Here is a 57671-nt window from a genome sequence, read left to right on the forward strand (position 1 = left end):
TCGGTCTGGCGGAAGACGACGTCGGTGAGCGCGGCGTCTTCGAACCGGACCCCGTGCAGTCCGGACATGCTGAAGTCGGTACGCACCAACCGTGCCCGGCGGAAGGTGGAGTTCCTCAGTTCGGCGGCGGTCAGGACCGCGTCGGCCAGGTTGGCGCCGTCGAAGTTGGTGTCCGTCAGGTCGCTGGCCGACGCGGGCAGCACCGACGCCCTCGACCAGCTGGTCGAGTCGGCAACAGAGCAGGAGGATTCGACGAACTTCGGCGCCTGGCCCGGCCGCCGGCAACCAGGATGCCGCGGACATCCTGGCCGAACGCGGAGGCGAGAGCGACGCATGGGAAGGGAACCGACGGCATCCGCCGATCGGGAAGACACCCATCAGGGCGCCTGCTGAGGCCTGGACAAGGTGAGCGTCGTGGCGCCTTGTCACCGCACGGCGATCAGCCTGGCGGCTGTCCGCCCGCGTACCGAGCGGGAAAGGGGCAGCGAGCCGGGACGCTACTCGCAGAAGACCTGCACCTTGGCGTCAGCCGAGTCTATGTCGACGGTGAGCTCGTCGAGATGCTCGACGAGTGCTTCGAGCTGGTCAGGCTTGAGCTGGGTCAGGTCGATGGGCATGCCCGACCTGCTCAGTTCGGCGTTGGCGCGGTCCAGCGCGTGCGGCGGCAGCAGGGCCGCCAGCCGCACCCCTGCCCGCAGCAGTTGCAACGGCACCCGGATGTTGAGCCGCGTCGCGTCGCCCTCCTCGTTGGCGTCCATCACGACCCGCAGGTACTTCGCCTTACGTTTGGCTCGGGGGTCGTCGCTCGACGCCGCCGGTGGCCGGTCGCGTTCCACCGCGGCGAGCAACTGCTCCGCCTCGGTCGCGGTGATCTTGCCCTCGGCCAGCATGGCGAGGATGTCCTTGCGATGTTCGCTCATCGGAGCCTCTTTCATCGGATGGTGACGAGCACAGCCATGGGGCCCTGCTCGATGTCGAACCGGATGCCGCGCAACGCGCAGACGAAACGCCAACCGGCGCCGAAAGCCCGCGCCACGCCGACGCGATACAGGCGGCAGGCCACGGCCGCCCCGAGCACGGCCGGCACCAGGATCGGTGACAGCACCAGCAACACGGGCAGCACCGGAAGCCAGATCCGGATCGGTCGACCGGTCGGGCGGGTGATGCGCACGGTCAGCAGTTGCGGGATCACGGCTGACCGTCCAAGGCGGCCAGGGCCTCCTGCGCGGTGATCTCACCGCGGCGCAGTCGGTCGATGACGTCGGCCCGTGACGGCGCAGGATCGGTATCGACGAAGTCGAGCTGCTGCATGATCCGGTTGAGCCGGGACTTGATCGTCGGATAGCTGACCCCGAAGATCCGCTCCATCTCCTTGATGGAGCCGTGGCAGCGCACGAACGCCGTGACGAAGATCTGGTCCTCGACGCTGAGCTGGGCCAGTTGGGGCAGCTCGAACTCGCCTTCGATCGCCACGCCGCTGCCGGCGAGGCGTACTCGCTCGACGACGAACGGCCGGCCCCGGGTCAGGTTCGTGAGTTCCTGCCAGTCCATCGTCTGATCCGTCATATCTCAGTTATACGCGGCCGATACTTCAACTTTCAAGATGTTGATCTTAATTTTCTTAATCGCGCTCTCGCTCGGCCACGAAGCGGCCAGCGGGTGGCGTTAGCCGCTCCCGCCGATTCGCGCTTCTTCGAGAGTCCGGGCCGGGCGCAGCCGGTGGGTCAGCTGCGGCTTGCGGGCGCTCAGTTCGATACGTCGGGAGTCCTCCGCGCTTCGCCCGCCCTGGTTGTCGTTACGGCTGCGGCCCACTCCACCCATCGCCTGCCGCACGCGGTCGCCGTCTCACCAGACCGGGTGCGGCAGGCCGACCGCCCGGTCGCCGAACACGACGTGCCCGGGTCAGGGGCCGTCGACCGGCAGCGGGTCGGCGCCGACACCGTCGCGGATCAGCAGATCCAGGTCGACGTAGAAGCGACCCGACTCACGCAACTCGCCCAGCAGCACCCGTCGGGCGACGTCGGCGACCAGAGCCCCACCCAGGCTGACCCCGGAGGCCAGCTGCGGCCAACTGCTCAGCTCGACGCCGATGCGCGGAATCGAGCCGGCCAGCTTCGGGCTGATCTCGCCGATCATCTTGAGCACGCTTTCGATCACCTCGGTCCGGCTGAGGTCGGCCAGATCCGCCGACCCGATCGGGCCGAGGATGCCGTGCAGCAGCGGCCGGTCGGGCTCCAGGTCGTAGCGTTCGATGTCGAGCATGCCCCGGTCGTTGGTGTCCATCAGCACCGGGATGCGGCAGGTGCGCGCCCATTCGCGGGCGGCCAGCTTGATGCGCGGCTCGTCGCACTCCTCGACCAGCAGGTCGATCGGGCCGCTGCCGCCGAGGAAGAACCGCTTGATGTTGTTGTCGTGCAGGCCGTCGGGATAGACGTCCACGTCGAGGTAGGGGTCGAGCTCGAACAGCTGCCGGGCCGCGATGACGGTCTTGTTGACGCCGAGCTCGTGCACCCCGGCACGCAACCGGTTGAGGTTGGACAGGGCCAGGGTGTCGAAGTCCGCCAGCGTGAACGCGGTCGCGATCCCCTCGGTGGCCAGGGTCAGCGCCGCGCTGTTGCCGACCGACAGCCCGATGACGCCGATGCGGCGGCCCGCGAGGCTGTGCTGCTGTTCTCGACTGATCTTGCCCCGGTTGCGGTCGGTGCGCAGCAGCCGGAAGTCGTCGCGGTCCAGCAGGTGCACCAGCCGCCCCGACCACGGGTAGAACACCCAGGTGCCGACCTGCCATGGCTCGGCACCGCCCAGGTACTCGGCCGCGAGGCGGGCCAGCCGGTCGCGATCGCCCTTCAGTGGCGGGTGCAGCGTGGCGACCAGATCGGCCACCTGCTCGGCGAAGGTGTCGCAGACCTCGCGCACCCGCCGCGAGACCAGCAGCTCCTCGAACCGCTGCCGGTCGCCGTCGCCGCCCAGCCGGAACAACTCGGGGCGCCAGGCGAGCACATCGCCTTCGCGTTCCCGCGCGGCCAGCAGTTCCGGGATCGTCACCTGTCCTCCTTCTACGCGAGCCCGGCCGGGCCGGAGGCCGACAGGGCCGCCGGGACGATGGACTCCATGATGGACACCTCGGGCCCGTCCGGCTTCCACTCGTGGGCGAGGACGGAGTAGCTGACCACGTCGTGCCAGACGCCGTGGGTGTAGAACAGTTCCCGCATGAACCCTTCCTGGACCAGGCCCAGGCGGGTCATCCGCTCGTGCATGCGCAGGTAGTCGGTGCGCCTGCCGCCCCAGATGCGGTGCAGGGCGAGCGGGCCGAACCCGTATGCCATGAGCAGCCGGGAGGCCGTCACGCCCCGGCCCACGCCCGGGGATTCGGGGATCATGATGAGGCCGCCGAGCATCGCGTTGCGGCCGTACTCCTCCACCAGCAGCCGGACGACCCCGACCAGGTCGGGTGAACCGTCGACGGTGATGGCCAGGGTGTACTGGGTGCGGGGCGTGCGGCGGGCCGCCGCCAGGTGCGCCCGCAGCGCCTCGGGCACCTGGTCGGTCGTCAGCTTGTCGAATCCCATGAACTGGGTCAGGTCGGGATCGGTGTAGAGCCGTGTCAGCGCGGGCAGGTCCTGCTCGCAGAGCTCTCGAAGGACGATGTCGCCACCGTCGATGGTCACCGGAAAGGGCACTCGGCACCCCTTTTGGTCTGCTGAACCCCATGGCCACGACTTCGATCTCCGCTGATCTCTTGCAGCGTATGGGATGCGGCAGGTGGCCGCCTCAGCCAGCCGGTTAGGGCCATCGAGCCGCGTCGACACCCCCGATCCGCCACGCAGTCGACACGGCAGCGCGACGGCCCGCTCGCCGCACGCAACCGTCAACTTCCCGAAGGTGACGGTGTCGCAACTTCAAGCTGACGCGCGACCGAGGGACCGACTACTCCTGCCTCACAACGTCGACCGAGATCTCGACCGCCGTGACCGTCCCCCTGTTCTCGAGCCAGTGGAACGTGTTCCGATCCTCAGGCCAGCCCACGCCCGGCCCGTACTCCGTGGCGACCCCATCGCGATGGTCGGTGATCGTTCCCTGCAGCACGTAGACGGTCCCCGGCCTGCCCTTGTGATCGTGAACCGGGCCGAAGACCCCTCCCGGCTCGATGGTCACCATTCGCATCCGCAGCCGGAGCCCATCCATGCCCTCGATCTCGGCACCGAGATCAACCGTGGCCAGCAGTTCAACCTCGACACCTCTCGTCTGCGGCGTCGGGTGTTCATCGCCCATGTCCTGTCCTCTCCGTCAGTCCGACCTGCGGCCGATCGCGGACCTTCGCGGCTTTGCCCGAAGGTCCACCTGGCAGGGGTGTGGACCGATTATGGGTCACGTACCGGCAGTCGGACCGCAGCCACGATCAGCGCATGCGGTACGACGCCGCTGCGACGGGCTTCCCGTGAGAGCGCTCTCTCCCGTATCTTCGGGAGACCGCTATCCCGACGCGGCGGAGGGTTCAGGTGGCCACATGAGCAGGTCCAAGCCGACGATCGAGGACGTCGCGCGAGTAGCTGGCGTGTCCCGGGCCACGGCGTCGCGTGTGATCAACAATGCGCCCGGCGCGTCCGGGCCGTTGCGGGTGCGGGTGCACGAGGCGGTGGCCAAGCTCGGCTACCTGCCCAATGAGGCGGCTCGTGCCCTGGCCTCCGGTCGGCCACGGGCAGTCGACGTGATCGCCGTGACCTGCAACCCGCCCGGCGGGTGGTTGGGCTCGAACCCGTACTACAGCCGGGTCCTGGCCGGGATGATGCCCATGTTGGAGAGCGTGGGCGCGCAACTGCGGGTGCACGCCCTGAGCCACGAGTCGGCAGCCGAGGCGTTGGACGAGATCGCTGCCGGTGTCACGCTCGGCGCGGTGCTGTCCGACGTGCCCCCGGCATTGGCCGCGCGGTTCCACCGCCAGTGCCGCCGCGTGGTCTCGCTGGTGCCGACCGCGGCCACCGTCCCGGCGATGGTCGCGGACAACATCGGTGGGGCGTACGCGGCAATCATGCAGCTGCACCGCCTCGGCTGCCGCCGGATCGCCGCGATCCACGGCCCGGTTGTCAGCACCTGCGCCGCCGATCGGCGCATCGGCCACCTGCGCGCCGTCCAGCAGTTGGGGCTGCCCGAGATCAGCGCCAGCGCTGCCTTCACCCGGGAAGGCGGCTACGATGCCGCGCAGCGATTGCTGGAAGACCACCCGGACATCGACGCCGTCTTCGTGGCCTGCGATCTGATGGCGGCAGGCGCGGTGCAAGCGCTCACGGTCAACGGCCGGCGCGTACCCGAGGACGTCAGCGTCATCGGGTTCGACGACAGTGTGGCCGCGATCTGCACGAACCCGCCGCTGACCACGATGCGCCTGCCGGTGGAGGAGATGGCCGCCGCCGCGGTGCGGCTGCTGCTGCTCGGCGACGTCGTGTCCGGTCACCGCAAGCTGTTCCCGGCCGAACTCGTCCTACGCGACAGCACCGTCCGCCTACCGAAACCAGCGCTGACATCGCAGCCACCGACTGGTTCGCCGTGCCCGTGGTGACCACGGGCACGGCGAACCAGTCGGGACACGCGCTGGGGTAGGCAACGCGGTGGCAGCCGCCGGTCAGCTGTGGGTCACCGTCAGCCCGTAGATGAGGACCTGGCCGTAGTTGCTGGAACTGCACGGGGACGAGTTCGAGCAGTTGGCCTGGGTGTAGCTGCCCGCCTTGAAGTACGCGCCGGAGAAGTTCTTGGAGATCGTGGTCTGCAGCACGCCGTTGTAGTAGGCCTTGACCTGGCCCCCGCTGACGACGAACTTCGCCTCGAACCGGGTACCCAGGACGTAGTTGCTGGTCACGAGTTTGTGATGGGGGGTGTCACCGTTGGTGATGTAGAGGGATGAGCCCTCGAGCCGGAACACGGTCACGTCGTCGGCGGAGTCGTGGATCTGTGCGCCCACCAGGTGCGGCTTGGTCGCGGGCAGCGTGGTGAACGCCTCGTTGACGATGAGCGTGTGGGTACCCGAGGTCGACGACCAGCTGGCGTTGGTCGCACCGTTGCCGGTCATCTCCCGAAGCTCCGACCGTGGGTAGCCCGAGCCGCTGGTGGTGACCCCGTTGACCGCGGCGCGGAACTGCACGGCGTCGCACCCGGAGGTCGCCTTGAACCACGGATCGACGCTGTAGCCGTCCAGGGCGGGCTGCTTGATCTCCGTCGGACTCTCCGACGCACCGGTAGGCAGGGTCACCTTCCAGTTGGTCAGGTTCAGCACGTCGGCCGGAACGCAGTCGCCCCCACCACCGGCGCTGTCGGCACCCCAGACCTCGATCTCGGTGACGCTGTTCCAGGTGCCGGAATCACCGCTGTTGGTGATGTAGCCGTGGCCGAGGTATCGGACCCGCGAGGTCTGCACGTCGGTGAAGTCGAACGTCTGCAGGCCGGTGCTGGTGCCGCTGCTGCGGCCGTCGAAGACGGTGGTCCAGGTGGTGCCGTTCCAGTACTGCAGCGCGAAGATGTTCTTACGCTGGTCGCCTTTGTACACGGCGACCTTGATGTGGGAGACGAGCTTGCTGGCTTTCAGATCAAGTTGGAGCCAGGCGCCGTCGCCGTCACCGGACCATCGGCTGTCGTAGTCGTTGTCGACGACGTTGGTCGCGACATTGGCGTCGGAGGTGCTCGCCGTGACCGACCCGGCGGATGGTGTGATCTCGACATTGGCGGCGTGGGCGGGCGCGGGCAGGCTCAGCAGCCCGCCGGTGGCGAGGGCGATGAACACCAGACGTGGTTTCACGGATTCTCCAGGTACGGGGCATGGGCTGTGACAAGAGGGGCCGTCGCGGCGCCCCGGATAGGGCCACCCGGTGCTGTCGCGCCGAGTGGCCCGGGACGTCGGGTCAGCACAGCACGGAGGGCTTTGTGTCGCATGGATTCTCCTCGGGGGTGGTGGAGTTTTCCGTCATCCGCTGCGCAACGACGGAAGAATTCCTACCACGCGATCGAGGATCGTCGCTATGTTCGATATCGCCACCGGCCACTGCCCCACGCGATGGCGCGCGCCCATACCGCCCAGGCTGAGGCGCCCGGCCCAGGCATCATCAGGACCTGTTTGACAGCCTCGCCACCCAGGAGGCCGCACGCCGAACGCGCGCGATGGGGCCGATGCCGCTGCGGCCTCCGCCGTGCGCTGAACGCCAGTCCCCTTCGAGGCAGAGTGCCCAGGCGACCCACGGCTTACTGCCTGCCCGTTCGGCGTGACGACAGGCCTGGCGCAATGCCTCGCCCAGGCTCGCACCGGCCAGGTACCGCGCGAGCACGTCCTCGATGATGGGAATGGCCTCGATGGGAAGGTCCCACTGGGGCGCGACGACGGCCTGCGTACCAGCATGCCGCAGGGCGGCGTAGATACTCAGCGGCTGATCGAAACGTGCGACGTAGGTATGCGCTGTGGAACAGGCCGACAGCAGAAGCACCCTGGGGGCCGCCGACCAGCTTTGCATCCTCTGCCAGCTCACCACATGCTTGGCGACGTCCGGACTCGTGCTGGGTCCCCGTAGCGGCAGCTGACCGTCGGCGGCCAGGACCAGCCCAACCGTCCGCGAGCCGGCCTCGACATAACCGTGGCACTGGACGACGGCCAGCTCTGAGCGCTGCAGCAGATCCTGGACCTCAGCCAGTTCGGCGGCTACGCCGCTGAGCGCCGCAACGGTGATGCCCGCCGAGTCCAGCATCCTGGTGACCCGGCTGGTCGACCTGGCCATTGCGCCCGCGGTCTCGTCGGAATCGCCGAAACGGGAGACCTCGACTGCGGCTGCGCGGCTGAGCCGCGGCGGCTCGGGCCGCTCGAGCAGTTCGAGTATCGTGCTCCAACTCGCAGCGTAGGAACAGGAGTACCGTTCTCCGATCGCGGCATGCCAGCACACAGGCTTGCCGAGATTCAGCTGCATGATGACGACGTGCTCGCCCCCGGACAGGACGCCGTCCAGGCCGCTGAGGATCTGGCGCCGCAGCTCCTGCCATGCCGGAAGGTCGAACGGATCTCCCGGGCTCTCCCTTGTCCAGTCCATCAGGCGCCTAAGCAGGCGTCGCTGGACCCGATCGACCACCTCCGGATCAAGCGACAGTGGCGATGTGGCCACCTTTGTACTGGTCACCCGGGTCAGATAGGGAACCGCGGCGACCGTCGCCCCGCCGGAGGTCTCATCACCGTCGTGGGCAAGGAGAAACCAGTCGAACACCGCAAAGTCATGTCCGACCCGGGCGGCACAGGCCATGAGCTCCTGGTCAGACAGCCTGCTCGCCAGCCACGGCGATCCCCCGGCCGCGATCCGGCGCGCTCGCCCGAGTGAGTCACGCTGGAGATCGGCTATCAAGCGGACATCATGCCAGTCGACGGCGCCGAGATCCGCCAGGTCGCCTGTGGCGGCACGGGCTGCCGCAGCCAGTGGAAGCAGCAGATTGCCTGCCGCCTCGGTGATCTCGGAAAGGTCAACGATCATTCCGAACCGGCGAGCGAGCGTCGGCGGCACCACCTCCAGATACCCGCGTGCGGCAACCGCGTTGTCGGCGGAGTATGCGTACGCGGCCGCTTTGACGAGGGTCGAGGCGTGTGGCGGCAGTCCGTGCCGGGCCAGTCGGTCGAGTTCCTCGGTGGTCGCCGCCGCACCGTCGTAGGCAGGCGATGCCCGCTTGAGGTGCCCAGCGATGCTGACGGCCCCGGCGTAGTTGGCCATATCGCCCGAACTTTCCGCGGTGGCCATCACCCTTTCCAGATCGTCTATCGTCTGGCCGATCCGCTCGCGCGCGGATTCCGGCACGGTCGTGTCACGAGCGTTGAGCAGGTTCGACCATGCGGAGCCTTCCGCGAACAGCGCGGCGTACGAACCCGGGCACTGCGAGCGATCGAGCGACAGCAACGCCTCCAGCGCCTCCTGTCGACGGTTCACGCACGACAGCTGGTGGGCGCGAGTGAACTCGAACTCGGCGCGCCGCCGAGGAGCGGTGACCAGGGCGATCGCCCGTTCGATGCACTGAATGGCGTCGTCCGAGCGGCCAAGCTCGGCGAAGGCGATCGTGAGTTCCAGCAGCAGGTCCGGATCGAGCGCACCGCTCGCCATCAGGTCGCCAAGCAGCAGCAGCGACTCATCACCCCGCCCGCCGAGAGCCTGGAGCCGGGCCAGCCGGACCTTCGCCACGAGAGTCTCGGCTGGAGTTCCGTCCGCCGCCAAGATCACCAGCGCGGACTTGAGGACGGCGATCGCATCGGCGACTCTCGCCAGGTCCTCGAGGACGGCGGCGCGGCCGAGGTCCAGCCGGGCACGCCGCAGAGCCGAAATGTCACTCTCCCAGGTTCGCGGTTCGGCTCCGATGCGCCGGATCAGCAGGTCCGATCGCTTCGCGCGCGGCAGCCATACGCCGAGGAAGCCATCGGCGGCGGCGCGCACGTCCGACGACGTTCCGAAGCAGCGCACGACCTCGTCCGCGGCCGCACACAGCGCTTCGCCGTCACCCGCTGAGGCAAGCACGTCCGCCGCGTTGCGCAGCTGCGCCGAGTCGAGCAGTGCGTCGACCTCTCCGCTGATCGCGTGTCGGGCGATGAAGTCGAAGAGGGCGTCCTGGCGCACCTGGCGGTCGGCATTGTGCAGATGGTCGTACAACACGTTCTGGACAAGACCCGGAAATCCGGCAGCCGTCGCGACCTCATCCAGCAAGATCAGCTCACGGCGTGTCGGCCCTCCCGTGATCGCATGCGCATCGAGGAACCGCGGTGCGAGCTCCGATAGGGCGGACCATGCCGCGTCCCTGGTGATGGACCTCGCCGCCCGAGCTGGATCGATCCGCAACACTTGCAGGGGTGAATCGCCGTCGCCATCGATCCGGAGTTGCAGCTCGAACTTGAAGTACGCCAGAGCCCAGTCCACCGGGAATGCCGCCGGCAGCTGCACGGCTCCGGCCAGCGACTCCTCCATACAGAGCATCAGATAGACGAGGATCGAAGGTGACCCGCTCATCCTGGCGCGCGCCAGCTCCGCGACTGTTTCGTGCAGCATGGCCGCCAACTGCCCACTCACTCCGTCAACATGCCGGCGGAGTGCGGCTTCAAGCGGCTTCTGCGCCTGCCCGGTCGCATAGGTGTCCAGCAGTTTGGCCAGAATGCGCATGTGCAGATCGAGCAGCCATGGAAGTGTCTGTGCCAGATCCCACAGAGTTGCCGGGTCGCCGCGTCTCGACGTCCCCGTGAACACCGCCGCGATCTGCGGTGCTCCGTGGAGGACCGCGAGCACCACTTCGGAATCGTTGAGCAGCCTGGCGGAGATGTCGCCCCACCGCCTGTCCAGAAGCATGTTGTAGCGGGCAGGATCGGCAAGGTAGAGAAGAAGGACAGGTTGCGCGACGTCGGTGAGCAGGACCTCCAACATGTGCTGGCGTAGTGCGTTCACGGTTGGGTGCCGCTGGAAGACCGGGATCCGGCCCGGCTCCAGCTCCTTGAAATGACGTAGCCACGCGTCCGCGAGGCCCTGCGGTGCCGACGTCGCCAGGTCCCCGGCAACGTACGACGCGGAGAGTTCGCGGTCATCGATCAAAAGCACCGTGGGCGCGACGGCAAGCGCGCTGCGACACACCGCGCAGTGCACGGCTTCGAGCCCTCCGAGCATGAACTCCGCAAGCATCACAGCGTCGTGGCGACGTACTACGACAGCGGCGGCCGGATCATTGAGAAACGGCTCTGGCGAACCGCACTGCCGACAACGTCTCATTCGCTCGCTCCAACCTGTATCACGCGCGCCATGCCATACTGTCCGACGGCGAGCGCGCGGACCAGGGGTGGTTGAGCATGGATGAGTCATTCGACGCGTATATGCGCCGAGTCGGCGCCGACCGTGAGGCGGTCCAGGTCGCAGCGCGCTATTACTTGGCCGAGAAATCGGACTATCTCGACACAGATGAGATCGAGGCGGAGGTCCGCTCCGGGATGGTCGATCCTGCCCGTCTGCCCGAGGCTCTACTGGCGATCGAGAGTGACCCCAATCTGATGTACCTGGCGGCCGCTGCGGTGCTGTCTGCCGCCTGGACGGACGCGGCCGAACGACCGGCGATCAAGCGCGCCGTCGATGGAGCCAGATCGAAGCTTCCCGTACTGGAGGTGGCGATGCTCGCCTTGACCTCCATCTATGGCATGTATCTTCTGGCCACAGGCGGCGTCAAGAGGACGCGAACCACGCAGGAGACCCGGCCCGATGGAAGCACGAGTTCCTCCACCGAGACCGAGTACTACAGTGTCGAGGGGCCGCTGGCGTCGCTGGTCCGGCTCTTCCGAAGCGGCCCCAACTGAACACCGCGTGCGGCCACCGCACGGTGGTGTATTGCCCGCCTCCACATTGATCTCCGGGTGATGATTCGGTATCCAGTGGGGTATCTCATTGCCACTGCAAGCTCGTGGGGATGAGCGGCAAACAGCGGCTCGGACGAACCATGAAGGCGAGCGCGTAGCTGAGCGAATGTGGATTGCCATCTCCCCCTCGCATCTTCGAATGCTCTCGCACGAGCCTTGTTCCATCCGAGCTTCGACGGGGTTGCACTCTCGGATCCGGAAAGGCGTGTCTCCTGTAGGCATGGATGGACCACGTCGAGCCAGTCGCCCGCCAGGCGTACCCACCACGGCGACGACGCAGGTGGACCGGATCCCGCCAATGCCTGGCTACATCGGAGCCGAACCCGATAAGGCTTGCATCCGGTACTCGGGAACCCGTACCCGGTGGGCGGGGTCGGGTCGGGTGGTTAAGGTGCCGACGGCAGGTCGCGGGGCCGGCCGAGCAGGCGTTCGATGAGGCGCGGCTCACCAGGCCAGGCCGCGAGCAGCACATCACGGGGAACTTGGCGTCCGGCATAGCGCAGCGCGAGGGCCACCACGATGATGTCGTCGAGCGGACCGATGACCGGGATGAACTCGGGAATGAGATCGATGGGGCTGGCGACCCAGATCCCGGCCAGGATAATGGCGATCTTGGCCTTGCGTGGTACGCGGGGGTCTTTGCGAAGCCGACGCACAGTCGTCACGCAGTCCGGGATGAACGCGGCCAGGTCCCGCAGAATGCCGGGCGGCAGCCGCCGGGCCGCCATGATCAGCACTCCCCAGGAAGCCAGCAGCAGGGCGATGGCGGCGCCTATGCCGATCAGCCAGTCACGCATCGGCGTCGTTTCTTGCCAGCGGGGCGTGCACTGCTCGGTAGACCTCGTCGGCGTAGGCATCGAGGGTGTCGATACAGCGCTTGAGCCGCTCTTCGGCATCGACGCCTTCGGTGACGGCGAAGATGTCGCGGGCTTTGAGGTCTCGCCACCAGCGGCGCAGCCGGTCGAGGCTGTGCTCTTCCTCGTCGAGCTCGGCGACGGTGAGCTTGCCGATACGCCGTTCCTTGGCGATCTCGATGTCGAACTTGTCGCACTCGGAAACGAACTCGGTCCACTCCGCGGCGCGGGCGGCGTTGAACTCCGCCATCAGGATCTGCGCGTCAGCGGCGGAGTGCGGGCGGGCGTCGAGGGTCAGCACGTGGCCGTCAGCGCGGCGAACCATGTCGGCGACCTTGGCCAGACCGTCGGCGAATACCGGCGCCGCCGGCGCCGCCCACGTTCCACCACCGAGCGGGACCGCGCCGACGCGCCGCAGCTCCCGCCACACCGCCACACGGTGGCGCGAGGGGTTCGCCGGCACCCGAACCACCATGGTGAGCCACGCCAACTCCTGCTCACCCACTGTCACAACAGCGAGTGTAACAACTGCTACACCCGACCGACCACTGCGGCGACCAGCACCTCATGCATCGTCAGTGAAGGTGCGACAGCGGAGTGCTGCAGATGCTGTAGCGACTCAGCACCGGCCGGCCTTGCCGCAAACCGGGCACGGCCTCGAAGGTGAACGCCGCCAACACACCCAGCGGGCCGTTGACCGTGATCTATCGCAGGTCGCGCACGAGCATGGCTGCGCGATCCCCAAGGACCAGGCACGGGCGAGGGCACCGCCATGCCGATGCGGGAGGCGGGCACCTGCCCGTGAAATGATCCACCCATGCTGACCCGCCGCGATCTCAACCGTGCGCTGCTCGCGCGGCAGCTGCTGCTGGAGCGCTCGCCACTGGGGCCGCTGGAGGCGATCGAGCGCCTGGTCGGCCTGCCCGCCCAGGCGCCGAACCCGCCGTACGTCGGACTGTGGACGCGGCTGCGGGAATTCCAGGTCGAGGACCTGTCAGGGCTGCTCACCTCGCGGGCGGCCGTACGCACCCCGCTGATGCGGGCAACGCCGCACCTGGTCAGCGCCCGAGATGCCATGGACATCCGGCCGTTCCTACAGGTCGTGCAGGAGCGGAGCCTATCCGACCCGCTACGCGAGCGGCTGCGCGGCGCCGACCCGGGCCAGGTCGTCGAGGCCGGGCGGGCACTGGTCGAGCAGCGGCCGTACACCGTCAAGGAGCTGGGCGCGGCGCTGGCGGCACAGTGGCCGGAGGCCGACCCGGCCGCGCTCGGGGCGGCGGCGCGGGCCGGGGTGGCGCTGGTGCAGGTGCCGCCACACGGGCTGTGGGGCGCGGTCGGGCAGCCCGCGTACACCAGCGCCGAGCACTGGCTCGGCGCCGGCGACGGGCCGCGAATGTCGCTCGACGACCTGGTCGTGCGGTATTTCGCCGCGTTCGGGCCGGCGACGGTTCGCGACGTGCAGGCCTGGTCGGGGCTGGGCGGGCTGCGGGAGGTCGTCGAGCGGCTCGGCGACCGGCTCGTGGACTACCGGAGCGAGGACGGCAGCGAGCTGCTCGACGTGCCCGACGCCCCGCTGCCGCACCCGGACACCCCGGCGCCCGGGCGCTACCTCGCCGACTTCGACGCCACGCTGTCCGCGTACGACGACAGCACCCGGATCATGGACGACCGGGATCGGCGCGACGTGTTCGCCGTACCCGGGGTCGTTCCCGGCACAGTGCTGGTCGACGGTTTCGTCCGGGCGATCTGGACGATCGATCGCAAGAAGGGCGCCGCGACGCTGGTGGTGCGGCCGCTGTTCCAGATCCCGACCCGCGACGTGCAGGAGCTGACCGAGGAGGGCGAGCGGCTGCTCGCCTTCGCCGCCCCCGACGCCACTCGCCGCGACGTTCGCTTCAACTCCCGCTGGTAACGCCGAGCCGCCGCCGCTCCACCCCGCCACGCGGCGCAGCTCTGACGGTTGACGGAGGCGATCAGGCGGCCATGAGGCTGTTGAGGGCAGCGCCGGTGGAAACGACATCGGGATGCGACTCGCCCAGGCAGGCACCGTGAATGGCGCATGCCCGCTCAAACATCTGCGTGCGCCGCTCGACCGGTCTCGCTCCTCCACCACGTTGTCATGTGATGTCGCGGCGGCGGTTGAGCATGATGCCGACGGCGCCGGCGATGAGCGACCAGGCCGTCATGACCAGCACGCCGACCCACCACTGCGCGGCCTGCGGATACAGCTTCTCCGGCGAGACCATGACCTGCGACGCGATGGGCGGCATGATGACGGCTGACGTCAGCACCCAGTCACCGTGGATGAGATAGGTGCGGATGAGGTTGAACACGCCGATCCCGCCCACGAAACCTCCGAGGTAGATGAGCATCGCGGTGACGACGGCACCGATCTGACTGTGGATCAGCGTGCCGAGCCCGAAGCCGAGGAGCGCCCACAGCAGGTACGCGACCAGGTTGAAGATGATCGCGCGCTGGACCGGCCACTCGGTCAGGGAGTTCGTCAGGCCGATGTTGTGGAAGAACAGCAGCCCGGCCGCGAACGACACGGCCCGCGACACGAGCCAGAAGAGGACCCCGAGGCCGAGTACGGCCAAGAGCTTGCCGAACACCACACGGGTTCGCTGCGGTGTGGTCAGGAACGTGGCAGTCGCCGTCTGGTACTGGAATTCGTTGGTGATGACGAGGGTGCCCAGCAGCATCACCAGTAGCAGGCCGAAGAACTGGCCGCTGGTGAAGATGTTGCCGGCCGCGTTGACCGCCTGGAGATGCAGATCGTGCAGCTGCGCGAACTCTGCCTTGGCCACGGCGATCTCTGCCGCGCTCATGCCGCGCCCCGGCCGGAACACCTGCGTGGTGTCCCGCGCACGGGCGATGTGCTCGGCCGCCTCGGCGATGTTGACCCACAGCGCGAGCCCGGTGAAGGCCAACGACGCGATGCCGAACAGCCACCACGCGTTGGTGGTGGTTATCTTCCGGATCTCGCTGCGGACGAGCCGGAGTCCGGGGATGCCGACGTGGGCGATCACCGGGCGGGGCGCGGCCGGGGGCGCCTGGAGTGTCGCGGTCATCGGATGTCTGCCTTTCCGGCCGTCAACTGGAGGAACACGTTCTCGAGGTCGGGACGTTCAACGGTCAGCTCATGGATCTCGGCGCCCGCCCGCATCGCCGCCGCACCGATCGTCGGCCCGTCCGCGCCCACGATCCGCAGCGCCCCGCCCTCGATGCGCGTGGCCGTGATCGCCGCGCCCAGCTCGGCGATGAGCGCCTCCGGACGGGGCGTGCGCACGAGCATCTGCGCCCCACCGGCCGAGTCGATGACCTCGGCCATCGGACCCTGCCGGACCAGCTTTCCCGCCGCAATGATCACGACGTCGTCGGCGAGGAGCTCCATCTCGGACATGAGGTGGCTCGACACGAGGACCGTGCGGCCCTCATCGGCGAGCGACTTGAGCAGGTCCCGCATCCACCGGATGCCTTCGGGGTCCAGACCGTTGGCGGGCTCGTCCAGGATGAGCACGTCCGGGTCGCCCAGCAGCGCCGCGGCGATGCCCAGGCGCTGGCGCATGCCCAGCGAGTACCCCTTGAACTTGCGGTCCGCCGCAGGCGTCAGCCCGACCGTGGCCAGCACGTCGTCTGCCCGGCTGACGGGGATCCCCGCCGCGTCGCACAGCATGCGCAGGTGGTTGCGGCCGGTGCGGCCGCGGTGCGCGCCCGATGCCTCCAGGAGCGCGCCGACCTTGCGGATGGGATCCGTGAGATCGGCGTAGCGCCGTCCCCCGATGGTCGTGGTTCCCGCCGTGGGGCGGACCAGGTTCAACACCATGCGCAGCGTGGTCGTCTTCCCGGCGCCGTTCGGCCCCAGGAAACCGGTGACCCGGCCGGGACTGACGGTGAACGACAGGTCGTCGACCGCGCGCACGTTCTTGTAAAGCTTGGTCAGCCCGCTGACAGCGATACCGTCGTCGGCCATCGGCCAGCTCCCCTTTCCGCCTGATACGTAGAAGCGTGATGCATAGTAGTTCTAGGTATCGGCCCCACGCAAGTACAGGTGGCCCGGCCTGGCGGCGACCGGCCTGGCCACGGCGCCCAAGCCCCAGCGCGACACCAGCGGGTTGGCGCGTCGACGACAACGGCCGCAGGTTCGACCCCGACGGGGTCGGCCGACACCATCGACTGCGCGCACAGGGCTGCGCGCGGCTCGTCGACGGCGGTGAGGTCGAAGTCTGCGCGGTCGTGGCGACGGCGCCGGAGCTGGTCGAGGCGGTCGACCGGCAGCGCCCCGGCCCGGTCATCACCGACATCCGGAGGCCGCACGCCACCGAGGACATCGAGGTCGCGCACGCGTTCCGCGCCCGCGTCCGCAATCGAGCAACCCATCAGCTCCATCTTCGCCAGGCTCGGCCAGCCCAACACCACCGCCGGGTCGCCGCAGTGCTGGCCTACCTCAGCTCATGAGGTTTCGGTGGACACCGACTTCAGGCGCTTGCGCTCGACAACGCTTGTCGCCGTGACCACGCTCAGCGGCGGAATGTCCTTCGCGACAACGGCGCCCGCGCCGACCACCGAACCCCGGCCGATTGTCACACCAGGGGCGACCGTGACCGCAGCACCGATCCAGACGTCATTTTCGATGACGATGGGCGCGTGTGTGATGAAGTCATAGCGTTCGTCGAGCTCGACTGGGTGCCCGGGCGTGCTCAGAGTCACTCTCGGACCGATCAGGACGCGGTCGCCGATGGTGATTCCCCCGTAGTCGAGGAAGAAGCACCCCTGATTGATGAACACGCGCTCTCCGAACGACGCGCCAAGCCCGTAGTCGCAATAGAACGGAGGCAGGATGGACAGAGAGTCCGCAACGGGTTTGCCGAAGATCTCGGTGAGCACCGCCCTGCGCGCGTCCAGGTCGTCAAACGGCAGTGCGTTGAGGCGCGAGGTGAGGCCCATGACGAGCTGTACGCGCTCCGCAAACGCTCGTGACTCGGGCGTGCCTGTTCGTAGGCGTTGCTCGTTGCGCACTGGCTATTCTGGCACGGCTTGCGTCACCGGTCTCCGAGTCAGCCGAGGGAAGCCATGCCGAAACCGATCAGGCAGGCCGCCGGCACGCGCGTGTCGGCGCAGGACGACGTGCCGCCGGCGCTCCTTCTCACCGGCCTGACCAAGACATTCGGCGACAAGATCGCGGTCGAGCAGGTCGACCTCACCGTCCCGGCGGGATCGTTCTTCGGCGTGGTCGGGCCCAACGGTGCCGGCAAGACGACGGCGTTGTCGATGGCGGTCGGGCTGCTGCGCCCCGACGCCGGCACCTCGGCGGTGTTCGGCGTCGACATGTGGTCCGACCCGGTACGGGCCAAGGCACTGATCGGCGTGCTGCCGGACAACCTCGCGCTGCCCGAGCGGCTGACCGGGCGGGAGCTGCTCACGTTTCTCGGCCAGCTCCGCGGTCTGGACCCGACCGTGATCACCGAGCGGACCCGCGAACTGCTCGCCATCATGGACCTGGAGCATGCCGAACGAACGCTGGTCGTCGACTACTCGACCGGCATGCGCAAGAAGATCGGCCTGGCGACCGCGCTGCTACACGCGCCCCGGCTACTGGTGCTCGACGAACCGTTCGAGGCGGTCGACCCGGTGTCGGCGGTGGCGTTGAAGGCGATCCTGGCGCGGTTCGTTGCCGACGGCGGCTCGGTGGTGCTGTCCAGCCATGTCATGGCGCTGGTCGAGCAGCTCTGCGACACGGTGGCCATCATGGTCAAGGGCAAGGTGGTGGCGACCGGTCCGCTCGACGAGGTCCGTGGCGGGGGCTCCCTCGAGGAGACCTTCGTCCGGCTGGCCGGCGGCGACGCCCGAGCCTCGGAAGGGCTGTCGTGGTTGGCGTCCTGATCCGGATGAAGCTGGCGATCATCCGCAACTCGATGACGGGCGGCCGGGCCGCCTTGATGATCACCGGCGGTGTGCTCGGCCTGTTGGCCGCCGCCACCACCGTCTGGCTCAGCCTGGTGGACCCGTCGGGGCCTGGCGTGGTCCCCGATCTGCTCGCCACGGCGTACCTGGTCTGGTTGCTCGGGTGGGTGGCCGGCCCGGTGTGGGGCGCCTCGTCGGTCCTGCGCGTCGAGCACTTCGCGCTGCTGCCGGCGCCGCGCCGGCAGTTGGCGGTCGGCCTGCTCGGCGCGGCGTTCGTCGGCGTCACCGCCGCGGTCACCGCCCTGGCGTTTCTCAGCCTTGTCGTGTACGGCATCCGCCAGGGCGTGCTGCCCGCGCTCGTCGCGGTGCCGGCGGCCGCGCTGCAACTGGTGGTGGTGGTCCTGCTGTCCCGCACATCGTTCAGCGTGTTCGGTCTGATCGCCCGGGGGCGCGTCGGTTCGGCGTTCACCGGGCTCCTGCTCGCGGCGTTCCTGGTACTCACCCAGTCCGGCTGGATCGTCGTCGTCGCGATCGCCTACTCGCAGGTGCTCGCCACCGGTTTCCCGTCGGGATACTCGACCGTTGTGCGGGCGATTCCGTCCGGATGGGGCGTGGCCGCCGTCGAGTTCGCCCGCGATGGACAGTGGTGGCGCGTGGTCGGTCTGCTGGTTGCCATGGTCGCGCTGATCGGCCTGCTGCTGCTCGGCTGGAGTCGCACGCTGGGGTCGTTCCGCCACGGCCGGGCAACGATCCGCGGCGGCAGCCACGCGCCGGTCGCCACTCGGCCCCTGCTCGCGGGGCGCACCACGGCCGTCGTCCGCAAGGAACTGCGCACCTGGTGGCGCGACCCGGCGCGGACCCAGATGCTGGCGATCGTGCTCGGATGGGCGTTGGGGACCGCGTCGCTGCCGCTGACCCTGGGCTGGACGGCGGCGCTTCCGTGGGCCGGTCCGGCCATCGCATTGATGGCGGCCACGGTGGCCTGCAACCTCTACGCCGAAGACGGAACCGCGCTGTGGTTGACCCTGCAGACCAGCACCGAACGGGAGGACCTGCGCGGCCGACAGTGGGCGTACCTGCTGGTGTTCGGGTCACTCACCGTCGCCGTCACGATCGGGTTCACGCTCTGGAGCGGGTACACCTGGGCCTGGCCGTGGGTGCTCGCACTGGTGCCCGCTCTGCTCGGTGGCGGCGTGGGCCTGGCCGTGTTCACCTCGGTCGTGGCGCTGACGCCCGGCCCGGACGCGCACAAACGGCCGGACAACCCGCTGGAGCAGGCCGAGACCCTGTGGCAGCCGCAGGTGTTGTTCTGGGTCGGCCTGCTGCCGCCCGTGCCGGCCGTCGTGATGGTCATCCTCGGCACCGTGTTCGACAACACCGCGCTGCGGTGGGCCGGTGGTCCGGTCGGGCTGGTCACGGGCGTCTTCCTGGGGTGGTGGTTGGGGCGGGTCGCGATCATCCGGTTGCGGGCCAAGGGCCCGGAGATGCTGTTCCTGATGCGCACCGGGCGTGCCGCGAAGACCGTCGCCGCGGCGGCGCCCACGGGCGACGTACCCAAGGTCAAGCTGTCCGGACGGGAGAGCCTTGTCGCGGTGCTTTCCTGGGTCCTCGGCCCACTCTGCCTCTTCCCGCAGGGCTTGGTGCCTGTGGTGATCCTGCTCGCCGGTGCCGATTTGAAGCTGTGGTTCCTGGCGCTGTACTTCCCGGATCCGCTGCGCTGGCCGGTGGCCGTTCTCATGGTGCTGCTCGGGATCCACCTGCTCCGTCGAGCGATCCGGCTCACCGGCAAGAGCATCCGGCGGGCTCCCGGCCGCTCGAGCGAACTGCCGTCGATCCGCGCCGACCAGGAGTTCGAGTAGGTCTGTCCCGTCGGCCCCGGACACGGCGACCTCGCCAACTGTGGCCCACCGAACGCCCTTCCCGCCGTCGGCGGTTGTGGCTGGGTTAATGGTGCCGGTCGTGGGCGAGCGTGTCGCGGCGAAGATTTCTCCGGGGCCGTGTCGATCCGCGCGCCACTCGTTCGACCTTAGGGTGCGAGAGCCGAGAGGCGGCCCCGCCGAGCGAGGAGAACGCGATGCCGAAGTACCTGCTGATCATGCGAGGCACCGACGAGTCGAATGCGGCCATGATGGCCGACATCGACGAGATGATGATTACGACCCGCCAGTTCATCGAGGAGACGGTCAAGGCCGGCGTGCTGCTCGCGGCGGAAGGTTTGGACGATCCGGGCCAGGGCGTGGTGGTCGACTTCAGCGGCGAGGTCCCGGTGGTCACGGACGGGCCCTACGGCGAGACCAAGGAACTGTTCGGGGGCTTCTTCATGCTCGAGGTCGCCTCGAAACAGGAGGCCGTCGAGTGGGCCAAGCGGGTCCCGACGGCCCCCGGGGCCAAGATCGAGATCCGGCGGGTGCCCGAGAGTGACGAGGTCCCGCAGGTCGGGTGATCGTCAAGGAGGGGGCCGGAGGCCTCCGGACTGTCCGACACCACGGCGTGCGCCCCGGTGAAGTCCGCGACCGGTGCCTACCTCGTGCACCAGAAGACGCTGGCCGCCGGCGCGGTGGTGGACGACGGCGAGCTGCTCCAGGTCGACGTGTCCAAGCCTCCGGCGGTGCTGGGCCCGGCGGTGGTCACCATCCGGTACTGACGAGCACGTCAATCTTTCCTACGCCACCTGGTACGCGGACCTACTCAACGCCTCCGCGGCGGTTCAGTAGCACGAGCAGGACCGCTCGGAGCCGCGTCCCCAAGGCTCATCGGCCGCTTGGCCCACGCCGGAGGCGACCCGCACACCCGGCCGGGATGAGGCGGTGCCGGGACCTGGGCGGCATCGGTCGTGCCGCATCGAGCCGTCGGGCAGCCTGCGGGTGGGGGCTCCTTCGCACCGCCGTACGCGGACGATGGAGCCCCTACCCGGCATGCCTATCCGTCCGTGCGCTGGAGGCTGCGCAGGCAGCCGGGCACCCGGTAGAGCAACGTGTCGAAGACCTTTGGCATGACCACGACGTTCGACGCCGCGCCGGCCGACCTCAGCCGCAGCGACGTCCCGTCACTCCAGATGAGGTCGCCGCCGCGGTAACACAGCGCCTGCGGCAACTTCGCGCCCGCGCCGACGAGATCGACCCGGCGTAGCAGCCGGCCGTCGGCCAGCGAGAACTCGATCACCCCGGTCTTCGTCGGCGGGCTGCCGTCCGGACCGTGCCGGAAGAACTGGACGCTGCCGACGCCATCGGCAGCCGCGTCCAGCGCCACCACGAACCCGCTGCCCGGACCGGCCGGATTCCGCATGAACACCAGATCCTCGCCCTCTCCGAGGTATGGCGCCGCGTCGACCGACAGCAACCGCGCCGCTCCCGTCGCCGGATCCACTACCTGCAGTGGAACACGGGTGGTAGTCCTGCTGTCGAGGATGCGCAGCAGTTCGCCGGTGTCCAGCACGGCGGTGGCGGTGACGGTCGTGGCCGCGTCGACCTCCCGAACCGACCACGCGCTCAGCGAAACGAGGCGACCCGGACCCGTTGGGGTCTGGACGAACAGCCAGCCGCCCGAGGGCGCCCATCCGACCCATGTCGCCTGCGGGAGGAGGTGCTCCTGCGTACCGGTCAGATCCCGCACCACGACCTCTTGCTGCGTCATCGTGGCCAGCCAGCGGCCGTCCGGGGACAGGCTGGCCTGTCCATCCGGTGGGGAGTCCTGACGCCACCAGGCACCGTCGGCCGTGACCAGGTAGACAGGCCCCGGATCCGACCCTCTCGTCAGCGCCACACCGCGGCCGACGCCACGATCGCGCGGCAGCGGCTGGGCACTCGCCCGACGATCGGGCAGTTGCCCCGGCAGCGGCAGCAGCGACGGCGACGGCGACGCTGACGGCGAACTCGGTGGCAGCAGAGGACGGGAGTCGGGCCTGCCCGGTCCGAGCAAAACCAGCCCCACCAGCACCGGGACCAGGACCAAACCGGCCACGCCCGCGACGCGGGCCGTCCGATGGCGCTTGGCCGCCGTCACTGCCCGGGTCGGGTTCGCGTACTGGCCGGCCTGTTCGGCGTACAGGGGCAGTGCCTCCCGCAGCCGTACGAGGGCGTCGTGGGTGTTCCGCTTGACCGAGCCGACCGAGCAGCCCAGAGCCGACGCGGTGGCGGCTTCGGACAGGTCCTCGTAGAAACGCAGCACCACCGTCGCCCGCTGACGGGGCGTCAGGCGGTCGAGCGCACGGCCGAGCGCGATCCGGTCGACTGCCCGCTGCTCCTGGTCGCCGCCGGGCCGGTCGGGCACCTCCGCGACCGGGCGGGCCGGACGGCGACGCCACCACGAGATCTGCTCATTGATCATGATGCGCCGCACGTACGCCTCCGGCTGGCCGCCGTCGCGGATCTGCCGCCACCGCGCGGCTGCCTTCGCCAGCGCCGTCTGCACCAGATCCTCCGCCGCGTGGTGCTCACCGGTCAGCAGGAACGCGGTTCGCGACAGCGCACCGCCGCGCGCGACCACGAACTCGTGAAACCCGTCGTACCTGTTCACCCTTCACCTCCACCACCAATACGCGACAGTCTCGCGGAAGGTTGGGGTGCGGCACCTCGGCGGCATCACCGTGCACTGCGGGTCGGCGTGTTCGGCCACCTGCTCGTCGGCCCGCTGGGCAAGGTCGTGAACCTCGAGCCGCGTTGCGGTGTGCGGCCGCGATTCTCCGTCAGGCTGCCGCGAACCGGCCCAGCACGACGCGGTGGCACGGCCGGGCAGCCGGTCCGAGCGAGCCGAAATACTCACCTCCTGATCCCCAACCCGGGCAGGCCCTACCGCGTGTGGGGGGCGGAGGTAATCGATGGACAGGTACGACGGGTTTCACGAGTTCGTGGTCGCACGCGGCGGTGCGCTGTCGCGCACCGCGTTTCTGCTGGCAGGCGAGCACCACACGGCGGAGGATCTGGTGCAGACGGCACTGGCCAAGGCAGCCGCGCGGTGGCGACACATCGTGGCCCACGGCGAGCCCGAGGCATACATACGCCGGATCATGGTCAATGAGCGGATCACCTGGTGGCGCCGCCGCCCGGCCCGGCCCGTCGCCCACGTGCCCGAACGGGCGGGCCCGGACGAACCGCACCACATCGTGGAGCGGATCGCCCTGGGGCAGGCGCTGGACACGCTGACCCCGCGCCAACGAGCGGTCGTGGTGCTGCGCTTCTACGAGGACTTGTCCGAGGCCGAGACCGCGGCGGCCCTGGGCTGCTCGATCGGCACCGTCAAGAGCCAGACCCACGTGGCGCTGAACCACCTGCGGCGCGCTCTGCCGCTGTATGCCGAGCAGGCGGGCCAGTACGCCGACGCCGACGCGGCGATGGCCGCGGCCCGCAAGCGCCGGGTGCGCTGGGTGGCGGCCACCGCGACGCTGGTCGTGCTACCGGTGGTGATCGCCGTGACGGTGTTCACGACCCGGCAGCCGTCGCCGCCGCCGACCACACCGGCCCCACCCTCACCGACGGCGAGCCTACTGCGCACCGCACCAGGGGCGCCCCCGCTGCCCGAAGCACTCCCCTCGGCCGGACAGACACTGCCCAGCCTGCCCGCCGACCGCGGGGTCGGGCGGGTTTCGCTGCTGCGGGCGCAGCGTTTCGCCGACGGCGGCACGAATCTGCAGCTCGCCACCGCGGCAGGCTGGTACGGCATGCGGATCGCGGCGGAGTCCCCGGACCTGCTCCTGTCACCCGACGGCCGCTGGCTGGCGTGGACCGGCGCCGATCATCGCACGGTGCTGCGGGACCTGACGGGCACGACACAGCGGTCGCTGCCCGCCTTTCCCATCGCGTTCGCGCCGGCCGGCGAGTGGGCCGTGATCAGCGGTTCCCCAGGGTCTCACCAGGTGCTGTCGCTGTCGGACTTCACCTCATCGCAGTTCGACACCCCTGGCAGGTGGACCGACGTCCACGGCGTGCTCGACACCGGTGAGGTTGTGCTCGGCGACGGTTGGGAGCCCGGTCCGCAGCAGTTCGGCCTGACCGTGCTGGACCCGCGTACCGGCCGGTCGCACAAGGTACGGGTCGACCTCACCTCGGCGCTGCGCGCAAAACAGGACGTACGCGACTTCAACGCGCGTCCCAAGGTCGTGCCGATCAGCGACCACACTGCGGCGGTGCTGGCCTACGGGCAGGAGGAAGGCGTCGCTCTGGTCGAATTCTCCCTGCTCGACGGGACAGTCCTGCGGCACGTCGAGCTGGCCGCGCAGGCCCCGTCCACGACCGCCGTCCCGGTCGCCTGCCTGCGGGGCCGCGACCAGATCTGGTACGACCGAGGCGTACTGCGCCGCACGGGTCCCGGCGGCGACGCCGGAGCGCTCACCCTGCGACACGACGGGTTCGGCACGTTCCTCGGCGGTTGCCGACGTGAGGTGCCGTACCCGGAGTGAGGCCGACCGCCGGGCGGTGGCGCCGTCCGGGTGGCCGGCCGCTGGTCCCGCGACCTGCGGCCGGCCACCCATGACCAGCCACCGCGCGCACGACGGCACGCGGGTATGTCGCGGTTGTCACGCCTCGCTTGCCTCAGCCTCCGCCAGGCGCCTGATGTGGGCTGCGCGCTGCTTCAGCAGCCGTCGCAGGTATGGCACGAGCAGAAGCCGGGTCACAACCACGCCAAGCGGGCCCAGGGGCACCTTGATGGTCATGCGGTCGATCATCCGGGTACCCGAGCCATGAAGATCCTGAAAGTGGTGTTCGTGACGGAGAGCACGGAAGGGACCATCGATCTGCTCGTCGACAAACCGGTGGGGACGTTCGTAGACCGTGATCCGGCTGGTCATTTGCCAGCGCAGACCGAAATGGCGGGCACGAAAGGTAACCTCGTCTCCGAGCGCGAGTCGGCGTCGGCCGGTGCTGGTCGTGGCCGTCTCTTGGCTACCGCGTATGGACGCGGCATGCACGTCCACATCGAGTTCCAGGTCGAACACCACGCGCGGAGCTGCGTCGATATCGGACACGATTTCGATCACCTCAGGCATGGCAGCAGCGTAGATGAGCCCGATCCGCTGGCCGACTCGCGCAGTGAACGCGCGGACGCAGTATGCCATCTGGACGACGGACGATAGGGTCCGTCGCCCCATGTCAGCGGCCTGATCGGCACGCCGCGTCGCCGCCTCACCCTTTCGCGCCGATCGCGCCGACGGCGGACATCTCAGCGGGCGGACCCAGTCGGCCGAGCCGGGCAGGGAATGGTTCAACGGCAAAGTCGATGACGTGCGGATACCAGGGCGTGCTGAGCCAGACGGCGATCCTCGCGCTCCACCGGCAGCAGTAGGGTCCGCAGGAACAGGCACAGGCCCGCCCGACGATGCGGGCGGGCCTGATGACCATCATCCGTTCCGGGAGGCGATCAGCCGATCCGGGCGGCGACGGTGGTGCTGAAACCGGAGCCGACCTGCACAGCCGTTCCGATGGTGCCGGCACCGGTGCCGGGGAACATGTACAGGTTGCCGGCGGAGTTGACGCCGACCACGTCGGGCTTGCCGTCCTCGTTGAGGTCGAAGACGGTGAGCCTGCTGTAGCCCGCGAACGAGCCGACAGCGGTGGGGGTGCCGAGCATCGACAGGCCGGTGCCGCCGGTGTGACGCATCAACGTCATGTTCCCGGACGGGTCGACTGCGAGGATGTCGCCCTTGCCGTCGCTGTCGAAGTCCGCGCCGAAGATCCGCCAGTTGGTATAACCGCTGGTCTTGATGGTTTTGGCGCAGCACCCGTTGGGGTAGTAGATCATTTCACCAGTACTGGCGCGGATGCTGTAGTGGTCCAGCTGCGGGTTGCTGTCACCGTTGCCGGTGGTGTGGTAGAAGGTCCCCCAGCCGACTCCGATCGTGGATCGGGTGCTGGTGCTCAGCGAACTGTTGGTGTTCGGGTAGAGGTAGAGGTTGCCCGAGGTCGGGTCGACGGTGATGAGGTCGGTCCAGCCGTCGCGGTTCCAGTCGCCGACGTCCCAGCGGAGGCTGGCCCAACCGGCCCCGATCTTCACCCGCGTGCCGAACAGCGACGTGCCGATGTTGCCCGTCGACGGGTACATCCACAGGTCGCCGGCGGAGTCACTGGTGATCAGGTCGGGATGGCCGTCGTTGTTGAAATCGTGCGGGCGCGGGTTCGGGTTCGCCAGCGACTTGATCTGCGCCGAGGTGAGGACACCCTGGTAGATCTGGACATCGTCGACGCCGCCGTTGAAGTAGGAGATCTCGCCGTTGGCGAAGCGCTCCCGGCCGAGCAGCACGGTGCCGCCCGCGTTCCAGCCGACGGTGACGCTGCCGGTCTGCGCGACCTGGTTGCCGTTGACAAACAGCGTCAGGGTGTGCGCGTCGGCGTCGTACTGCCCGACCACGTGCTGCCAGTTGACGGTGCTGACATACCCCATGCCCGAGACCGCCCGTTGCGCGGCGGGGGTGCCGACCGCGTCGACGATCTGGTTGGTGATCGCCCAGCCCGAGCCGGGCACGAACTGCAGCAGCGCGCCGCAGTTGGTCACCCCGGCCTGGCAGACGATCGACTGGTAGCCCGTGGTGGTGCTGGGCTTCACCCAGGCCGCGACGGTGTACGACTGGTCCGTGCGCAGCGCCGACGAACTGGTCGTGGCCTTGCTGGTGGTGCCGTTGAAGCTCAGCGAACCCCCGTCCTCGGCGTTGTGGCCGACGGCGGTGAACGTCGCGCCTCCGGAGAGGGTGGCGAAGTTCTGGTTGGCGGTGGAGTCGTTGGCGACGGTGCCGGTTCGCTCACCGAGCTCCCAGTCGGCGACCAGCACGGCGCCGCGGCTGATCCCCGGGTTGACGATGGTCGCCTTGAAGTTGGTGTCGTTGAGGTAGAAGTGCGCCTCCACGTTGGAACCCCAGGTGTTCCACAGGTCGGCATTGCCGTCCACGTCGATGTCCGCACCCATGATCACCGGCGCGTTGCTGGCCGGGAATCCGCTCGCCGAGATCGGGAATTGGGTGCTGGCGGCCGCGCCCGCCACGATGCCCGGCGCGTCGGTGACCGGTTCCAGCGCCGTGCCCTGCCAGCGGTCGAGCGCGCCGCTGCTGTCGGTGCGGGCGAAGAACGCCGGGCACCCGGTCGGACACGTCGTGGCCGACAGGGTCTTGCCCGACCAGCCGGAGCTGATCAGGGTGGGCGTGTCGACATTGCCGACCGAGAGGCCGCTCGGCGGATAGAGGTACAGGTTGTCGCCGGCGACGACGTAGAAGTCGGTCAGGTACGGCGCTCCCAGCTCGACGCCGTCGTACTGGTTGTCCGGTGCCGCGATCACCTGGCCGACGGTCTGGTAGTTCGAACTCTGGTCGTCGGTGTTGGGCAGGTTGAGCGGAACGACCCGGTTGGCGTCGGTGACGTCGAACGGGGTGCCGTCACCGGTACCCAGGACGATCTGCGTATTGCTGCCGGACAGGTTGGCGTTGGGGAACCGGACCAGGATGTCCTGCGCGCCGTCGCCGTTGAAGTCGCCCGGGGACACGGTCGTTCCGGTCCAGGAGGCCGGACCGCCGGTCGTGCCGGCGAACCCGGTGCCGTAGCCGCCGACCTGGATACCCACCGAGGACACATGCCCGGCGTTGTCCGTGCCCGGGTAGAGCCACAGGCCGGTGTGCGTACTGTCGCCGACCAGCAGCACGTCGGGCTGTCCGTCGCCGGTGAAGTCACCGTACGGGTTCGGCGTGGCGCGCGGATCGGCGGTGAAGGAGTACGGGAAGACGGCACTGGTGTTGTTCGCCGCGTCGATGGCGTACACGTAGAGGATGTTGGGTCCGACCCGGTTGACGTTCAGCTGGATCGACGCCGTCCCGCCGCTCGCGGAAACCTTGCCCCAGCCGCTCTGCGGCACCAGTGGACCGGTGGCGGTCACCGGCGGGCTGACGTTCACGCCCCACACGTACGCAACCGGGGTCGACCCGCCGCTGGAGGTGAAATTGAACGTCCCGGTCTCCCCCGCGCGCCCGCTGGTGCCCGACGGCGGGAAGTCCGCCGAGGTCACGGAGGGTGCGCCGGGCGCGGCCTTGAGCACGCCGAACTGGCAGGTGGGAGTCGATGGGCTCGTATCCAGCCCATCGGTCGTCGCGACGCTCCAGGTGTAGGTGTGTCCGTCAACGAAGAACGATGCGGGCTCGGACACCGTGGCGGTCGAGCCGCTGCTGACCGTCTGCGTCACGGTGGTCACCACATCCGGCTCAGCGGTGGTGTCGGTGATCGTGAACGTCGTGGACAGCGGGTTGTTGGTCCCGTCGGGGTCGGTCACCTTCGCGTTGAAGGTCACCGCGGTGTTGCCGACGAAGCTGTTGGCCGATGCCGAGCACTGGGTGGCCGGCTGGGTCAGGTAGCTGGTCGGCGTCGCCGGGACGGAGTTGTACGTGATGGCCAGGGTCGGGTTGTTCTCGAACTTGCGCCAGGCGTCACGGTTCGACTCGGTCTCGTTGTACATACCCAGCACGACGTAGGACCAGCGCCCTGCCGCCGCCGAAACGATCTCGCCCTTCACGTCGAACTCCACCGGCACCGGCAGCTCCGAGCCGTCGGACCGCCAGTTGCCCGGCGTCTCCTTCGAGACGATGAGGGCACCCTTCGCCGGCTGGTTGTCCCAGTCCGTCCCGGAGTTGATCGCCGTGGAGGAGTTGCTGATGTGATGGATCTTGACGTCGAACGCGGCGTTGGTCGCCGACCAGACCATCTTGGTCTGCAGGATGGCGCTGTTGACCCGCTGGTTCCAGATCTGGCTCGGCACGGCGAACTTGAAGAACGAGCGGCCGATGAAGTTCGGTGACTCCCAGGCCTGGTAGCCCACGCGCGCCCAGTCGGTGCTGTTGTAGTAGGACGAGCCGTGGTAGTAGCTGTTCACGTAGGTCCAGGCGCTCTTGCCCTTGGCCACCGACGCCCAGGTCGGGTCGAGGTAGAGCGGGTAGCGGACCTTGCCGCCGGTCAGCGCCGCGGCCGGCGGCGTCAATGTGATCGCCTGCTGGTCCGCGGTGACCGCCATCCGGTCCACCTTCGCCGCCACACCGGGGCCGCGGACGCTGGAGGCCGCCGGTGCGACGCCGCGGGCCACGGCGTGGTTCGCTTCGGCGAGCGCGGTGGTCGTCAGGTCCGAGGTCGCGGTCGAGTCCCACATCACCGGCGTCGGGGCCACGAACCGGACGGCTCCTGATGCGTCGGTGGCGGTGAGGTTGCCCGAGCCGTCGGCGGTCAGCCGCACGCCCTTGGCGCTGACCGGCAACCGCAGGCGGGACACCCGCGCCGCGGCGGCGGCATCGTGGATCACCAGCACGTGGGAGAAACCGCCGCTGGTGTTGGCGGTCACGGCGAGGTCGACACCCGGGCTCACGTCGTGGTAGGTCGCGGTGGCTCCGGATACCGTCGGTGCCGGAAGGGGACCGGGCCAGCACAGAGCCAGGCTGGTGCCCTCGCTCGTCATCGTCGCCAGGGCAGCGTCTCCACCCCCGGAGAGGGTGAGCTCGCCGGAGGTCGCCGTCGGACTCCACGTGCCGTCGGCGTTGTGGCGCAGTGCGGCGTCCAGGCCGGTCCAGACACCGTTGCGCTGCACCCGCACCGGGCGGGTGTTGAGTTCGAGGGTCGCCGTTCCGTTGGGGTTGACGAGAGTGCGGCTGGTCTCGGTGGTCAGTCCGACGACCTCTGCCGGTCGGCCCGTGGTACGCGCCCGCGCCGCCGCGGTCGACACGGCCGTCGGCCGGACGGCCGGGCCTGCCTCACGCACCGGCACCGCCGGCGGTGGTGCGGCCTGCGCCGGTGCGGCGCTGATTACGCCGATCGCCGGTACCAGGAATGACATGACGGCTGAGAGCCTTCGAACGGCGCGTCTGCCGGTATGTGTTGGTCGTCTCATGACAGCTCCTCCATTTCGGAACCTTTCGGTCACCGAGCACTTTCGAGCGTCACGAGGTTGCGCAGCAACGATGTCACCAACACACTGTGTGATATCGATCGATTTCACACAGTGGTTCGATCAAACTGTGCCTTGCCCCCGTGTCTCTGCGAGGCGAGACGATATGGCAACCGTCGCCGCCGCGCCATCCCTGGTGGACAAACAACGCCAATCAGTCACCACCACGGCGACAGGAAAACCCGCCCCGGTCGGATGGTGCGCACCGGAGACGCGCTCGACCAGATTGTCGGCGTCGCCATCACCCTGACCACCGTGGTGATCGCCCCTGGAGTCGCGATCGTGGCTTTCGGGCTAGCCTGATATCTCGGGCACGCCATCGCATGCTGAGGGGACCCTCTTGTCAACGGCGTCGGAGCCACCGGATTCGCGACTGGACGCAGGTTACTGGCGCACTTCGCCGGACGTGGCAAAACACTGTCGCGACCTTCTCGCAGGCCGCCGCGTGGGCAAGCTGTTGGACGCCGGAGGCGGCTCCGGAGCCCTCGCCGCATATGTGCGGCGCCACCTGGATCCGGAAAGTATCACGGTGGTGGACGTCGATGCGGCAGCACTGGCCGAGACCCCTGCCGGTATGCATACCAGGCTGAGTCGCATCGAGGATCTGTCCGACGCGGACGGCCGGTTCGACACCATCCTGGCCCGGCAGGTCCTGCACTATGTGGCCTCTGCCGTCGACGCGCTCACGCTGTTGCGAAAGCTGCTCCTACCAGGGGGTGTCATCTACGTCGGACAGATCGTCGCACCTGACCAGAGCGCCGCACGTTGGCTGGCGGAAAGGGCCTCCTGGGCTTCGCCCACCCGGCACAGCGTGTTCACGACCGACGCCCTGCTTTCGCTATTCGCCCACGCCGGACTGGGCCTTGAGCGAGCCGTGATCGCACCGCACTGGCAGAGGCTCAAACCCACCGCACAAGCCATTGGTGCGACGACGCACGCAGGCGACAATGGGGCCATGGCGATGCATGCCGAAGACGATGTGATCCACGTCAGGGTCCTGTGGCTCCATTGCCTTCTGGTCGCCGACGAAACGGCGCGACCGGGCGGCATGCCGCGGCAAGCGGCGGTGTGACATGAGACGCGGCGTGTTCGTCAACTACCGAGTCGGAGATCGACACAACGAGGCCGCGTTCATAGCGGACGGACTCGCCAGACAGTTCGGGCCGAGTGCGGTCTTCTTCGCCAGCAGATCGCTGCAACCGGGCGGACCATTCGCACCGGGGCTGCTCGAGGGCGTTCATCAGGCCTCCGTGCTGCTGGCCGTGATCGGTCCGCAGTGGCTGACGGTCACGTCCGCCGACGGCCGAAGGCGCATCGACGACCCCGACGACTGGGTTCGCCGCGAGATCGCCGAGGCGCTCGCCCAAGGCATACCGGTGATTCCGGTCCTGATCGGCGACCGCACGCTGCTCACCATGCCGCCGGCCGAGAGCCTGCCCGACGACATCGCCGGCCTGTCCGCCCGCCAGTACATTCGGTTGCACTACCAGGATCTGCAGCTCGACCGCGTGGTCGAGAAGTTGATCGAGGTATGCCCGGACCTGGCCACCGACGAACTGTTCGTGCCGCCGCAGCAGCTGCCGTCCAGGTACAGTCCGAGCACCTTGCTCCGCGCCGAACACTCCGTCGTGCCCTTCCATGGGCGGGAGAAGGAACTGCTCGAGGTGACCGAGTGGTGTGCGGGTCCGGCCACGGTCGCGGCCCGTCTGATCACCGGCCCCGGCGGGCAGGGCAAGACCCGCATGGCGCAGCAGGCCTGCGCACTCATGAGGGAGCAGCGGTGGCCGGCCGGGTTCCTGGCCGAGCAGGCAGACCCCGCCGCGCTGCGCCGCTTGCGCAGCGGGGCCGGCCCGCTCCTGCTCGTGGTCGACTACGCCGAAGCGCGGCTCGAGCAGCTCATCACCGTCGCGCAGGCCGTCCGCGGGCGGCCGTCGGTCAGGATGCTCCTGCTCGCCCGAGCACCCGGGGACTGGCAGCGGCGGCTCACGGAACACTCCGACGACCAGGTCTCCGAGCTGTTCCGGGCGATGACTCATCATCGGCTGGCCCCGCTCGCGCAGACCGCGGCGCAGCGCGATGCCGAGTACCGTCGGGCGATCATCGCTTTCGGGCTTCAGCTGGGCCGGCCGACCGACGAGTTGATCACGGTCCCGCTGCGGGAGACAGTGCCCGAGCATGTGCTCGACGTACACGCCGAGGCCCTCTCCGCCGTCCTTGACGCGGCGGAGTCCGCGTCGCCGTCGGATCGCTCCGCCGATCCGCTGACGCGCGTGCTGGATCACGAACGCCGCTACTGGAGGCGGACCCTGCCCGGATTCGGCGTCTCGCTGGACGATGACGAGGATCTCGTCGACGCGGTCGTCGGCGTCGGCACCCTGTTCGCTCCCGCCACGGAGGACGAGGCGGCAGGCATGATCAGGGCGACCGGTGTGTTCGCGGCGGCCGACCGCAGGTCGGTCCGGCGCCTGGCGCGGTGGGCGGCGAGCCTCTATCCCGGCGGCGGGTGGCTCAACCCGCTGCGCCCGGACCGGCTGGGCGAGGATCATGTCGCCATGCTCGCCCGGACGCAGGCGGCCGCGATTCAGGATCCCTTCGGCCTGGCCAGCGACGAGCAGATGATCCACGCCCTCACCGTCCTGGGCCGAGCCGCTTCCAGGCACCTGGACCTGGCCTCGACCATCACGGAGATCTTCCGCCGTGATTCGGAACGCAGGCTGGGCTGCGGGCTGCGGGTCGCCCCCATCGTCGACGATCCGCGGGTGCTGACCGCAGCGATGGTCGACGTCCTGGGCGCCGTGGGCGATCAGCAGGTGGTGGATCGGATCCTCGGCGACATCCCGGGCAGGAGCCTGGCCCTGACCGATCTCGCGGTGCTCACCACGTCACTGACCTTGGACAACGCCGACCAGCACGCGGTGATCAACCCGGTTCGGGCCGCTCACCTGCTGCTGCTGCACTCTGTTCGCCTCGCGGCGGCCGGCCGGTTGCGGGAGTCCCTCGACGCGACAAAGCGCGCTGTCGAGCTGTTCCGACCGCTGGCCGCCGCGAACCCCGGCGACCGGCCGAACCTGGCGCGGGCGCTGCGCGCGCTCGCCAGACGCCTGTCCGCGAACGGGCAGCACTCCCAGGCCCTGCTGGCGGTCGATGAGGCGGCCTACATCACCCGCGAACTGGCGCAGCACGATCCCGAGAGCTACCTGCCCGACCTCGGCGACACCCTGTACGTATCCTCGGAGATGCTGAGCTGGTCGGGTCAGCCGAGCAGGGCACTCGACGCCGCGCGCGAGTCGCTGGAGATCTTCCGCCGGTTGGCGGACAGGCACACGGGTGTATACAGCAACGACGTCGCGATGTCGTTGCTGCTCACCGGCAACCGATACAGCGAACTCGGCCGCCACCAGGACCATCTGCTGGCCGCCCGGCAGGCACACGAGATCCTTCAAGCGCTCAGTGACCGGTCGCCGGACATGCACCTTCCGGACTACGCCTCCGCGCTGCTGAGCCTCGCCCGGGCGTTGCGGGACACCGGACTGCGGGTCGAGGCACTGGAACAGGCCGAGGAGTCGGCGAGCATCCTCCGGACAATGACCGGCCGCTACCCGCAGAGCTACAGTTCCGACCTCGTCTCGGCGCTGTCGACCCAGTCGGCTCTGCTGACCTCGGTGGGCGAGCACCAACAGGCCGCCGCTGTGCTGACCGAAGCCGTCACGATCAGCCGGAAGCTCGCCGCGAACTCCCCGGAGAGCCAGCTGGCGCCGCTCGCCACGATCTTGACGAGCCGTTCGCATGCCCACGGCCGGATCGGGCGCCCCGCCGACGGCCTGGCCGACAGTGACGAGGCCACCACGATCGCGCGAGACCTCGTCGCCGCGCAGCCGTCGGCACACCGCCGACTCCTGGCCGACGCGCTGCTCAGCCGTGGGAATCGGCTGGGAGAGCTGTCCGAGGAGGACGCCGCGCTTTCGGCCACCGAGGAGGTGGTGGAGATCTACCGCGCGCTGGCTGCACAGGAGAGCGACGCGTACGCGGCCGACCTGGGACGAGCCTTGAACAATCTCGCCGTACGGCTGGGTGCGGTCGGCCGCGACCCGGAAGCCCTCCAGGTGCTCGCGGAGGTCGTCACGATCCGCCGGGCGCTGGTGGACCGCAGCCGCGACGCCAACCTCGGCGAACTCGCCTCGGCCCTCAACAACCTGGCCATACAGCTGGACAAGAATGGCAGTGCCGCCGAGAGCCTGCGGGCGATCAAGGAGGCGGTCGAGCTGCTGAGCGAGCTGGCCGCACGGTTTCCCAGCGCCTATGAGCTCGATCTGGCCACGACGTCCAGCCTGTTGGGCACCCGGTTGACGGAGCTCGGGCACGCCGAGGCCGGTGTCGTGGCGACCGGGGTGGGGGTCAACATCCTGCGCCGCCTGTCGGCTCAGGAGCCCGACCTCCATCGCGCGGACCTGGCGCTGGCGCTGAACAACCTGGCCCATGCCCTCAACGGCGTGGACCGGTTCGACGAGGCCGCGGTGATCGGCGGCGAGGCGGTCGCGTTGCGCCGGCAGCTGTGCGCCGAAGACCGGCAGGGCAACCTCATCGGGCTGACCACGTCGCTGCACAACCTGGCGATCGCGCTCGGCGGCGCCGGGCGGGCGGTCGAGGCGGTCGAGGCGAGTCGTGAGGCGCTGGCCATACGGCGGGAGCTCGCCGCGAGCAGGCCACAGCGGCACCTGTCGGCCTTGGCCCTGTCCCTGGTGAACCACGTTCTGCAATGGAAATCCGGGCGAGGTCGGCTCGACGAGCCGGAGGCGGCTGCCGCGGCCGAGGAGGCGGTCGGTGTGCTCCAGCCGCTGTTCGAGCAGCAGCCCGCCGGGTACCGCCTGCTCTACGCCTACGCATTGGCGCTGCACGGGCAGGCGCTGGCCTGCGCCGGGAACCTCGAGCGGGCGGCGTGGGCGATAGCCGAGATGCACGGACTCGACCTCGACGGCGACGGTGCCCAGGCCATGGCCTGGGCCGACGAGGCGCTCGACCTGATGAATGACCTCGACCCGCAACGTGCGGCGGCGGCGTGGCTCGCCGAGACCGGGCAGGAGTGGCCGCGCCGCTGACGGGGTTGCCGACGGTCCTTGTCGCGTATGGCGGCAACGGTGACCAGCGGCAGGCCATCCCCAAGTCTTGATGCCGCAGTATGGACCAGACGCCGCCATCGCCGGAGGGCCTGGGCATCGGCACCCCGTCATGCCACGACGATGGAACGTGACCGACGGCGGGTGCGTCGAGCGGCCACTCCAGCACTGCGTGGAGGTCATCCCCGGTGGAGCGAAGATGCGCTGCGAGATGTCCCACTTGGTTTTGTCCGAAATTCCGCTGGTATGGTGGATCAGGTGGCTCACTGTGACGGATGCGGTCCAGGCGGGTAGCTCAGGTATCCACTCCCGTGCGGGCGCATCAGGATCGAGCAGGCCCTGCAGCACAAGCATCCCGATGCAGGCGGCTGCCATCTGCTTCCCGACAGAGCAGACGCATACGACGCTGTCGACCGTCAGCTCACGCTCACGATGACCTTGCCGAGGGCGTGTCCCTCGCCCACCCAGGCCAATGCCTGGGGCACCTCGTCGAGGGTGAAGGTGCGGTCGATGCGGATGCTGAGATCCCCCGCTACGCAGAGCCCGGCGACCGGTTCGAAGTGCGTCGGCCCTTCCTTGACGGCGAGCACGCCCAGTCGGCGGTGCGTGAGCCGGCCGAGCAGCGAGCCGATCGTCAGCACACGCAGCAGCGCTCGTACCGATCCGCCGACGCATCGGTAACGGCCGCCGGGGGCCAGTGCCCGGCGGTAGGCGAACACCGACCGATGCGCGACCAGATCGAGGATGAGATCGTACGGGCCACTGCGGGTGAAGTCCTCGCTGCGGTAGTCGATCACCTTGTCCGCGCCGACCGACCGCATGAAGCCCAGCTTGTCCGCGTTGTCGACGCCGGTCACCTCAGCGCCGAGTCGCTTGGCCAGCTGAATCGCGAACGAACCCGAACCTCCGCCGGCACCGTTGATCAGGACCCGTTGCCCGGCCGTGGCGCCGTCGGTGCCCTGCCGCGCGATGACGCCCGCCTGCGGAATCGCCGACGCCTCGGCGAAGGTCAACGCCGAGGGCTTGTGGGCCAGCGCCGATTCGGGGGCGATCGCGTACTCGGCGAAGCCGCCCTTGAACATGAGGTTGTCGCCGTACACCTCGTCACCGGGCCGGAACCGGGTGACGGCCGGGCCGACCGCATCGACCCAACCCGCGATGTCCGAGCCGAGTATCCGGCGCGCCGGGAAGCGCAGTCCACCGATCCGCGAATACAGCGGCGAGCCGCGTAGGGTCTCCCAATCGCTGAGGTTGACCGAGGTCGCCGCGACTTTGACGAGCACCTGCCCGGCGCCCGGAGATGGCTTGGGAACATTCTCGATCCGCAGCACGTCCGGCGGCCCATAACGGTCGTACACGACCGCTCTCATCGGCATACCCCACCCTCCAGGACCCCAGCGGCCTCCCGTCATCATTAGCACGCCGGTACAAGCGGTCGACCGACGAGTGGAGACGATCGCCACAACTCCGCGTCGCAGTGAACCCGGCCGGACTCTGGCAAGGCCTTCGACCGTCGTGACAGGAACGCCATGAGTTGACGGCTGCCGAGTCGCGGCGGATCATCATCGCGCACGAGAGTGGGGAGCCGATGTGGACCGCTTGGAGCGCCTGCTGACGCCCGTGTTCGACGGGTACGACCGGTGGCGCGACCGGACCCAGCACTGGATCGACGAGACGGCGGGCAAGCCGATCAGGGCGTGGATCGCCCCGATACTGCTGGCGTTCGCCGCCACCGGCGCCCTCGTCGGCCTGCTCCGGCTGCTGCTGGCCGCGACGGACGGGTTCGGCCCGTTCGGCCGGTGGGCGGTCGCCGGGTTCATCGGCACGGTCGCCGTGGTCATGCTGCTCGTCGTCACCCGCAACGTGGTCGTCTCGCTGGCGGACCCGAGTCAGCGGCGCCTGCTGCTGATCGCGCTCATCACCTCGGGCGCGGGCATCCTGGCCAGCGTTCAGGCTGTGGTCGCGCTCACGATCGCCCTGTCAGACAGCCCGCCGCCGCTGTGGACCATCGAGCGGTTCTACCTGTGGCGGCTGGTCGGCTCGGTGCCGCTGCTCGACATCCCGGCCCGGCTGGAGTGGACCGAGCCCCCGGTCCTGCCCGGACTCGCGGGCCACGTGCTCGAACTCGCGTTCACCCTCGTCGTCATTCCGCCTTTGGTGCGCGTCGGCATCGCCCTGTACGGCCATGCCGAGGACCGCGCCCGGGAGCGCAACTACTCCGAGGCGCTGGCCCACCGGTTCCGGGCCCGCAAGTTCTGGACCAGCCTGTCGGACCCGCGCCTCACCACGATCGCGGCCGGTGCCGGGGCCGGATGGAGCCTGGTGGAGCTCTACCTCCACACGTCCACCCGGGTCCTGTCCCTGACGACGCTGGCGGGTGTCGCGGCGGCGGCGGCCCTTGCCGTCGCGGCCGCGCTCGCGGTGCGCTGGATGTACGACGTCCTGAGCGAGCAGGCCGCCCTTATCACCCTGGCCTGCGCCGCCTTGCTGGTCTGGTTCGACAGCCCGGCACGGCGGTTCATGCTGCCGTCGGTCGGCCCGCTCGGGGCATGGGCGAAAATCGGCGTCACCCTGGCCGCGTGGCTGGTGCTGCTGCTGGTCGTGCTGGTCCTCCTGTGGTCGGATCCGGAGTTCCTCGAGGCCCTGGTCGCGCTCACACTGGTGATCGGCTTCCTGGGCGCCGACGCCCCGGCCACCCTGTGGCTGCACCACCACCTCACGTGGCGACCGTGGGGGCTGCCCTTCGACCAGCTGCTCGCCACCGCGGGCGGCTGGTTCACCGTCGCCTTCCTGGTGCACCTGCTCTGGGCGGTGATCAGGCGGCAGCCCATCCTGGGCCGCGCCGACTACGGCGACACGGCCAGTGGGCTGCGCCGGGATTTGCGGGCGTACGTCCTACGCGCGGTGCACCTCGTGATCGCGGCGGGTGCGGCACTGACGCTGCTGCGGTCGGCCCACGCGGCCGCCGTGTCCGCCCCGGCGGCGGGCCCGTGGACGGAGGCCTCGCAGTCGCTGACCGCCGCGGCGTGGCACGTCGTGGACTCGCTGCCCGGCCCCGACGTCACGGTCATCCTCGACTGGCGACTGACCGCCGACGTCACCGGCCGCTGGGCGGGGCTGGTGGTCATCCTGGCCGTCGGCGCGACCGTGCTGCTGGTGGCGCTGCCGCTGGTGCGTACCGTCGCGTTGTGGGCCCGCCTGACCGCGGGCCGCCCGCGCAGCAGCGACGCGCTGGCCTCGGTTCCCGGCGCCATCGCCGACGACCTCGCCGCCGTGGTCGACTTTTTGGAAGGCGCCGCCGCGAGCGGCGAGCCGGGGTTCGCGCTGGTCCCCCGCGCCCGGCCGGTGCCGTTCGGCAGCCGGGTCGAGCTGGTCAGCCCGACCAGCGCGCCGGGGCGGCGGCTGGTGCAGGCCGAGCTGAACATGGCCGCGCTGGTGCGGCTGTTCGGCCACGAGTCCGCGTGGTACCAGGCAGCGGACCAGGCATTCGCGGCGACCGCCCGCGCGTTCGGTGCCCACGGCCAACCGGCGGTGCCGCACTCCGACGCGGGTCACCGGCAGGACACCGTCGCCACCGCCCGCGCCCGGGTCGACGAGTACACCGCGCTGATCGCGGGCTGGCGGGCCGCCGGACAGGCGGGCACGTCCGGCGGCGACCCAGCGGTCGTTCCGGCAGTCGCCGAAGGCCGGTAAGGATGCCTGGGTTGGCACTCCGGGCCCGCCGACCAGACGTTGCGTTGCTCCGGCCATTCCCGCCGCCTGCCCGAGAGCGGGGCGAGAATGGCCGCGACGTGACCGCGCCGGCCGGATGTCCCGAGGACGTCGGCTCGGTCCAGCCACCAGCTGGTTCCTATGGCTGCATCTCGTATGCGCCGCAGAGTGCCTCGACCTGCGCCCACACGGCGGCGGTGCGCGACTCGTCCCGGGCCGGACGGCGCAGCTGCGCCAGCGCCCAGGCGGCCTGTGCGTCGGTGGCCGCCGCCTTGCCATGCAGTTCCGTGGCGTAGGCGGAGAAGTCCCCGACGAGCACCGCGAAGATCTCGTCGAGCAGGTCGTGGTCCAGCCCGGTCAGCTCGGCCTGTTCCAGGATCAGCTGGCCGTAGACGACCAGCGCGAACAGCTGGCCGATGGTGAGCAGGAAGTCCAGGTCGCGCTGCTGCTCCTCGGTGGGGGCGTGCGCCTGCAGCAGTGCGCACAGGCCGTCGGCCTGCTGGCGGAACACCGCGACGTTGGAGATGTGGGCGTGCGTGTCGTACGCGGCGCGCCAGTCGTGGAACCGGATCGCCCCCAGCCCGCGGGCGGGTCCCTGCTGGAACAGGAACTCATCGTCGGCGGCGTCGTGACGCGTGGGCACGGGCGCGAACTCGGCCGGGTTGAACAGGTAGTTCGGCATGAACTTCAGGATCAGGGCGAGGTTGACGTGGACGGTGCCTTCGAGCTTCGGAAGACCGCGGATGTCCTTGGCGGCCTTGTCGAAGTAGGTGTCGGCCTCGAAGCCCTTCGCGGCGATCACGTCCCACAGCAGGTCGACGACCCGCTCGCCCTCGGTGGTGACCTTCATCTTGGTCATCGGGTTGAACAGCAGATAGCGCCGGTCGTCGGGGCCCGCCGACCGGAAGTAGTCGACGGCACGGTCGCTGAACAGTTTCATCGCGACCAGCCGGGCGTACGCGTCGGTGAGTTCGCGGCGCACGTGCGGGAAGTCGGTGACCTTCTTGCCGTAGAGGACCCGCTGGTGGGCGTGGGTGACCGCTTCGTACATCGCGTGTTCGCAGATGCCGATGGAGGCCGTGCACAGGTTGAACTTGCCGACGTTGACGGTGTTGAGCGCGGCGTCGAACGCGGCCTTGCCGGTGTGCAGCACGTCCTGCGCGCGGACCGGGTAGTCCTCGAGCCGGAACTCGCTGACGTACATCTGCCCGTTCACGACGTTCTTGACCAGGTGGTAGGCGGGGTGGCGGCTGTCGGCGGCGAAGAAGACGTAGCCGTCGGGCCCCTCGACGTCGGCGCGGCGACCGAAGACGGAGACCAGGCCGGCGACGTTGCCGTTGCCGATGTAGTACTTGCCGCCACTGGCCCGGAAGCCGTCCGCGCCGTCGGGGGTGAGGACCATGTCGGTGGAGTAGATGTCGGCGCCGTGGGTGCGCTCGGACAGGCCGAATGCCATGACGTGGCCGTCGGCGAGCAGCTGGGCGGCGCGGGTGCGGGCGGCCGGGTTGGCGCTCTGCCATACCGGTCCGAGGCCCAGGACGGTGACCTGCCAGGTGTACCAGTAGCCGAGGCCGTAGAAGGCGAGGATCTCGCTGAGGGCGGCGTTGCGGGCGGTGTCCCAGCGGGTGGCTCCGGCGCCGTCTGCGGCCGGGGTCAGGAACGTCGCGAACAGGTCCTCTTTGGCGACGAAGTCCAGGAAGTCGGCGTACCAGGTCCGGTCGTTGTAGCTGTCGACGAGCGCCTTCTTGCCGCGGTTCTCGAAGAAGTCGACGGTGGCGCGCAGCAGCCTGCGGGTGTCGTCGTCGAGGTGTGCGGGGTCGTAGGTGCGCGGGTTCAGCAGCAACGGGTTCGTCATGGGGGGTCTTCCTTGTCCGGTGAGTCAGTGGCCGAGGTCGTGGAGGGTTTCGAGGACGTCGTCGAGCCAGGCCAGCACCATCTGCTCGTAGAGGATGCCGCCGCGCAGCACGACGTGCTGTAGGCGCCGACCCGTGTCGAGTTCGCCGTCGTCGGGGAAGTCGCGCTGCTCGCCGGTCAGGTAGCGGTGGAGAGTTGTCTCGTGGTCGGCGCGGTACCGCTCGACCTCGGTGATCAGCGCTGCCCGGCCGGCGTCGTCGTCGAACGCCGCCCCACGGATCTTGACGGCCAGTTCGTGGCGGACCGTCTCCGGCTGGACCGGTTCCCGCAGCCAGGCCGTCAGGGCCGCCCGCCCGGCCGTGGTCGCGGAGTAGCACCTCTTGTCGGGTCGGCCGTCCTGGTCGATCTCCTCGGCGGTGACCCAGCCGTCGGACTCCATCCGCCGCAGGACGCGATAGATCTGCTGGTGGGTGGCGGTCCAGAACCGGCCGATGGAGCGGTCGAACCGCCTGGCCAGCTCGTAGCCCGAGCCGGGCTGCTCCAGCAGCGAGACGAGGATCGCGTGTTCCAGGGCCACGTCGACCATGATGCTATGAAACTAGTTGCATAGCAACCCCGCCCGGTGCGGCCGACCGATGCCGCCCAGCCGGTCCTACGTCCGTCCGCCAAGAAGTCAGCCGAAGGCGTGTCGGCCAAGGCGTGTCGGCGCAGGCATGGTGACGCGGCATCCGCATATGGCTTGTGCGGTCCCGGCGCCGCCTCGTACGGCGCCGGGACCCGCCCTCACCCGCGCAGTGCGGAGGCGAAGATGGCAGGCAGCGCGCTCCAGCGAGGCCGGGCTGCGAAGGCGACGATGCGGCGGCCGGTCGTGGCGGCGGTGCGGTTGCCGACGAACCACGGTGGTTTCGGGGTGAGGCTGAACTCGCCGGTCATCACCGAGCGTGGCAGCGGCCGGAACGGGCCGTACACCACGGTCCGCTCCGGCCGGTGCAGCAGCAGCGCGTTGTGCACCACCCCACGGCCGCTCTGGACGTCGTCGAGGGTGTGCCCGGGGAAGGCGCCCCAGGTGGCGCGTGGGGTCAGATATCCCACACCGGTCCAGGCGTTGACGCCGACGGTTCCGTAGCGCAGCCGGGCGATGCCTTCCCGCAGCCGCACGCCGAGCTGCCGCCGGGTGCGGGGGTCGATGACGAGGTTGGCGCCCAGCGTGCCGTGCAGGCGCTCGTTGGCGGCCTCGACCGCGGCGTCGAGGAACGCGGCACCCGTGCCGGGCAGTTCGGCGATACCGAGGACCGGCCCGAAGTACTCGGTGCCGAACGCCGATTCGGCGTTGTCGGTGAGGTCGAGATTCCACAGCAGGGTTCGTTCGGCGGTGCCGCCGACGGCCTCGAAGTGTGGGTGCGCCTTCCGGGCGCCGTGCACCCGCAGGTCGCAGCCCGGATACCAGGCGGGCCGGGCGGGCGCGGCGGCGAACGCGGCGCGCAGCGCGGCGTAGAACTCCTGCTTCTGTGGCCAGTCCCTGCTGACGATGACGACCTGGGCGGCGATGCAGTTGAAGCCGCTGTTGTGCAGGCGCTGGGTGGCGATGTGCTCGGCCTGGAACCGCAGGTCGGCTGCTGACCAACGGCCGGGCACCACGATCGTCGGCGACACCCCGCCGAGCTCGCTGGTGATCGGCTTGTCCAGCCGCAGGGTGCCCGCCGCTTTCGCCGCGGTGCCCGCCGCGCCCGCGCCCCAGACGATCGCGTCATGGGTGGCCTCGCTGCCGGTGATGTGCACGGCGTCGACGCCTTCGTGGGTCACCAGGTGGTCGCCGACCGAGGCGTCGCCGGTGACGATGTGCAGGTAGCCGCGCTCGATGAACGGCGCGAACACCGCCTGGAACACCGGCAGCAGCGGATCGGTGACCGGGTTGAGCTTGAGCAGGACCACCCGGTTGTACGCGTACAGCTGGTACAGCACGTCCAGCGGCGCGATCGAGAAGATGTTGCCGGCGCCCATGACCACGGCCACGCCCGCGGTCTGCTCCGGAGCGAGCTGTCCCAGGCCGGCGTGTTGGCGCGTCTGGAGTTCGGTGACGCCGGGTTCCATCCACACCTCGGCCCGGAAGCCGCTGAGCAGCAGCCGGTCGAAGACGTCGTGGGGCAGCACGTCGACGGCGACCCGGCCGCCCGGCGCGGTGCCGACCCGACGTCCTGCCAGCAGGTCACGGCCCTGCTCCAGCCGGGCCATGGTGTCGGCCAGCGCGTGGGCGTAGCCGAGCACGGCCCAGGGCCCGCTGATCCACTCCTCGCCGAGCAGCGGCGACCCCGCGGGCAGCTGCTTGATGTGCTCGGCGACCCGGACCCACTGCTCGGCGTACGCGGCGGTGTTGGCGTGCACCTGCATCAGCAGGTCACGGCGCGAGGCGAGGGACTCGCCGGCCCAGCCGCGCTCGCCGTCGCGCAGGGCGGCGATCATCTGGTCCAGCTGCGCGGTGGTGCCGGTACTGATACTCATGGGACGTCCTTGTCTGCGGTGCGGTCGGCACAGAGCTGGGGTGGGGATCGGACCGCCGCCTGCCGCTCCTCCCAGACGGCGGGCGGCGGTGTCGAGGAGCCGGACGAGTCCGGCCGGTGGTCACGCGACGAGGTCGGCGGGTGCCGCCACCTCACGCTTGAGGATCTTGCCGGTGGGTGACTTCGGCAGCTCGTCGACGATCCACACGTGCCGCGGGTACTTGTACGCCGCAGCCTGCGTCTTGACGTGCTCGCGCAGCTCCTCGGCGGTGGCCGTGGCACCGTCCTTCAGCGCGACGGCGGCGCAGATCTCCTCGCCGTGCTCCGGGTGCGGGATGCCGATGACGGCGACCTCGCGTACCGCCGGGTGCTCGTACAGCAGCTCCTCGACCTCACGCGGGTAGACGTTGTAGCCACCGCGGATGATCATGTCCTTCTTGCGGTCGACGATGAAGAAGTAGCCGTCCTCGTCAACCCGCGCCAGGTCGCCGGAGCGGAACCAGCCGTCGGCGTCGATCGCCTCCGCGGTCGCGTCCGGGCGGCCCCAGTATCCCTTCATGATGTTGTGGCCGCGGATGACGATCTCGCCGACGCCGCCCTCGACGTCGCGCAGCGCCATCTGCACCCCGGCGACGGGGGTGCCGATCGATCCGGCCTTGCGCTCGCGGTCGGCGTGGTTGAACGACGCGATCGGCGAGGTCTCCGAGAGTCCGTAGCCCTCGAGGATGACGCAGCCGAACGCGGCCTCGAACGCGCGCATGACCTCCACCGGCAGCGCCGCGCCGCCGGACACGCACAGGCGCAGGCTGTCCATGTCGAATGTGGCCCGCTGCGGGTGGGCCAGCAGTGCGACGTACATGGTCGGCACGCCTTCGAAGATCGTGACACGGTGCTGGTGGATGGTGGCGAGCGCGGCCTGCGGGTCGAAGCGCGGCACGAGCGCCAGGCACGCCCCGGCGGCGACCGCGGCATTGAGGCCGCAGGTCTGCCCGAACGAGTGGAACAGCGGCAGCGCCCCCAGCACGACGTCGGCGGGGGTCAGGGTGAGCAGGTCGATCGCGACCTCGGCGTTGCGGGTCAGGTTGGCGTGGCTCAGCTCGGCGCCCTTGGGCGTGCCGGTGGTGCCGGAGGTGTAGAGGATGACGGCGGTGTCGCCCGCGTCGCGCTCGACGACGCCGTCGACCGGCTGCGTCGCGCCCAGCAGGGCCTCGAACTCCCCCGGCGTCACGACCAGGCACTCGGTGCCGGCGGCGGCCGCGCCGGCCGTAGCGTCCTCGGCGAACCCGTGCCAGGCCAGCATCACCTTCGCCTGCGAGTCGCTCAGGTAGAACGCCACTTCGCGGGACTTGAGCAGCACGTTCATCGGCACCACGACGGCACCGGCGCGCAGGATGCCGTAGTAGGCGGCGGCGAACTGCGGCACGTTGGGCAGCATGAGCCCGACCCGGTCGCCGGGCTGCACACCGCGCTCGCGCAGCAGCCCCGCCACCCGGGTGCTGGCGGCGTCGAGCTGCGAGTACGACAGCACCACGTCACCGAGACGGATCGCGGGTGCGCCGCCGTCACGGGCCGCGGTGGCTGCCAGGTTCTGGGCAAGGTTGGTCATGACCGGGTCTCTCCATCGGATGTGGGGTGGGGGATCGATGCCGCCCGTCGGGGCGGGCCGCCGCTGAAAGCGGCCTCGGTTACCGGCTGTGGCCCAGCGGGCGGCCATGTTGACCACCCGGCCGCCGCTTCCCGCGGAGCAGATGCGTACGGCCGGGTGGGCGTTGCGGTCACTGCGCCAGGCGCTGCCTGTCACGGGCCGGGTTGACGAGCGTGACCACGGCGGTGCCGCCCAGCAGGAGTACGACCGCGGAGACAAGGACCGCGTTGCCGTACCCGGCCGCACCCTGGGCGTCGACCAGGCGGCCGACCAGGATCGGGGCGATCAGCCCCGCGGTGGTCACGACCCCGTTCATGATGCCCAGGGCCCCGCCGCGGCGCGCGGCCGGAGCGATCTCGGCCACGGTGGTGACCGCGATGGTCACCATCACTCCGCAGATCCCGAACCCGGCGATCAGCAGCAGCACCGTTAGCGGGCCGCCCTGGCCCAGGCCCAGGGCCAGGCAGCCGGCGGCGCTGGCGAGCAGGGTGATGCCGCCGACCCGGGCTCGGGCCCAGCGGCTGGCGACGCCGCGGCGCAGCAGCCATCCGGTCAGCCCGGCCTGGCCGAGCAGCGTGACGGCGTTGACGGCCCACAGCAGCGCCACCAGGTTGGCCGAGGCGGCTTTGGCGTAGCCCAGCCCGTCGTGCAGGTACGACGGCAGCCAGGCGACGGTCAACGCGACCATCCAGTAGGTGCTGAAGTAGCCGGCGGTGACGCCGATCCAGGTGCGGGTGCCCAGGATGCGGCGGTAGCCGACGTTGCTCGAGGGCGGCTCGGAGCCGATCGTGGTCGCGGTCGCCGCGGTGTCGGCGGTGTCAGGGTTGGTGGCCACCGCGTGGCGGCCCTCGCCGCCGATGAAGGCCCACACCAGCGCCCACAGCACGCCGGCGACGGCCACCACCCCGAACGCGGACCGCCAGCCGTGCTCGGTGATCACCCAGGTCAGGCCGGGTGCCGCGAGCACCACGCCGAACGTGGTGCCGGCCGTGACCAGCGCACTGGGCAGGTTGCGACGGCTGTTCGGGAACCAGGACAGCGCGGTCTGCTGGGCGATCGGGAAGGCGGGGCCTTCGGCCGCGCCCAGCACGATCCGGGAGGTGAACAGCATCGCCACGCCCGCACCGAGCGCCAGCGGTGTCTGCGACACCGACCAGAGCACGACCATGCCCAGCAGCAGCCACCGCGGGCGCACCCGGTCGGCCAGCAGCCCGCCGACGGCGCCGAAGATGGAGAACAGCAGGAAGAACGCGCTGTTCGCCGTGCCGAACTGGGTCGCCGAGAGGCCCAGGTCTTCCCGGATCGAGTCGGCTGCCAGACCAAGGATCGACTTGTCCGCAAAGTTGATCATCATGAAGACGACGAGCATCCCGGTGATGATCCAGGCGCGGCGTCGGCCGTCTCGGCTCTTCTCGGTGGGTCTTGCGGGCGTTGCGGGTGCGACTTCGGTGTCGGTCACGATGGCTCCGCGGTGGCTGCAGGGATGAGGAGGGCTGTGGGCGCAACAGAACATCAGGGCCCCGGCCGATCGGATCCGCCTCATCCCGGCGCGCCGGGATGGTCGCTGATCACGTCCTGCCGTTGTGCCGGTGGCTCCAGCGGCCGACGACGGCACCGGAGCGCGGCTGTGACCTGTGACACGCCACTTTCGTTACCGGCAGTATTGTTATTGTCCGGCGCGGAAGCAAGGGCCGGCAGCGGAAAATGTCAAAAAGCTCGGCCGCCCCGACCCCGGCTGGGCGGCCAGCCGCAGAGTGCCGGATCAGGCAGCAGAGCCCACTGCGCGGGCGATCATGTCGGCGAGGTCTGCGGCGAACCGTTCGTCGGGCAGCTGCTGCTCGATCACCAGGCGAAACAGCAACGGCGAGGCCACCAATGTGGTCGCGGCCCGCACGTCGACGTCGGCGCGTACATCGCCGCGCGCGATGCCTCGCTCCAGGATGTTCCGCGTCTCGGTCATGATCCGGGTGGCATAGACCTGGTAGGCGTCGCGGACCTCCCCGCCTTCCTCCGCCGCGATGACCAGCCCTGCCAGCAGCCGGGCCGTTCCGGGCATCCGGTAGACCTCCAGCCGCGCGTCGAGCACCGCGCGCAGCTCGGCACGGAAATCGCCGAGATCGGGCACGGACAGCATCCCGATGCGGGTCTCGGCCGCCGCGATGAACAGCTCGTGCTTACCCGGCCAGCGCCGGTAGATGGCCGGTTTGCTCACCCCGGCCCGAGTCGCCACCGCGTCCATGGTGACCGCGCCGATCCCCTGCTCGGTCACCAGGTCCAGCACCGCCGACAGGACCGCGCCGGTGACGCGCTCCTCCCGAGGGCGCCCCGGTCCCCGCTCCGCTCGATTCACCATGCCGGAAGCCTACGGACGCGACCGGCCCGTGCGCTCGGCGAGCCCGGCCGCGCAGGCTTCAGGAACTCCTGGCTGGGCGTGGCGACCCCCGCCCGACCGTGCCTGACTGCCGCCGGTCGCCGTCGGCGTGTCCGGTCAGCCTGACCGGACACGCGACGGGCGGCATGCAGCCGACCGGTCATGCCGCCGTCACGGCGTCACGATCGCAAAACTCGGATCAGGCGCGTCGAGGTAACCGACCAGGCGCCGCAGGACGCCGACGTCCCCGTCGTGGGCCGCCCCGCCCAGGCCCTTACCGGCCAGCATGCCCAGCAGATCCCGCTTGGTCAGGGTCAGCCGCAGATCGGACTGTCCGGGCGGCGGGTTCTCCTGCTGCAGGAGCACCCCGTTGCGCAGCGTCGTGCGGTACGACTGACCCAGATCGGTGAACGTCCAGTCGACGGTGATCGTGTCGTGCCAGGCCTTCGGTGCGTCGAGGCGGATCGCGAGGGTGTCGAAGATCTGCTCGATGGACAGCACCGCGGCCATCCCGGCGCCGAGATCGATCGGGGTGATCTTCGGACCGTGGCGCAGTTCCTGCGCACCGGTGAGGTAGAAGTTGCGCCAGATGCCGTTCTCGGCCCCGTGGCCGAGCGTCTCGTACACCTGGGCAAGCATTTCCTTCGCGGCGCCGTGAGCCGGGTCGGCGAACACGGCGTGCTGCAGCAGCTGCGCGGCGAACCGCGGGTCCCCGGCGGCCACGAAATCACGCGCCTTCGCCAGCAGGGCCTCGATACCGCCGAAGCAGTCGACGTAACGCTTGGCGGTCTCGACCGGCGGGTGCTGCCACAGGTTGGCCGGGTTGCCGTCGAACCAGCCGAGGTAGCGCTGATAGACGGCCTTGACGTTGTGCGACACCGACCCGTAGTAGCCGCGCCCGTGCCATGCCGCGGCCAGCGCCGGCGGCAGCTGGATCATCTCAGCGATCTCGGCGCCGGTGTGGCCCTGGTTGGCCAACCGCAGCGTCTGGTCGTGCAGGTAGGCGTACAGGTCACGCTGCTCGGACAGGAACCGCGTCATGTTCTCCCGGCCCCAGGTCGGCCAGTGGTGCGAGGCGAACAGGACATCGGCCTGGCCGTCGAACATGGTGATCGCCTCGGTCAGATACCGCGACCAGATTCGTGCGTCGCGCACCAGCGCACCGCGCAGGGTCAGCACGTTGTGCATGGTGTGCGTGGCGTTCTCGGCCATGCACAGCGCGCGGCGGTCGGGGAACAGGAAGTTCATCTCCGAAGGCGCCTCGGTGCCCGGCGTCAATTGGAACACGATCCGTACGCCGTCGACGGTCTCCTCCTGCCCGGTGTGCGTGATGTCGAGCGTGGGCGGGAACAGCGACACGGTTCCCGTGGAGGAGGCCAGCCCCAGCCCGAACCCGATCTGCCCGGCCGGGCCGGTCGGCAGCGTCGCGCCGTACATGAACGTCGCCCGGCGGGTCATCGCCGTGCCGGCGTACACGTTCTCGGCCACAGCGTGCTCCATGAAGCCCACCGGCGCGAGGATCGGGACGCTGCCGTCGGTGACGCCCGCGACCCCGCCGAAGTGATCGGCGTGGGAGTGGCTGTAGATCACCGCGGTCACGGGACGGTCGCCGCGGTGGGCGCGGTACAGGCCGAGCGCGGCCGCGGCGGTCTCCACGCTGAGCAGCGGGTCGACGACGATGACTCCGGTGTCGCCCTCGACCACCGTCATGTTGGAGATGTCCAGGCCGCGGACCTGGTAGATGCCCTCGGCGACCTCGTACAGACCCTGGCGGGCGCACAGCTGACTCTGGCGCCACAGGCTCGGGTTCGCCGTGTCCGGGCAGTCACCGGCCAGCAACGCCGCCCATGCGTCGGCGTCCCACACGACCCGGCCGTCGGCGGCCGTGACGATGCCCGGCGTCAGCGCCGCGACCAAGCCCCTGTCGGCGTTGTCGAAATCAACCCGATCGTCGAAGTCGAGTGCGTCATTCATCGAAAATCTCCCGCATGTGTGCGCCTGAGGACCTCAGACCCGTGAATCCGACCGGCATGGCGGATGCCTGCCCGCTGTCGGCTGTCGCCTTCCCGCACGTGGGCACGGTGCGCCCGCGCCCCGTACGGACGTCCATCGCGATCGAGCTCGTAAGGGTTTAAGCGGGGCCGTCCGAAGGCGCCGCGGCGTTGCCGGCCGTTCGCAGGGCGCCCGGGGCGGCGGCGGCCACGGCGGGCCGGACCGGCGCGATCGCCGCCAGGCGCTGATAGGCCGAGCCCAGCACGGGCCGGGGGTCGGGCTCGCCGCGGTTGGGCCAGAAGGACATGGCGCGCTCGGCCTGCGCGGTGATGGTCAGCGACGGGTTGACGCCCAGGTTGGCCGACACCGTAGAGCCGTCGGCGACATGCACGCCCGGGTGGCCGTACAGGCGCTGGTAGGGGTCGACGACGCCGGTCTCGGGCGAGTCGCCGATCGGGCAGCCGCCGATGAAGTGGGCCGTCATCGGGATGTTGGCGATCTCCCCGATGGTGCCACCGGCAATACCGTCGATCTTGTCCGCGACCCGGCGGGCGGCGTCGTTGGCCGCGGGGATCCAGGTCGGGTTCGGCTCGCCGTGGCCAGGCCCGGAGGTGAGCTTGTATCGGCCCAGCAGGTTCTTGCGCCCCCGGACGGTGATCGAGTTGTCCAGCGCCTGCATCACCAGCAGGATGATCGTCTTCTCGGACCAGTTCTTCGGCGGGAACCAGCCCCAGTGCCGCGGCTGGGTGACCATCGTCTTGAGCCAGGTGACCCAGCGGGGGCGGCCCTGGTCGCCGTCGGTGAGGGCCGTCTGCAGCAGGCCCATCAGGTTGCTGCCCTTGCCGTAGCGCACCGGCTCGATATGGGTGTGCTCGTCGATGTGGATCGATGAGGTGATCGCGACGCCCTGGGTGTACGCGATCTTCTTGGTCCGCGCCTTGACGCCGAGGATGGACTCGGAGTTGGTGCGGCTCAGCTGGCCGAGCCGGGCCGAGACGTTCGGCAGCGACCCGCTGTCGCGCAACCGGTGCAGCAGCTTCTGGGTGTTGTAGGTGCCCGCCGAGAACACGACCTGCGTCGCGGTGAAGGTACGCCGGTGGCGCCGCGCCGACTTGCCCGTCGTCACGGTGTGCACGGCGTACCCGCCCGCCGGCAGCGGTTTGACATCGACGACGGTGGTCATCGGGTGGATCTCGCAGCCGTTGCGCTCGGCCAGGTACAGGTAGTTCTTGTCGAGGGTGTTCTTGGCGTTGTACCGGCAGCCCGTCATGCAGGAGCCGCACTCGATGCAGGTGTTGCGCCTGGGTCCGGCCCCGCCGAAGTACGGGTCCTCCACCTCGGTGCCGCGTTTCTGGCCGTCGCCGCCGAAAAGCACGCCCACCGGCGTCGCGGTGAACGTGTCCCCCACCCCCATGTCCTCGGCCACCGAGCGCAGCACCCGGTCGGCTTCGGTGACGGTGGGGTTCATGGTGACGCCGAGCATGCGCCGGGCCTGGTCGTAGTGCGGTTCGAGTTCGGCACGCCAGTCGGTGATGTGTGACCACTGCGGGTCGTTGAAGAACGGCGCGGGGGGCTGGTAGAGCGTGTTGGCATAGTTGAGCGACCCGCCGCCGACACCGGCGCCGCCGAGGATCACGACGTCTTTCAGCAGATGGATCCGCTGGATGCCGTACAGGCCAAGCGCAGGCGCCCACACGAACTTGCGCACGTCCCAGGAGGTCCTGGGCAGCTCCTCGCTGGCATAGCGCCGGCCGGCTTCGAGCACACCGACCCGGTAGTTCTTCTCCGTCAGTCGCAGCGCGGACACGGCGCCGCCGAAGCCGGAGCCGATGACGAGAACGTCGTAATCGAGGGTGGTCATGAGAGGCGAACCTTTCGCAAAAGGGTCAAAGCCGTGGCCCTGCGCCGGTGAGATGGCGCGGGTGCCGTGGGTGTGCGTGTCATTGCCGTGGCAGCGGCCTGCGAAGGAGCGTTCCGGGCGTACTGGATTTTGTGGGCGCGAGCCCCGTCGGCCAATACGTTACGCGTAGTATCGTTATTGACTTCGAAGAGGGCAAGACCCGGCGCGCGAAAAGTTGTCCGGGCACACCACGTCGAGCGAGCGGCGCACCGATGGCGCAGGCTGCCGCGCATGGTTGGGCCGACAGGCCGTCACCCACGCCGACATCGTGACGAGTGCCGTTACTGCGTGGTTGCGCGGTGCTAGGTCGTGGTGGTTGTGGATGCGGCCGCCGCCTTGGCTGTCCACATCTGCTGGATCTGTTCGAGGGTCCTGCCCTTGGTCTCCGGTTGCAGCTTCCAAACGAAGATGTAGGTGACCAGGCACATGACCGTGAACAGGAAGAAGACGTCCGATTCGCCGATCCGGTCCACCAGGCTCAGGAAACGCCACCATGGCCACCAGCATGATGACCCCGGCGTCGCTGGGGGTGTTCGCGGTCGCGCCGGTGGTCGTCGCGCTGAGGTGACTGATGTAGCGGAAGCAGAAGCTCATCACCAGCAGGGACAGGCCCATGCCGATGAGGCCCGCGAACATCAGCGGCCGTCGGCCCAGCCGGTCGACGTAGGCGACCGCGATGAGCGTGGCCAGGACGTTGACCACGCCGAGGGACCAGGTCGTGGCGGCGGTCTGCTGGTGCGGTGTGCTGAAGCGGCCGCCGCGAAGATCCTGTCGGAGTAGTAGATCACCGCGTTGATGCCGGTGAACTGCTGGAAGATCGCCAGGCCGACGCCGAGAATCAGCGGCGCGCGCCATTCGCCGACGAGCATTCGCGACCAGCCGCAAAGTCGGCCAGTCGGCCGATCAGGGCCCCGACCTCGCGCAGTGCCGAACGCTACATCTCACATGAGACGTCCCCGGGCAGGCCACCAACGCCCGAAGAGTCCATTGACGTCCTTGCCGGGAGCATTGCCCGGCTCCCGCCGGCTCGGATAGGCGCGGTCGGCCGTGGAGAAGTACGCCTTGTCCGCCGCGACCGCATCGGGTCGGCACGGATCTCGTCTATGGTCTTCGACATGTTCGTGAAGGTGTGCGGGGTCCGGACCGAGGCCGATGTCGCGGCGGTGGTCGCCGCCGGGGCCGACGCGGTCGGATTCGTGCTGACCGAGAGTGTTCGCCGGATCGAGCCGGGCGCGGCCAGGCTCCTCGGGGCCGGAATCCCGCCAAAAGTGCTCACGGTGGGCGTGGTCCACGGAGTTCCTGCCGCCGAGGCGGCCCGGCTGGGCCTGGCGGCTGGGGTCCGGGCCGTGCAGTTGCACGGCGGCTACCCGCGCTCGGCGTTCGAGGAGCTGGCCGGGCTGCCCTTCCAGCTGATCCGGGCGACGACCCTCGGCGCCGATACAGATGTGCGGGTCGGCGCCTACGGTGAGGGGCTGCTCCTGCTCGACTCGCCGACCGCGGGCTCCGGCGAGCGCTGGGATCTGTCTCTGCTCGGCGCGGCCCGGCCGCAGGGGAAATGGCTGCTCGCCGGCGGTTTGGGGCCGGACAACGTCGCCGAGGCGATCATCGCGGCGCGGCCGTGGGGGGTGGACGTCTCCAGCGGCGTCGAGTCGTCGCGGGGTGTGAAGGATCATGACCTGATCCGCCGGTTCGTCGCGACCGCTCGCTCAGCCGCCGAGTAGGTTCGGGGTCGGCATCGCCTGCGGCCGGGCGGGATCACGGCTGTCGGCGGCGAGGAGCAGCTCGACCTCGGCGGCGTCGGCCATGCCTAGCCGGCGATGGATCGCGAGCGCCTCCCGCAGCGCCTGGCCGCTGCGCGCGGCCTCGCCGAGGCTGCGGCAGGCGAGGCCGAGGTGGTGCAGGTCAAGGGCTTCCATCGAGTAGGCGCGCAGCTCCCGGTGGATGACGAGCGCCTCGGTGAGGGACCGGGCGGCCTCGGCGTGGTCGCCGTCGGCCTGGCAGGCCTGGCCGAGGTAGCTCAGCGCGGATCACCGGCGGGCCGGAGAACTTCCGCTTCCGTGATACGGCGCGGGCCATCTACAAGGCTCAGACCAGCACCGACGCACTCGGTCCGGCCCTGCCGTCGGTCGAGTTGGCCACGACCGGGCAGCGGAGCAGCGGCAGGTTCTTCTTCGACATCCCGGCGACGTCGGCGCGGGGCGGATACCTCCAACTCATGACCGGCAACCTCGTCCACGCGATCTGGAAGAGCTGACCGGCCGCCGGTACGGCTGCCATCACGCGGCGGCGGGTCTCCTCGCGCCGTTCCGCTCCGGCGAGGCAGGGCGACGAGCCCGACATCGGCGGAGACCTGGTGCAGCGGCTGCTGGTCGCCTGGCGCCCCGCTGCCGCACCCGGACACCCGCTCCGGCCGCGACACCGCCGAGACCAGGAAAGCGCACATGGCGGAAGGCGCCAGAGGCAACACCGGTGATCATGTCCGATCGTTGGCAGGACATGCGCAGAAACATCCCAGCCCAGCTCACCGTCCTTGCCGCCATCGGCGCGCTGCTGGCGGCGCCGACGGGACCGGCGTACGCCGAACCGGTACCGACGGGCCCGGTCAACGCCGACCCGGTCAGCGCCGACCCGGTCGACTGGACTCCGCACATCACCGACGGTGAGGTCTGGGCCCTGGCCCAGGTCGGCGACACCGTCGTGGTCGGCGGACACTTCACCACCGTCACCAGTGCCGACGGCAAGACCACCTACAAGCGCAAGAACCTCATGGCCTTCCGGTTGGCCGATGGCGCCGTGGTCGACTTCGCCCCCAAGGTCGACGGCACCGTCCACGCCCTCGCCACCGGCCCCGCCGACACCGTGATCGTCGGCGGCGACTTCGGCAAGGTCAACGACATCATTCAGCGTACGGTCACCCGGCTCGACCTGACCACGGGCGATGTGGTCCCCGGATTCACCGCACCGGTCAAGGGCGAGGTCTTCACGCTGGCGCGCAGCGGCAGCCGGCTGTACATCGGCGGTCGAGTCTACGTCGACGGTCGGTCCGGCAGTCGCGGCCTGGTCCGGCTGGACGTCGGCACCGGCGCGGTCGACAAGACCTTCGACGTCGAGCTCACCGCATCAGACGACCGGCCCGTGAAGGTCCAGGACCTCACCATCTCAGCGGACGGCGCCCACATGATGGCCCTGGGCACCTTCACCGAAGTGAACGGCCACGCCCGTTCGCAGGTGGCCATGTTCGACATCGTCGGCCCCGCCCCCGTCCTGACCGGCTGGCGGACCGACTTCTACGGCGCCGACGCGTGCAGCGACGAATTCAACACCTACCTGCGGGCTGCTGACTTCGACCCCACCGGCACCTACGTCGTCGTCGTCACCAGCGGCCACACGTCAAGAATCGGGCTGCCCTGCGACACCGCTACCCGGTTCGAGACCGACCCCGCGACCCGCCGGCCGACCTGGATCAACTACACCGGCGGCAACTCCCTGTATGCCGTAGAGGTCACCGATGCCGCGGTCTACGTCGGCGGGCACCTGCAGTGGCTGGACAACCCGTATGGCAACAAGACCAAAGGCGCCGGAGCCGTCAACCGCAAGGGCATCGGCGCGATCGACCCGACCACGGGACAGGCTCTGCCCTGGAACCCCGGCCGTACCCGCGGCGAAGGGCTGCGGGCGTTCCTGGTCAGCGGCCACAGCCTGGTCGTCGGATCAGACACCGACCAACTGGGCCATGAGTACCACGGCCGGATCGGGCTGTTCCCCGAGCGGTGAAGCGTCGGATGTGCTCTGGCAGCGGTGAGCCACCGCCGGCTTCACCAGGGACCTCGGGATGCAGCACGTCGTCGCCGCGTCATGCGGATCCGACGAACTGGCTGACGTGGTAGGCGGTGCTCCGGCCGTCAGGTGTCCTGGTCCACTTGGAGACCATCAGGTGCAGGTCGTTCGTGGCACGGCTGGACCAGGGGTGGATGAAGCCGCCGTACAGTGCGGGCTCCTGCCAGGGGGTGACCTGGACCTTCTCGGCCGTCCATACCCGGTCCGGGCCGGCGGCGGTGCGTGTGACGATGCAGCCGGTGACGCAGTTGAGGTAGGCCATCACCCAGCTGCCGTCGCTGAGTCGGCGCACCGACGGCTCGCCGAACCGACCGTTCAGGATCGGCGTGCACGGGCGGCCCCAGCCCCAGTTGCTGCCGTTCCAGCCCCAACCCTCGTAGGACTCAGGGTAGAAGAGCTGCTCCCAGCGGACCCGCCGAAGCATCATCGGGCCGTCCTGCCTGCCCGAGCGCACCGAGAAGACGTAGACCCAGTCCCCGTCGCGCTGCATCGTCCACATCTGGAAGGGATCGGTGTTGTTCCCGTTGTTCCACCACTTCAACGGGGTGCGAATGAAGTCGTTTCCGTTGTCGGAGTAGGCCAGCCCGGCATAGCGTGACTTCCACTGCGGTCCGGCCGGGCCACCGGAGTTCCAGTTCTCGATGCTCATGTACGAGATCAGCTGGCGCCCGGTCTCCGGGAAGCTGATCCCGTCGTTGGGAATGACGGTGACCTCCCAGAGACCGTCGATGCCGATCCCGTTGTGGCCGTTGTGCATCAGCTCCGGGGCGCGGCCGTTCCCGCCGACCCGGGCTGCGCTGTCGAAGACGATCCCGCCGGGCGCGCCGGGGTGGATGCTGGAGCGCAGCATCACCGGCGAGCGCCAGTCGTTCGGCAGCGGCGGGCCCTCTGGCCACGGGGTGTCGAAGGTGTCACCGAAGAGGTAGCCGATGGAGCCGTTCTCCAGCACGTAGGGGATGCCCAGGTCGGTGCCGGCCACGTGCCAGCGGCTGTTGGTGTCCAGGTCGGCGCCGGTGAGGCGTTTCCGCCACGTGGCTGCCTGGGCTGGGCGGGGCAGGGTCAGCGCGGGCACGACTGCCGCGGCGATCCCGGTGGCCGCGACCCTGCCGAGGAAGGATCGACGACTGAGTGTCATGGTCAGCCTTTCTTGGCTCGCCGCCGTTCGGGAGGGCCCGGTTTCGCGGCGGTCGCGGCAGGACGCGCCTGGCCAGCAGTGAACCCGATCATTCGATACTTGTCAATTGATACCCGGCGCGTCGGGCCCACCTGAGGTGCGGACCGCTGCCCGACCGGCGCGGTCGGGCAAGGCGGACGCGCAACGATTGCGTCCTGCCGTCGCGCGATATAACGTCAGCGACAAAGTGACATGAGTGAATTAATCTTCGCCGCTCGGCGAGCACAGTCCCGTGTTCGGCGCCGCGGTGTGCGCCATCCGCCAGGAGCTCGGCGTGATGGTCACCATGACGGGCGGCACGGCACCTGCCACGACTGAATCGAGGCGGACATGCGAATCCTGCACCGAAGCAGGGCAGCTTTGCTCCTGCTCACGCTGACCATGGTCCCCGTCGCGGCAACGGCCGGTTCGGCGTCGGCGGCCGTCCCGACCGGCCGCGTGATGATCCCGACGTTGCGCGAATGGGCTGTCGGCACCGGTGTGTTCGCCTTCGGCGCCACCAGCAGGATCATCGTCGACACGGCCACCCAGGCGACCGGTGCGACGTTCGCCGCCGACCTGCTCGCGCTGACGGGTCGGACCATCCCGGTCGTCACCGGCGCCACCGCCCAGGCCGGTGACATCAAGCTGGCGCTCGGCTCGGCCGACACGCAGCTCGGCGCGGAGGGCTACCGGCTCACCGTGGCCTCGTCGGTCACGGTCGACGCGCGAACCGATGCCGGCGCCTTCTACGGCACCCGGTCACTGCTGCAACTGATCAAGCAGTCGAACTCGATCCCGGCCGGCACCGGGCGCGACTGGCCGACCAAACCCGAGCGTGGCCTGATGGTCGACAACGGCCGGAAGTTCTTCACCGCACAGTGGCTGCGCAACCACGTGAAGGATCTGGCGTACCTGAAGCTGAACCACTTCCATCTGCACTTCTCCGACAACCTCGGCTTCCGGGTCGAATCCAGCAGCCATCCGGAGATCGTCTCGGCGCAGCGGCTCACCAAGCAGGAACTCGCCGACCTGATCGCACTCGCGGCGCAGTATCACGTCACGATCGTCCCCGAGATCGACTTCCCGGGGCACATGGACACCATCCTCGCCGCCCACCCCGAGCTGAAGCTGGTCAGCAGCAGCGGTGTGGTCGACAACGGCTTCATCGACCTGGCCAAGGACGCGTCCTACACGCTGATGCGCGACCTCATCACCGAGTACCTGCCGCTGTTCCCCGGGCCGTTCTGGCACCTGGGCGCCGACGAGTACGTGGGCAACTACGCCGCCTACCCACAACTGCTCACCTACGCCCGCGCCCACTACGGCGCGTCGGCCACCGCGAAGGACACCTACTACGGGTTCATCAACTGGGCCAACGACATCGTCCGGGCCGCCGGCAAGACGACGCGGATGTGGAACGACGGCCTCAAGTCCGGTGACGGCACGGTGAACCCGGCCGCCAACATCGTCGTGGACTACTGGTACGACTACGGCCTCACCCCGCAGCAGCTGGTCAACCAGGGCCATCAGGTGATGAACAGCTCCTGGACACCC

General features: G+C 69.5%; 44 protein-coding genes and 3 pseudogenes (1 of these 47 running past the window's edge). 15 read left to right on the forward strand and 32 right to left on the reverse strand.

The annotated features are described in order from the left end of the window. From KUA19_RS43385 to KUA19_RS33935, 7 genes are all read right to left on the reverse strand, one after another. The coding region (locus KUA19_RS43385) for a pentapeptide repeat-containing protein (RefSeq protein ID WP_308167806.1) at nucleotides 1-203 on the reverse strand (203 nt) is incomplete at its 3' end. Between the two features lie 294 nt (nucleotides 204-497). Then, complete coding sequence (locus tag KUA19_RS33910) at nucleotides 498-920, reverse strand: SHOCT-like domain-containing protein (protein ID WP_217402799.1); 423 nt, start codon at nucleotides 918-920, stop codon at nucleotides 498-500. A gap of 11 nt (nucleotides 921-931) precedes the next feature. Next, nucleotides 932-1192 carry a hypothetical protein gene (locus KUA19_RS33915; protein WP_217402800.1) on the reverse strand — a complete coding sequence of 87 codons (261 nt, stop codon included), beginning with the start codon at nucleotides 1190-1192 and terminating at the stop codon, nucleotides 932-934. Continuing rightward, nucleotides 1189-1566 carry a DUF2089 domain-containing protein gene (locus KUA19_RS33920; protein WP_254550537.1) on the reverse strand — a complete coding sequence of 126 codons (378 nt, stop codon included), beginning with the start codon at nucleotides 1564-1566 and terminating at the stop codon, nucleotides 1189-1191. Before KUA19_RS33920 ends, KUA19_RS33915 begins: the two co-directional genes overlap by 4 nt. Nucleotides 1567-1902: 336 nt before the next feature. Further along, nucleotides 1903-3045, reverse strand: coding sequence for a ThiF family adenylyltransferase (locus KUA19_RS33925; RefSeq protein WP_217402801.1), 1143 nt, complete (start codon nucleotides 3043-3045; stop codon nucleotides 1903-1905). 11 nt (nucleotides 3046-3056) lie between these two features. Next, nucleotides 3057-3680 (reverse strand): GNAT family N-acetyltransferase, encoded by a 624-nt coding sequence (locus tag KUA19_RS33930; RefSeq protein ID WP_217402802.1) that lies wholly within the window; start codon nucleotides 3678-3680, stop codon nucleotides 3057-3059. Between the two features lie 247 nt (nucleotides 3681-3927). After that, nucleotides 3928-4272 carry a cupin domain-containing protein gene (locus tag KUA19_RS33935; protein WP_217402803.1) on the reverse strand — a complete coding sequence of 115 codons (345 nt, stop codon included), beginning with the start codon at nucleotides 4270-4272 and terminating at the stop codon, nucleotides 3928-3930. A gap of 235 nt (nucleotides 4273-4507) precedes the next feature. On the opposite strand from KUA19_RS33935, the gene KUA19_RS33940 reads away from it, so the two are divergent. Next, a complete protein-coding gene (locus KUA19_RS33940) occupies nucleotides 4508-5557 on the forward strand; it encodes a LacI family DNA-binding transcriptional regulator (RefSeq protein ID WP_217402805.1) in 1050 nt (349 codons plus the stop codon). Between the two features lie 63 nt (nucleotides 5558-5620). Here KUA19_RS33940 and KUA19_RS33945 read toward each other — a convergent pair whose 3' ends face one another. Beyond that, entirely contained in the window at nucleotides 5621-6787 is a 1167-nt protein-coding gene (locus tag KUA19_RS33945) for a polysaccharide lyase family 7 protein (RefSeq protein ID WP_308167807.1), read from the reverse strand. 304 nt (nucleotides 6788-7091) lie between these two features. Continuing rightward, the gene (locus KUA19_RS33950; protein ID WP_217402808.1) at nucleotides 7092-10664 is read right to left on the reverse strand and encodes a CHAT domain-containing protein; all 3573 of its coding nucleotides are present in this window, start codon (nucleotides 10662-10664) and stop codon (nucleotides 7092-7094) included. A gap of 164 nt (nucleotides 10665-10828) precedes the next feature. Here KUA19_RS33950 and KUA19_RS33955 point away from each other — a divergent pair, with 164 nt between their 5' ends. After that, nucleotides 10829-11326 (forward strand): hypothetical protein, encoded by a 498-nt coding sequence (locus tag KUA19_RS33955; RefSeq protein ID WP_217402810.1) that lies wholly within the window; start codon nucleotides 10829-10831, stop codon nucleotides 11324-11326. Nucleotides 11327-11772: 446 nt separating this feature from the next. On the opposite strand, the gene KUA19_RS33960 is transcribed toward KUA19_RS33955, so the two are convergent. Together KUA19_RS33960 and KUA19_RS33965 are read right to left on the reverse strand one after the other, a co-directional pair. Beyond that, on the reverse strand, nucleotides 11773-12183 hold the full coding sequence (locus KUA19_RS33960) for a YkvA family protein (protein ID WP_217402813.1): 411 nt from the start codon (nucleotides 12181-12183) through the stop codon (nucleotides 11773-11775). Then, entirely contained in the window at nucleotides 12176-12751 is a 576-nt protein-coding gene (locus KUA19_RS33965) for a Chromate resistance protein ChrB (RefSeq protein ID WP_308167808.1), read from the reverse strand. Before KUA19_RS33965 ends, KUA19_RS33960 begins: the two co-directional genes overlap by 8 nt. Before the next feature lie 306 nt (nucleotides 12752-13057). Between KUA19_RS33965 and KUA19_RS33970 the strand changes: the two genes are divergently transcribed. Beyond that, the gene (locus tag KUA19_RS33970; RefSeq protein ID WP_217402814.1) at nucleotides 13058-14152 is read left to right on the forward strand and encodes a winged helix DNA-binding domain-containing protein; all 1095 of its coding nucleotides are present in this window, start codon (nucleotides 13058-13060) and stop codon (nucleotides 14150-14152) included. A gap of 205 nt (nucleotides 14153-14357) precedes the next feature. Here the strand turns inward: KUA19_RS33970 and KUA19_RS33975 are convergent, their stop codons facing one another. After that, nucleotides 14358-15311, reverse strand: coding sequence for an ABC transporter permease (locus KUA19_RS33975; RefSeq protein WP_217402815.1), 954 nt, complete (start codon nucleotides 15309-15311; stop codon nucleotides 14358-14360). Beyond that, entirely contained in the window at nucleotides 15308-16213 is a 906-nt protein-coding gene (locus tag KUA19_RS33980; protein WP_217402817.1) for an ABC transporter ATP-binding protein, read from the reverse strand. The genes KUA19_RS33975 and KUA19_RS33980 overlap by 4 nt, the downstream gene beginning before the upstream one ends. Nucleotides 16214-16476: 263 nt before the next feature. On the opposite strand from KUA19_RS33980, the gene KUA19_RS33985 reads away from it, so the two are divergent. Beyond that, nucleotides 16477-16698 (forward strand): hypothetical protein, encoded by a 222-nt coding sequence (locus tag KUA19_RS33985; protein WP_217402819.1) that lies wholly within the window; start codon nucleotides 16477-16479, stop codon nucleotides 16696-16698. Here KUA19_RS33985 and KUA19_RS33990 read toward each other — a convergent pair. Beyond that, on the reverse strand, nucleotides 16693-17259 hold the full coding sequence (locus KUA19_RS33990; RefSeq protein ID WP_308167809.1) for a sugar O-acetyltransferase: 567 nt from the start codon (nucleotides 17257-17259) through the stop codon (nucleotides 16693-16695). The two genes, KUA19_RS33985 and KUA19_RS33990, sit on opposite strands and share 6 nt — an antisense overlap. A 54-nt stretch (nucleotides 17260-17313) precedes the next feature. Between KUA19_RS33990 and KUA19_RS33995 the strand changes: the two genes are divergently transcribed. The 4 genes from KUA19_RS33995 to KUA19_RS34010 all read left to right on the forward strand — a co-directional run bounded on the left by KUA19_RS33995 (nucleotide 17314) and on the right by KUA19_RS34010 (nucleotide 20788). Then, complete coding sequence (locus KUA19_RS33995; RefSeq protein ID WP_217402820.1) at nucleotides 17314-18123, forward strand: ABC transporter ATP-binding protein; 810 nt, start codon at nucleotides 17314-17316, stop codon at nucleotides 18121-18123. Next, the gene (locus KUA19_RS34000) at nucleotides 18108-20003 is read left to right on the forward strand and encodes a hypothetical protein (protein ID WP_217402822.1); all 1896 of its coding nucleotides are present in this window, start codon (nucleotides 18108-18110) and stop codon (nucleotides 20001-20003) included. Before KUA19_RS33995 ends, KUA19_RS34000 begins: the two co-directional genes overlap by 16 nt. A 215-nt stretch (nucleotides 20004-20218) precedes the next feature. Further along, nucleotides 20219-20587: a YciI family protein gene (locus KUA19_RS34005; protein WP_217402825.1), complete on the forward strand. Its 369-nt coding sequence runs from the start codon at nucleotides 20219-20221 to the stop codon at nucleotides 20585-20587. A 57-nt stretch (nucleotides 20588-20644) separates the two neighbouring features. Next, nucleotides 20645-20788, forward strand: coding sequence for a hypothetical protein (locus KUA19_RS34010; RefSeq protein ID WP_217402826.1), 144 nt, complete (start codon nucleotides 20645-20647; stop codon nucleotides 20786-20788). A 1412-nt stretch (nucleotides 20789-22200) separates the two neighbouring features. On the opposite strand, the pseudogene KUA19_RS43390 reads toward KUA19_RS34010, so the two are convergent. Continuing rightward, a pseudogene (locus KUA19_RS43390) lies at nucleotides 22201-22659 on the reverse strand (SigE family RNA polymerase sigma factor); the annotation flags it as partial. A gap of 301 nt (nucleotides 22660-22960) precedes the next feature. On the opposite strand from KUA19_RS43390, the gene KUA19_RS34020 reads away from it, so the two are divergent. Beyond that, the gene (locus tag KUA19_RS34020) at nucleotides 22961-24538 is read left to right on the forward strand and encodes a SigE family RNA polymerase sigma factor (protein WP_217402831.1); all 1578 of its coding nucleotides are present in this window, start codon (nucleotides 22961-22963) and stop codon (nucleotides 24536-24538) included. 117 nt (nucleotides 24539-24655) lie between these two features. Here the strand turns inward: KUA19_RS34020 and KUA19_RS34025 are convergent, their stop codons facing one another. Both KUA19_RS34025 and KUA19_RS34030 read right to left on the reverse strand, forming a co-directional pair. After that, nucleotides 24656-25126 carry an SRPBCC family protein gene (locus KUA19_RS34025; protein ID WP_217402832.1) on the reverse strand — a complete coding sequence of 157 codons (471 nt, stop codon included), beginning with the start codon at nucleotides 25124-25126 and terminating at the stop codon, nucleotides 24656-24658. Between the two features lie 371 nt (nucleotides 25127-25497). Continuing rightward, the gene (locus KUA19_RS34030) at nucleotides 25498-29928 is read right to left on the reverse strand and encodes an FG-GAP-like repeat-containing protein (RefSeq protein ID WP_217402835.1); all 4431 of its coding nucleotides are present in this window, start codon (nucleotides 29926-29928) and stop codon (nucleotides 25498-25500) included. A gap of 517 nt (nucleotides 29929-30445) precedes the next feature. On the opposite strand from KUA19_RS34030, the gene KUA19_RS34035 reads away from it, so the two are divergent. Both KUA19_RS34035 and KUA19_RS34040 read left to right on the forward strand, forming a co-directional pair. Then, nucleotides 30446-31111: a methyltransferase domain-containing protein gene (locus KUA19_RS34035; RefSeq protein ID WP_308167813.1), complete on the forward strand. Its 666-nt coding sequence runs from the start codon at nucleotides 30446-30448 to the stop codon at nucleotides 31109-31111. A 1-nt stretch (nucleotide 31112) separates the two neighbouring features. After that, nucleotides 31113-35135, forward strand: a complete 4023-nt coding sequence (locus KUA19_RS34040) for a toll/interleukin-1 receptor domain-containing protein (RefSeq protein WP_217402837.1) — start codon at nucleotides 31113-31115, stop codon at nucleotides 35133-35135. A 297-nt stretch (nucleotides 35136-35432) separates the two neighbouring features. Here KUA19_RS34040 and KUA19_RS45075 read toward each other — a convergent pair. Together KUA19_RS45075 and KUA19_RS34050 are read right to left on the reverse strand one after the other, a co-directional pair. Next, nucleotides 35433-35528 (reverse strand): annotated as a pseudogene (locus tag KUA19_RS45075) (hypothetical protein); the annotation flags it as partial. Between the two features lie 41 nt (nucleotides 35529-35569). Continuing rightward, the gene (locus KUA19_RS34050) at nucleotides 35570-36523 is read right to left on the reverse strand and encodes an NAD(P)-dependent alcohol dehydrogenase (RefSeq protein ID WP_217402838.1); all 954 of its coding nucleotides are present in this window, start codon (nucleotides 36521-36523) and stop codon (nucleotides 35570-35572) included. A gap of 220 nt (nucleotides 36524-36743) precedes the next feature. Here KUA19_RS34050 and KUA19_RS34055 point away from each other — a divergent pair, with 220 nt between their 5' ends. After that, nucleotides 36744-38846 carry a hypothetical protein gene (locus KUA19_RS34055; protein WP_217402840.1) on the forward strand — a complete coding sequence of 701 codons (2103 nt, stop codon included), beginning with the start codon at nucleotides 36744-36746 and terminating at the stop codon, nucleotides 38844-38846. 157 nt (nucleotides 38847-39003) lie between these two features. Here KUA19_RS34055 and KUA19_RS34060 read toward each other — a convergent pair whose 3' ends face one another. The 10 genes and pseudogenes from KUA19_RS34060 to KUA19_RS45090 all read right to left on the reverse strand — a co-directional run bounded on the left by KUA19_RS34060 (nucleotide 39004) and on the right by KUA19_RS45090 (nucleotide 51993). Beyond that, nucleotides 39004-40719 carry an acyl-CoA dehydrogenase family protein gene (locus KUA19_RS34060; protein ID WP_254550539.1) on the reverse strand — a complete coding sequence of 572 codons (1716 nt, stop codon included), beginning with the start codon at nucleotides 40717-40719 and terminating at the stop codon, nucleotides 39004-39006. Nucleotides 40720-40743: 24 nt separating this feature from the next. Continuing rightward, nucleotides 40744-41304, reverse strand: coding sequence for a PadR family transcriptional regulator (locus KUA19_RS34065; RefSeq protein ID WP_254550540.1), 561 nt, complete (start codon nucleotides 41302-41304; stop codon nucleotides 40744-40746). Nucleotides 41305-41501: 197 nt separating this feature from the next. After that, nucleotides 41502-43217, reverse strand: a complete 1716-nt coding sequence (locus KUA19_RS34070; protein ID WP_217402842.1) for an aldehyde dehydrogenase family protein — start codon at nucleotides 43215-43217, stop codon at nucleotides 41502-41504. A gap of 120 nt (nucleotides 43218-43337) precedes the next feature. Further along, a complete protein-coding gene (locus tag KUA19_RS34075; RefSeq protein ID WP_217402844.1) occupies nucleotides 43338-44822 on the reverse strand; it encodes a long-chain-fatty-acid--CoA ligase in 1485 nt (494 codons plus the stop codon). A 169-nt stretch (nucleotides 44823-44991) separates the two neighbouring features. Further along, a complete protein-coding gene (locus KUA19_RS34080; RefSeq protein WP_217402845.1) occupies nucleotides 44992-46320 on the reverse strand; it encodes an MFS transporter in 1329 nt (442 codons plus the stop codon). 303 nt (nucleotides 46321-46623) lie between these two features. Beyond that, complete coding sequence (locus KUA19_RS34085; protein WP_217402847.1) at nucleotides 46624-47214, reverse strand: TetR/AcrR family transcriptional regulator; 591 nt, start codon at nucleotides 47212-47214, stop codon at nucleotides 46624-46626. 189 nt (nucleotides 47215-47403) lie between these two features. Then, complete coding sequence (locus KUA19_RS34090) at nucleotides 47404-49206, reverse strand: alkyl/aryl-sulfatase (protein WP_217402849.1); 1803 nt, start codon at nucleotides 49204-49206, stop codon at nucleotides 47404-47406. A gap of 157 nt (nucleotides 49207-49363) precedes the next feature. Next, on the reverse strand, nucleotides 49364-51085 hold the full coding sequence (locus KUA19_RS34095; RefSeq protein WP_217402851.1) for a GMC family oxidoreductase: 1722 nt from the start codon (nucleotides 51083-51085) through the stop codon (nucleotides 49364-49366). Nucleotides 51086-51259: 174 nt separating this feature from the next. After that, nucleotides 51260-51844, reverse strand: a pseudogene (locus KUA19_RS45255) (MFS transporter); the annotation flags it as partial. Continuing rightward, nucleotides 51760-51993, reverse strand: a complete 234-nt coding sequence (locus KUA19_RS45090) for an MFS transporter (RefSeq protein ID WP_372451939.1) — start codon at nucleotides 51991-51993, stop codon at nucleotides 51760-51762. The gene KUA19_RS45090 and the pseudogene KUA19_RS45255, both read right to left, overlap by 85 nt. Before the next feature lie 246 nt (nucleotides 51994-52239). On the opposite strand from KUA19_RS45090, the gene KUA19_RS34110 reads away from it, so the two are divergent. Then, complete coding sequence (locus tag KUA19_RS34110; RefSeq protein ID WP_217402854.1) at nucleotides 52240-52845, forward strand: phosphoribosylanthranilate isomerase; 606 nt, start codon at nucleotides 52240-52242, stop codon at nucleotides 52843-52845. Here the strand turns inward: KUA19_RS34110 and KUA19_RS34115 are convergent. Next, nucleotides 52831-53040 carry a hypothetical protein gene (locus KUA19_RS34115; protein WP_217402855.1) on the reverse strand — a complete coding sequence of 70 codons (210 nt, stop codon included), beginning with the start codon at nucleotides 53038-53040 and terminating at the stop codon, nucleotides 52831-52833. The genes KUA19_RS34110 and KUA19_RS34115 overlap by 15 nt on opposite strands. A 169-nt stretch (nucleotides 53041-53209) precedes the next feature. Then, complete coding sequence (locus tag KUA19_RS44200) at nucleotides 53210-53341, reverse strand: hypothetical protein (protein ID WP_302563409.1); 132 nt, start codon at nucleotides 53339-53341, stop codon at nucleotides 53210-53212. Nucleotides 53342-53620: 279 nt separating this feature from the next. Between KUA19_RS44200 and KUA19_RS34120 the strand changes: the two genes are divergently transcribed. After that, nucleotides 53621-54898, forward strand: a complete 1278-nt coding sequence (locus tag KUA19_RS34120) for a PKD domain containing protein (RefSeq protein WP_217402856.1) — start codon at nucleotides 53621-53623, stop codon at nucleotides 54896-54898. 79 nt (nucleotides 54899-54977) lie between these two features. On the opposite strand, the gene KUA19_RS34125 is transcribed toward KUA19_RS34120, so the two are convergent. Beyond that, nucleotides 54978-56096 (reverse strand): DUF4185 domain-containing protein, encoded by a 1119-nt coding sequence (locus KUA19_RS34125; RefSeq protein WP_217402857.1) that lies wholly within the window; start codon nucleotides 56094-56096, stop codon nucleotides 54978-54980. A 399-nt stretch (nucleotides 56097-56495) separates the two neighbouring features. On the opposite strand from KUA19_RS34125, the gene KUA19_RS34130 reads away from it, so the two are divergent. Further along, on the forward strand, nucleotides 56496-57671 hold the 5' portion of the coding sequence (locus KUA19_RS34130; RefSeq protein WP_254550542.1) for a glycoside hydrolase family 20 protein. Its footprint extends 1089 nt past the window's final position; 1176 of the gene's 2265 nt are visible here — the first part of the coding sequence; it begins with the start codon at nucleotides 56496-56498; its stop codon lies off the right edge, out of view.

Source organism: Catellatospora tritici (assembly GCF_019083965.1).
Lineage (GTDB): Bacteria > Actinomycetota > Actinomycetes > Mycobacteriales > Micromonosporaceae > Catellatospora > Catellatospora tritici.

Excerpts from the sequence above, each read along its gene's own strand:
- KUA19_RS34025 (WP_217402832.1), bottom strand. The coding sequence starts at position 25,126 with ATGCCTGAGGTGATCGAAATCGTGTCCGATATCGACGCAGCTCCGCGC.
- KUA19_RS33995 (WP_217402820.1), top strand. The coding sequence starts at position 17,314 with ATGCCGAAACCGATCAGGCAGGCCGCCGGCACGCGCGTGTCGGCGCAG.
- KUA19_RS34075 (WP_217402844.1), bottom strand. The coding sequence starts at position 44,822 with ATGACCAACCTTGCCCAGAACCTGGCAGCCACCGCGGCCCGTGACGGC.
- KUA19_RS34090 (WP_217402849.1), bottom strand. The coding sequence starts at position 49,206 with ATGAATGACGCACTCGACTTCGACGATCGGGTTGATTTCGACAACGCC.
- KUA19_RS34005 (WP_217402825.1), top strand. The coding sequence starts at position 20,219 with ATGCCGAAGTACCTGCTGATCATGCGAGGCACCGACGAGTCGAATGCG.
- KUA19_RS34050 (WP_217402838.1), bottom strand. The coding sequence starts at position 36,523 with ATGAGAGCGGTCGTGTACGACCGTTATGGGCCGCCGGACGTGCTGCGG.
- KUA19_RS34070 (WP_217402842.1), bottom strand. The coding sequence starts at position 43,217 with ATGAGTATCAGTACCGGCACCACCGCGCAGCTGGACCAGATGATCGCC.
- KUA19_RS33955 (WP_217402810.1), top strand. The coding sequence starts at position 10,829 with ATGGATGAGTCATTCGACGCGTATATGCGCCGAGTCGGCGCCGACCGT.
- KUA19_RS34110 (WP_217402854.1), top strand. The coding sequence starts at position 52,240 with ATGTTCGTGAAGGTGTGCGGGGTCCGGACCGAGGCCGATGTCGCGGCG.
- KUA19_RS34095 (WP_217402851.1), bottom strand. The coding sequence starts at position 51,085 with ATGACCACCCTCGATTACGACGTTCTCGTCATCGGCTCCGGCTTCGGC.
- KUA19_RS34020 (WP_217402831.1), top strand. The coding sequence starts at position 22,961 with ATGGACAGGTACGACGGGTTTCACGAGTTCGTGGTCGCACGCGGCGGT.
- KUA19_RS34060 (WP_254550539.1), bottom strand. The coding sequence starts at position 40,719 with ATGACGAACCCGTTGCTGCTGAACCCGCGCACCTACGACCCCGCACAC.
- KUA19_RS34065 (WP_254550540.1), bottom strand. The coding sequence starts at position 41,304 with ATGGTCGACGTGGCCCTGGAACACGCGATCCTCGTCTCGCTGCTGGAG.
- KUA19_RS33975 (WP_217402815.1), bottom strand. The coding sequence starts at position 15,311 with ATGACCGCGACACTCCAGGCGCCCCCGGCCGCGCCCCGCCCGGTGATC.
- KUA19_RS33950 (WP_217402808.1), bottom strand. The coding sequence starts at position 10,664 with ATGCTTGCGGAGTTCATGCTCGGAGGGCTCGAAGCCGTGCACTGCGCG.
- KUA19_RS33935 (WP_217402803.1), bottom strand. The coding sequence starts at position 4,272 with ATGGGCGATGAACACCCGACGCCGCAGACGAGAGGTGTCGAGGTTGAA.
- KUA19_RS34030 (WP_217402835.1), bottom strand. The coding sequence starts at position 29,928 with ATGTCATTCCTGGTACCGGCGATCGGCGTAATCAGCGCCGCACCGGCG.
- KUA19_RS34120 (WP_217402856.1), top strand. The coding sequence starts at position 53,621 with ATGCGCAGAAACATCCCAGCCCAGCTCACCGTCCTTGCCGCCATCGGC.
- KUA19_RS33970 (WP_217402814.1), top strand. The coding sequence starts at position 13,058 with ATGCTGACCCGCCGCGATCTCAACCGTGCGCTGCTCGCGCGGCAGCTG.
- KUA19_RS33980 (WP_217402817.1), bottom strand. The coding sequence starts at position 16,213 with ATGGCCGACGACGGTATCGCTGTCAGCGGGCTGACCAAGCTTTACAAG.
- KUA19_RS33940 (WP_217402805.1), top strand. The coding sequence starts at position 4,508 with ATGAGCAGGTCCAAGCCGACGATCGAGGACGTCGCGCGAGTAGCTGGC.
- KUA19_RS34125 (WP_217402857.1), bottom strand. The coding sequence starts at position 56,096 with ATGACACTCAGTCGTCGATCCTTCCTCGGCAGGGTCGCGGCCACCGGG.
- KUA19_RS34115 (WP_217402855.1), bottom strand. The coding sequence starts at position 53,040 with ATGGAAGCCCTTGACCTGCACCACCTCGGCCTCGCCTGCCGCAGCCTC.
- KUA19_RS33960 (WP_217402813.1), bottom strand. The coding sequence starts at position 12,183 with ATGCGTGACTGGCTGATCGGCATAGGCGCCGCCATCGCCCTGCTGCTG.
- KUA19_RS34085 (WP_217402847.1), bottom strand. The coding sequence starts at position 47,214 with ATGGTGAATCGAGCGGAGCGGGGACCGGGGCGCCCTCGGGAGGAGCGC.
- KUA19_RS44200 (WP_302563409.1), bottom strand. The coding sequence starts at position 53,341 with ATGAGTTGGAGGTATCCGCCCCGCGCCGACGTCGCCGGGATGTCGAAG.
- KUA19_RS33910 (WP_217402799.1), bottom strand. The coding sequence starts at position 920 with ATGAGCGAACATCGCAAGGACATCCTCGCCATGCTGGCCGAGGGCAAG.
- KUA19_RS34040 (WP_217402837.1), top strand. The coding sequence starts at position 31,113 with ATGAGACGCGGCGTGTTCGTCAACTACCGAGTCGGAGATCGACACAAC.
- KUA19_RS33920 (WP_254550537.1), bottom strand. The coding sequence starts at position 1,566 with ATGACGGATCAGACGATGGACTGGCAGGAACTCACGAACCTGACCCGG.
- KUA19_RS45090 (WP_372451939.1), bottom strand. The coding sequence starts at position 51,993 with ATGCTCGTCGGCGAATGGCGCGCGCCGCTGATTCTCGGCGTCGGCCTG.